54 protein-coding genes, 1 other RNA gene and 2 pseudogenes (1 of these 57 only partly in view) are annotated in these 56247 nt (G+C 62.8%); 34 read left to right on the forward strand and 23 right to left on the reverse strand.

Features of this window, described 5'->3' with window-relative positions; genetic code table 11:
- Both NKI88_RS25050 and NKI88_RS25055 read right to left on the reverse strand, forming a co-directional pair.
- Positions 1-968 (reverse strand): ATP-dependent helicase (locus NKI88_RS25050; protein WP_352657994.1); only part of this gene is annotated, 968 nt, incomplete at its 3' end.
- Between the two features lie 80 nt (positions 969-1048).
- Complete coding sequence (locus tag NKI88_RS25055; protein WP_352657997.1) at positions 1049-1885, reverse strand: DUF2059 domain-containing protein; 837 nt, start codon at positions 1883-1885, stop codon at positions 1049-1051.
- Positions 1886-2127: 242 nt separating this feature from the next.
- On the opposite strand from NKI88_RS25055, the gene NKI88_RS25060 reads away from it, so the two are divergent.
- Positions 2128-4467: a glucose/quinate/shikimate family membrane-bound PQQ-dependent dehydrogenase gene (locus tag NKI88_RS25060; protein WP_502909489.1), complete on the forward strand. Its 2340-nt coding sequence runs from the start codon at positions 2128-2130 to the stop codon at positions 4465-4467.
- 12 nt (positions 4468-4479) lie between these two features.
- Here NKI88_RS25060 and NKI88_RS25065 read toward each other — a convergent pair whose 3' ends face one another.
- A complete protein-coding gene (locus NKI88_RS25065; protein ID WP_155923825.1) occupies positions 4480-4980 on the reverse strand; it encodes a hypothetical protein in 501 nt (166 codons plus the stop codon).
- Positions 4981-5115: 135 nt separating this feature from the next.
- Between NKI88_RS25065 and NKI88_RS25070 the strand changes: the two genes are divergently transcribed.
- Positions 5116-6021, forward strand: a complete 906-nt coding sequence (locus NKI88_RS25070; protein WP_023682108.1) for a dienelactone hydrolase family protein — start codon at positions 5116-5118, stop codon at positions 6019-6021.
- Between the two features lie 3 nt (positions 6022-6024).
- On the opposite strand, the gene NKI88_RS25075 is transcribed toward NKI88_RS25070, so the two are convergent.
- The 5 genes from NKI88_RS25075 to NKI88_RS25095 all read right to left on the reverse strand — a co-directional run bounded on the left by NKI88_RS25075 (position 6025) and on the right by NKI88_RS25095 (position 8709).
- The gene (locus tag NKI88_RS25075) at positions 6025-6474 is read right to left on the reverse strand and encodes a response regulator (RefSeq protein WP_023668313.1); all 450 of its coding nucleotides are present in this window, start codon (positions 6472-6474) and stop codon (positions 6025-6027) included.
- Positions 6471-7619, reverse strand: coding sequence for a histidine kinase dimerization/phosphoacceptor domain -containing protein (locus NKI88_RS25080; RefSeq protein ID WP_023682107.1), 1149 nt, complete (start codon positions 7617-7619; stop codon positions 6471-6473). Before NKI88_RS25080 ends, NKI88_RS25075 begins: the two co-directional genes overlap by 4 nt.
- Before the next feature lie 55 nt (positions 7620-7674).
- Positions 7675-7893 (reverse strand): hypothetical protein, encoded by a 219-nt coding sequence (locus tag NKI88_RS25085; RefSeq protein ID WP_155929625.1) that lies wholly within the window; start codon positions 7891-7893, stop codon positions 7675-7677.
- Positions 7880-8077, reverse strand: a complete 198-nt coding sequence (locus NKI88_RS25090) for a hypothetical protein (protein WP_013531006.1) — start codon at positions 8075-8077, stop codon at positions 7880-7882. The genes NKI88_RS25085 and NKI88_RS25090 overlap by 14 nt, the downstream gene beginning before the upstream one ends.
- A gap of 146 nt (positions 8078-8223) precedes the next feature.
- The gene (locus tag NKI88_RS25095) at positions 8224-8709 is read right to left on the reverse strand and encodes a thioesterase family protein (RefSeq protein WP_352658003.1); all 486 of its coding nucleotides are present in this window, start codon (positions 8707-8709) and stop codon (positions 8224-8226) included.
- Positions 8710-8811: 102 nt separating this feature from the next.
- Between NKI88_RS25095 and NKI88_RS25100 the strand changes: the two genes are divergently transcribed.
- The 4 genes from NKI88_RS25100 to NKI88_RS25115 all read left to right on the forward strand — a co-directional run bounded on the left by NKI88_RS25100 (position 8812) and on the right by NKI88_RS25115 (position 15290).
- A complete protein-coding gene (locus NKI88_RS25100) occupies positions 8812-10221 on the forward strand; it encodes an FAD-binding oxidoreductase (protein ID WP_352658006.1) in 1410 nt (469 codons plus the stop codon).
- 20 nt (positions 10222-10241) lie between these two features.
- Positions 10242-10721, forward strand: a complete 480-nt coding sequence (locus NKI88_RS25105; RefSeq protein ID WP_352658009.1) for an STM3941 family protein — start codon at positions 10242-10244, stop codon at positions 10719-10721.
- A 37-nt stretch (positions 10722-10758) separates the two neighbouring features.
- Positions 10759-11130, forward strand: a complete 372-nt coding sequence (locus NKI88_RS25110; protein ID WP_352658011.1) for a hypothetical protein — start codon at positions 10759-10761, stop codon at positions 11128-11130.
- A gap of 218 nt (positions 11131-11348) precedes the next feature.
- A complete protein-coding gene (locus NKI88_RS25115) occupies positions 11349-15290 on the forward strand; it encodes an AsmA family protein (protein WP_352658014.1) in 3942 nt (1313 codons plus the stop codon).
- Between the two features lie 7 nt (positions 15291-15297).
- Here NKI88_RS25115 and NKI88_RS25120 read toward each other — a convergent pair whose 3' ends face one another.
- From NKI88_RS25120 to NKI88_RS25135, 4 genes are all read right to left on the reverse strand, one after another.
- Entirely contained in the window at positions 15298-15519 is a 222-nt protein-coding gene (locus NKI88_RS25120) for a ribbon-helix-helix domain-containing protein (protein ID WP_023668319.1), read from the reverse strand.
- 13 nt (positions 15520-15532) lie between these two features.
- Positions 15533-15727 carry a DUF4169 family protein gene (locus NKI88_RS25125; RefSeq protein ID WP_023667420.1) on the reverse strand — a complete coding sequence of 65 codons (195 nt, stop codon included), beginning with the start codon at positions 15725-15727 and terminating at the stop codon, positions 15533-15535.
- Positions 15728-15745: 18 nt separating this feature from the next.
- Complete coding sequence (locus NKI88_RS25130; protein WP_352658017.1) at positions 15746-16291, reverse strand: SspB family protein; 546 nt, start codon at positions 16289-16291, stop codon at positions 15746-15748.
- Positions 16292-16421: 130 nt separating this feature from the next.
- On the reverse strand, positions 16422-17105 hold the full coding sequence (locus NKI88_RS25135; RefSeq protein WP_023668320.1) for a TetR/AcrR family transcriptional regulator: 684 nt from the start codon (positions 17103-17105) through the stop codon (positions 16422-16424).
- 187 nt (positions 17106-17292) lie between these two features.
- Here NKI88_RS25135 and NKI88_RS25140 point away from each other — a divergent pair, with 187 nt between their 5' ends.
- Complete coding sequence (locus NKI88_RS25140) at positions 17293-18498, forward strand: multidrug effflux MFS transporter (RefSeq protein ID WP_352658020.1); 1206 nt, start codon at positions 17293-17295, stop codon at positions 18496-18498.
- A 213-nt stretch (positions 18499-18711) separates the two neighbouring features.
- Here the strand turns inward: NKI88_RS25140 and ssrA are convergent.
- Positions 18712-19070: a transfer-messenger RNA gene (gene ssrA / locus NKI88_RS25145) on the reverse strand.
- A 168-nt stretch (positions 19071-19238) separates the two neighbouring features.
- Here ssrA and NKI88_RS25150 point away from each other — a divergent pair.
- Both NKI88_RS25150 and NKI88_RS25155 read left to right on the forward strand, forming a co-directional pair.
- Positions 19239-19550 carry a DUF2853 family protein gene (locus NKI88_RS25150; protein ID WP_023668323.1) on the forward strand — a complete coding sequence of 104 codons (312 nt, stop codon included), beginning with the start codon at positions 19239-19241 and terminating at the stop codon, positions 19548-19550.
- A 341-nt stretch (positions 19551-19891) separates the two neighbouring features.
- The gene (locus NKI88_RS25155; RefSeq protein ID WP_023688064.1) at positions 19892-20686 is read left to right on the forward strand and encodes a thymidylate synthase; all 795 of its coding nucleotides are present in this window, start codon (positions 19892-19894) and stop codon (positions 20684-20686) included.
- A gap of 28 nt (positions 20687-20714) precedes the next feature.
- Here the strand turns inward: NKI88_RS25155 and NKI88_RS25160 are convergent.
- Positions 20715-20912 (reverse strand): annotated as a pseudogene (locus tag NKI88_RS25160) (TOBE domain-containing protein).
- 159 nt (positions 20913-21071) lie between these two features.
- Here NKI88_RS25160 and modA point away from each other — a divergent pair.
- The 4 genes from modA (at position 21072) to NKI88_RS25180 (ending at position 24106) form a co-directional block, all read left to right on the forward strand.
- Positions 21072-21866: a molybdate ABC transporter substrate-binding protein gene (gene modA, locus NKI88_RS25165; RefSeq protein WP_155922541.1), complete on the forward strand. Its 795-nt coding sequence runs from the start codon at positions 21072-21074 to the stop codon at positions 21864-21866.
- Between the two features lie 15 nt (positions 21867-21881).
- Complete coding sequence (modB, locus tag NKI88_RS25170) at positions 21882-22586, forward strand: molybdate ABC transporter permease subunit (RefSeq protein WP_352658023.1); 705 nt, start codon at positions 21882-21884, stop codon at positions 22584-22586.
- Positions 22583-23695, forward strand: a complete 1113-nt coding sequence (gene modC / locus NKI88_RS25175) for a molybdenum ABC transporter ATP-binding protein (RefSeq protein ID WP_352658026.1) — start codon at positions 22583-22585, stop codon at positions 23693-23695. The genes modB and modC overlap by 4 nt, the downstream gene beginning before the upstream one ends.
- A 69-nt stretch (positions 23696-23764) precedes the next feature.
- On the forward strand, positions 23765-24106 hold the full coding sequence (locus NKI88_RS25180; protein ID WP_352658029.1) for a winged helix-turn-helix domain-containing protein: 342 nt from the start codon (positions 23765-23767) through the stop codon (positions 24104-24106).
- Between the two features lie 202 nt (positions 24107-24308).
- On the opposite strand, the gene cobF is transcribed toward NKI88_RS25180, so the two are convergent.
- Positions 24309-25082 (reverse strand): precorrin-6A synthase (deacetylating), encoded by a 774-nt coding sequence (gene cobF, locus NKI88_RS25185; RefSeq protein ID WP_352658032.1) that lies wholly within the window; start codon positions 25080-25082, stop codon positions 24309-24311.
- A 147-nt stretch (positions 25083-25229) separates the two neighbouring features.
- Between cobF and NKI88_RS25190 the strand changes: the two genes are divergently transcribed.
- The 6 genes and pseudogenes from NKI88_RS25190 to NKI88_RS25215 all read left to right on the forward strand — a co-directional run bounded on the left by NKI88_RS25190 (position 25230) and on the right by NKI88_RS25215 (position 30954).
- On the forward strand, positions 25230-26246 hold the full coding sequence (locus NKI88_RS25190) for a DUF4424 domain-containing protein (protein ID WP_352658035.1): 1017 nt from the start codon (positions 25230-25232) through the stop codon (positions 26244-26246).
- Positions 26246-26764, forward strand: coding sequence for a dihydrofolate reductase (locus tag NKI88_RS25195; protein ID WP_352658038.1), 519 nt, complete (start codon positions 26246-26248; stop codon positions 26762-26764). The genes NKI88_RS25190 and NKI88_RS25195 overlap by 1 nt, the downstream gene beginning before the upstream one ends.
- Positions 26765-26909: 145 nt before the next feature.
- A complete protein-coding gene (hflK, locus tag NKI88_RS25200) occupies positions 26910-28031 on the forward strand; it encodes an FtsH protease activity modulator HflK (protein ID WP_023714743.1) in 1122 nt (373 codons plus the stop codon).
- Positions 28031-29007: pseudogene (hflC, locus tag NKI88_RS25205) on the forward strand (protease modulator HflC). Before hflK ends, hflC begins: the two are co-directional and overlap by 1 nt.
- Positions 29008-29011: 4 nt before the next feature.
- Positions 29012-29197, forward strand: coding sequence for a DUF2065 domain-containing protein (locus NKI88_RS25210; RefSeq protein WP_023668333.1), 186 nt, complete (start codon positions 29012-29014; stop codon positions 29195-29197).
- A 239-nt stretch (positions 29198-29436) separates the two neighbouring features.
- Complete coding sequence (locus NKI88_RS25215; protein ID WP_023682088.1) at positions 29437-30954, forward strand: DegQ family serine endoprotease; 1518 nt, start codon at positions 29437-29439, stop codon at positions 30952-30954.
- A 43-nt stretch (positions 30955-30997) separates the two neighbouring features.
- Here the strand turns inward: NKI88_RS25215 and NKI88_RS25220 are convergent, their stop codons facing one another.
- Positions 30998-31570, reverse strand: coding sequence for a GNAT family N-acetyltransferase (locus tag NKI88_RS25220; protein ID WP_352658041.1), 573 nt, complete (start codon positions 31568-31570; stop codon positions 30998-31000).
- Positions 31567-32454 (reverse strand): phosphoserine phosphatase SerB, encoded by an 888-nt coding sequence (gene serB / locus NKI88_RS25225; RefSeq protein WP_023750915.1) that lies wholly within the window; start codon positions 32452-32454, stop codon positions 31567-31569. The genes NKI88_RS25220 and serB overlap by 4 nt, the downstream gene beginning before the upstream one ends.
- Between serB and miaA the strand changes: the two genes are divergently transcribed.
- Together miaA and NKI88_RS25235 are read left to right on the forward strand one after the other, a co-directional pair.
- Positions 32444-33427 (forward strand): tRNA (adenosine(37)-N6)-dimethylallyltransferase MiaA, encoded by a 984-nt coding sequence (miaA, locus tag NKI88_RS25230; RefSeq protein ID WP_352658045.1) that lies wholly within the window; start codon positions 32444-32446, stop codon positions 33425-33427. The genes serB and miaA overlap by 11 nt on opposite strands.
- A 130-nt stretch (positions 33428-33557) precedes the next feature.
- Entirely contained in the window at positions 33558-34349 is a 792-nt protein-coding gene (locus NKI88_RS25235) for a GGDEF domain-containing protein (RefSeq protein ID WP_023668337.1), read from the forward strand.
- A gap of 288 nt (positions 34350-34637) precedes the next feature.
- Here the strand turns inward: NKI88_RS25235 and NKI88_RS25240 are convergent, their stop codons facing one another.
- Positions 34638-36470 carry an ATP-binding protein gene (locus tag NKI88_RS25240; RefSeq protein ID WP_023668338.1) on the reverse strand — a complete coding sequence of 611 codons (1833 nt, stop codon included), beginning with the start codon at positions 36468-36470 and terminating at the stop codon, positions 34638-34640.
- 152 nt (positions 36471-36622) lie between these two features.
- On the opposite strand from NKI88_RS25240, the gene NKI88_RS25245 reads away from it, so the two are divergent.
- Genes NKI88_RS25245 through NKI88_RS25255 form a run of 3 tightly spaced genes read left to right on the forward strand, consistent with a single transcriptional unit; the run spans position 36623 to position 38039 of the window.
- On the forward strand, positions 36623-37189 hold the full coding sequence (locus NKI88_RS25245) for a helix-turn-helix domain-containing protein (RefSeq protein ID WP_023668339.1): 567 nt from the start codon (positions 36623-36625) through the stop codon (positions 37187-37189).
- Between the two features lie 4 nt (positions 37190-37193).
- Positions 37194-37502 carry a hypothetical protein gene (locus tag NKI88_RS25250; RefSeq protein ID WP_023682084.1) on the forward strand — a complete coding sequence of 103 codons (309 nt, stop codon included), beginning with the start codon at positions 37194-37196 and terminating at the stop codon, positions 37500-37502.
- A 15-nt stretch (positions 37503-37517) separates the two neighbouring features.
- Positions 37518-38039, forward strand: a complete 522-nt coding sequence (locus NKI88_RS25255) for a GNAT family N-acetyltransferase (RefSeq protein WP_023690909.1) — start codon at positions 37518-37520, stop codon at positions 38037-38039.
- Here NKI88_RS25255 and NKI88_RS25260 read toward each other — a convergent pair.
- Both NKI88_RS25260 and NKI88_RS25265 read right to left on the reverse strand, forming a co-directional pair.
- Positions 38036-39838 carry an NAD(P)-binding domain-containing protein gene (locus NKI88_RS25260; RefSeq protein ID WP_352658050.1) on the reverse strand — a complete coding sequence of 601 codons (1803 nt, stop codon included), beginning with the start codon at positions 39836-39838 and terminating at the stop codon, positions 38036-38038. The genes NKI88_RS25255 and NKI88_RS25260 overlap by 4 nt on opposite strands.
- A 138-nt stretch (positions 39839-39976) precedes the next feature.
- Positions 39977-40867 (reverse strand): LysR family transcriptional regulator, encoded by an 891-nt coding sequence (locus NKI88_RS25265; RefSeq protein ID WP_023805523.1) that lies wholly within the window; start codon positions 40865-40867, stop codon positions 39977-39979.
- A gap of 121 nt (positions 40868-40988) precedes the next feature.
- On the opposite strand from NKI88_RS25265, the gene tmpA reads away from it, so the two are divergent.
- From tmpA to NKI88_RS25280, 3 genes are all read left to right on the forward strand, one after another.
- Entirely contained in the window at positions 40989-42140 is a 1152-nt protein-coding gene (gene tmpA / locus NKI88_RS25270) for a 2-trimethylaminoethylphosphonate dioxygenase (protein ID WP_352658053.1), read from the forward strand.
- Complete coding sequence (tmpB, locus tag NKI88_RS25275; protein WP_352658056.1) at positions 42137-42721, forward strand: (R)-1-hydroxy-2-trimethylaminoethylphosphonate oxygenase; 585 nt, start codon at positions 42137-42139, stop codon at positions 42719-42721. The genes tmpA and tmpB overlap by 4 nt, the downstream gene beginning before the upstream one ends.
- Before the next feature lie 333 nt (positions 42722-43054).
- Positions 43055-43552, forward strand: coding sequence for a hypothetical protein (locus NKI88_RS25280; protein WP_352658059.1), 498 nt, complete (start codon positions 43055-43057; stop codon positions 43550-43552).
- A gap of 49 nt (positions 43553-43601) precedes the next feature.
- Here the strand turns inward: NKI88_RS25280 and NKI88_RS25285 are convergent, their stop codons facing one another.
- The 3 genes from NKI88_RS25285 to NKI88_RS25295 all read right to left on the reverse strand — a co-directional run bounded on the left by NKI88_RS25285 (position 43602) and on the right by NKI88_RS25295 (position 46103).
- A complete protein-coding gene (locus NKI88_RS25285) occupies positions 43602-44249 on the reverse strand; it encodes a LuxR C-terminal-related transcriptional regulator (RefSeq protein ID WP_023668347.1) in 648 nt (215 codons plus the stop codon).
- Positions 44246-45637 (reverse strand): sensor histidine kinase, encoded by a 1392-nt coding sequence (locus NKI88_RS25290; RefSeq protein WP_023690914.1) that lies wholly within the window; start codon positions 45635-45637, stop codon positions 44246-44248. Before NKI88_RS25290 ends, NKI88_RS25285 begins: the two co-directional genes overlap by 4 nt.
- Before the next feature lie 163 nt (positions 45638-45800).
- Positions 45801-46103 carry a DUF1236 domain-containing protein gene (locus tag NKI88_RS25295; protein WP_023731684.1) on the reverse strand — a complete coding sequence of 101 codons (303 nt, stop codon included), beginning with the start codon at positions 46101-46103 and terminating at the stop codon, positions 45801-45803.
- 565 nt (positions 46104-46668) lie between these two features.
- On the opposite strand from NKI88_RS25295, the gene NKI88_RS25300 reads away from it, so the two are divergent.
- The 7 genes from NKI88_RS25300 to nthA all read left to right on the forward strand — a co-directional run.
- Positions 46669-47631, forward strand: a complete 963-nt coding sequence (locus NKI88_RS25300) for a DUF1236 domain-containing protein (protein WP_352513030.1) — start codon at positions 46669-46671, stop codon at positions 47629-47631.
- Between the two features lie 330 nt (positions 47632-47961).
- Positions 47962-49758 (forward strand): acetolactate synthase 3 large subunit, encoded by a 1797-nt coding sequence (locus tag NKI88_RS25305; RefSeq protein WP_352658062.1) that lies wholly within the window; start codon positions 47962-47964, stop codon positions 49756-49758.
- A gap of 81 nt (positions 49759-49839) precedes the next feature.
- On the forward strand, positions 49840-50412 hold the full coding sequence (gene ilvN, locus NKI88_RS25310) for an acetolactate synthase small subunit (RefSeq protein ID WP_023668352.1): 573 nt from the start codon (positions 49840-49842) through the stop codon (positions 50410-50412).
- A 99-nt stretch (positions 50413-50511) separates the two neighbouring features.
- On the forward strand, positions 50512-51108 hold the full coding sequence (locus tag NKI88_RS25315; RefSeq protein WP_352658065.1) for a LysE family translocator: 597 nt from the start codon (positions 50512-50514) through the stop codon (positions 51106-51108).
- Between the two features lie 227 nt (positions 51109-51335).
- Positions 51336-52631 (forward strand): efflux RND transporter periplasmic adaptor subunit, encoded by a 1296-nt coding sequence (locus NKI88_RS25320; RefSeq protein WP_352658068.1) that lies wholly within the window; start codon positions 51336-51338, stop codon positions 52629-52631.
- Positions 52628-55792 carry an efflux RND transporter permease subunit gene (locus NKI88_RS25325; protein WP_352658071.1) on the forward strand — a complete coding sequence of 1055 codons (3165 nt, stop codon included), beginning with the start codon at positions 52628-52630 and terminating at the stop codon, positions 55790-55792. The genes NKI88_RS25320 and NKI88_RS25325 overlap by 4 nt, the downstream gene beginning before the upstream one ends.
- Positions 55793-55856: 64 nt before the next feature.
- On the forward strand, positions 55857-56247 hold the 5' portion of the coding sequence (gene nthA, locus NKI88_RS25330) for a nitrile hydratase subunit alpha (protein WP_352658074.1). The gene runs 233 nt beyond the window's last position; the window shows 391 of its 624 coding nt (coding positions 1-391); its start codon is at positions 55857-55859; the stop codon falls past the right edge of the window.

A 56247-nucleotide genomic window follows, 5' to 3' on the forward strand; every position in this document is an offset into this window, starting at 1 on the left:
CGCCCCTTCTCCCGCGCGCGGGGGGGGCGGGGCGGGCCCCCCGCCCGCGGGCGGGCGGCCGCCGCCCGGCCCCGCGGGCGCCCCCCCCCCCCCGCGCGGCTCCGGGGCGCGACCTCCCCCATCGAGGGGGAGGTAGGTCTTTGCGCCAGGAGCCGCAGCCACATGTATTGCGCGGTGTTGGTGTCCTGGTACTCGTCGACGAGGATGTATTTGAAGCGCTTGTGGTAGTCCTTCAGCACGTCCGGATTGGCGCGGAAGATGCGGATCGGGTGGCAGAGCAGATCGCCGAAGTCGCAAGCGTTCAGGATCTTGAGCCGCTCCTGATAGGCCTTGTAGAGCTCGCGGCCCTTGCCGTTGGCGAAGCTGCGGGCATCGCCCTCGGCAATGTCGGCGGGGCCTTGGCCCTTGTTCTTCCAGCCGTCGATCATCTGCGCGAACTGCTTGGCCGGCCAGCGCTTGTCGTCGAGGCCTTCGGCCTGGATCAGCTGCTTGATCAGCCGTACGACGTCGTCGGTGTCGAGGATGGTGAAATCGGATTTGAGCCCGGCCAGCTCGGCGTGCCGTCGCAAGAGCTTGACGCCGATGGAGTGGAAGGTGCCGAGCCACGGCATGCCCTCGACGGCTTCGCCGACGAGATGGCCGATGCGCTGCTTCATCTCGCGCGCGGCCTTGTTGGTGAAGGTCACCGCCAGGATCTGCGAGGGGAAAGCCCTGCCGGTGGCCAGGATATGGGCGATGCGGGTGGTCAGCACGCGGGTCTTGCCGGTGCCGGCGCCGGCCAGCACCAGGACCGGGCCTTCGGTGGTTTCCACCGCCAGCCGCTGCTCGGGGTTGAGGCCGTTGAGATAATCGGGTGCGCTGTTGGGTCCGCTGCGGGCCGCCATGGCGCGCGCGGCTATGCCCGACGGGGCCGCGGGCCGCGCACTGGGTTCGTCGAAAAAGGGCATGTCTTCCGCAAAGCCGGACATCTCCCCCGAATGTAGTGATTCGGGAGCGAAAGACCAGAAGTGTCTACGTTTTGTTCTGCTAAAGTGCCCGATATTGCGGCTCAGGCCTTTCGGTAACCGAGCGCGACGAACAATCGATGTCCGAACGAGCGCGCTTCCTCTGTCATCACCATGCCAAAGGCCGTCAGCATCTGGTCGTAATAGCGGCTGCCCGCGGGTGACGCCAGGAATGTCGAGTACAGTCTGAGATCGCCGAGCGGGAGATCCCGGTACGTATAAGCGCTACCCTGCATGGCATTCTGTTCGATGTTCTGGCGAATTTTCACGGATTGCTGACGCACCAGCGCCATGATCTGTTCGTCCGACAGAGGCTTTCCGGCTGCGCCCAGCATCCCCGTAACCATCGCGTAGCTCATGTTCAGCGCTATCGCCTCGCCGGTGTCGACAGCGCTGATATCGTCGATGATCTTGCGGTACAATTCGAGCCGGGCTGGATCCTTGGTCGGAAGCTCGGCGAGGATTTGCTTGCCCTCTGTCTTCTTGCTTTGCCTGCCTTCCGGGCCAGACGACTGAATTTCCAAAGCGGTGACGTGCTTGCCCAACGGGGAAGCGTAAAACGCTGCGAGGTCGGACAGATCGGTGGCCGACAGCCTGTCCGCCATCCGCGATTCGATGGCAGTCTCCATTTTGACTGCGTCGAAGGCGCCTTCCAGCGCGACCGACAAGGCGTCCTGGAAATTTGCCGGTAACGGTTCGGGTATGGATTTCGTGGCTGCGGCGATGCCGGGACCGATGCCCATCAGCATCTCGTGAAAGCCGTTTGCCTTGTTGATCTCGCTCAGCGTCTGTGCCGGCGCGGCCACTGTGCCGGCCGTGAGCGCGACGAAGCTACAGAGGACAAGGACTACGCGCGTCAGAGGCGAGGCGAATGACGTCACTCTGGTTGCTCCTGATGGTTGGTCCAAAGCAGACTGCTGGAAAACCCGGATGCCGGCAAGGCGGGATTGCCACCTTGGCGTGTGGCCTCGAAAAACGCCCTGTTACGCAAGAGAGCCTGCGGCATGGCCTTTTGGTTTCGCCATGGATCGCTCCCCGGCGGCTTGACAGGCACGGCGGCCGGGAGAAGGTTGTACCGCCGGGGGCAGGATTGGCATACCTTTGCCCATGGCTGCGTCGCGGAATGCGCATCAGTCGAAGGAGTATCGTCTTGGCTGTCGTCATCACCTCCCTCATCCTGTTCCTCATCGGCCTCGCACTTGGCGGCGGCGGCGTCTGGCTCGTGATGCTGGGCGGCAGCTGGTACTATGTCATCACCGGTCTCGCCTTCCTCATCGCCGCATGGCTGCTCTTCCGGCGCAAATCGACGGCGCTCTGGCTCTACGCGGCGATCGTGCTCGGCACGCTGGCCTGGGCGGTGTGGGAAATCGGCTTCGACTGGTGGGAACTCGGACCGCGCGGCGGCATCATCGTGCTTCTGGCGCTGTGGCTGCTGACGCCTTGGGCAAGGCGGGGCCTGACCGGCCCCGACGCGCGAGCGCCGCTCATTCTGGCCGCGCTGGCTTCGCTCGCCGTCGCCGGTTATTCGATGACGGCCGATCCCAAGGACATCGCCGGGGACCTCAGCGCCGACAAGGTGACGCCGACTGCCGATCTCGGCGGCAACGTGCCTCCGGGTGAATGGCACTTCTACGGCCGCACGCAATTTGGCCAGCGCTATTCTCCGCTCGACCAGATCAGGCCCGACAATGTCGCCAAATTGCAGCCGGCCTGGACCTACCAGACCGGCGACGTGAAAGGGCCGGACGATGTCGGCGAAACCACCTACCAGGTGACGCCGCTGAAGGTGGGCGATGCGCTCTATATCTGCACGCCGCACAATTTCGCCATTGCCATCGATGCCGCCACCGGCAAGGAGAAATGGCGTTTCGATCCCAAGATCAAGCTCGACAAGGACCGCCAGCACCAGACCTGCCGCGGCGTGTCCTATTATGCCGATGCCAAGATCGCCGCCGGCCAGCCTTGCGCGACTCGCGTCTACCTGCCGACATCGGATGCGCGGCTGATCGCGCTCGACGCCGCCAACGGCCAGGTCTGCGCGTCCTTCGCCGAGGCCGGCACGCTCAATCTGTTGACCAACATGCCGTATCCGAAGTCGGGCTATTATTACTCGACCTCGGCGCCGCTGATTGCCGGCGGCAAGATCATCATCGGCGGCGCGGTCAACGACAATTATTCGACGCAAGAGCCGTCCGGCGTCATCCGCGCCTTCGACGTCGACACCGGCGCCCTGGTGTGGAACTGGGATTCCGGCAATCCGGACCAGACAACGCCGCTGGCGGCAGGCCAGACCTACACCAACAACTCGCCCAACATGTGGTCGACGGCAAGCGCCGACGAGAAGCTCGGCCTGCTCTATGTGCCGCTCGGCAACCAGACGCCGGACCAGCTCGGGATGGGCCGCAGCGCCAATGTCGAGAAGTTTTCCTCCTCGATCACCGCGCTCGATCTCGCCACCGGGCAATTGCGCTGGGTGCGGCAGACCGTGCATCACGACCTCTGGGACATGGACGAGCCGGCTCAGCCGACGCTGGTCGACATCACCACCGCTGCCGGCGTCGTTCCGGGCCTGGTCGGGCCGACCAAGCAGGGCGACCTCTACGTGCTCGACCGGCGCAGCGGCGAGCCGATCATCCCGATCAAGGAAGTGCCGGCGCCGGGCGGCGCTGTCGAGGGCGATCACACGTCGCCGACGCAGCCGGTCTCGGATCTCTCCTTCAATCCGAGGCCGCTGACCGGCGCCGACATGTGGGGCATCACCATGTTCGACCAGCTGGCCTGCCGGATCGAATTCCAGGGCCTGCGCTACGAGGGCCGCTACACCCCGCCATCGGTGCAGGGGTCGCTGGTCTATCCCGGTAATTTCGGCACATTCAACTGGGGCGGCGTCGCCGTCGATCCGGTGCGGCAGGTGATGTTCGGCATGCCGACCTATCTGGCGTTCAAATCGCAGCTCATTCCGCGCGACCAGGTGCCGCCGCCGGATGAGGGGCGCGGCAGCGAGCAGGGGCTGAACCGCAATGAGGGCGCACCCTATGCGGTGGTGATGGGGCCGTTCCTGTCGCCGCTCGGCGTGCCCTGCCAGGCGCCGCCATGGGGCTATGTGGCGGGAGCGGACCTCAGAACCGGCAAGATCGCCTACAAGCACCGCAACGGCACCGTCTACGACATGACGCCGTTGCCCTTGCCGCTGAAGGTCGGTGTTCCCGGCATTGGCGGGCCGATGATCACCGCCGGCGGCGTCGTCTTCCTGGGCGCGGCGGTCGACGACTATCTGCGCGCCTATGACCTGACATCGGGCAAGCAGCTTTGGCAGGCCAGGCTGCCGGCCGGTGGGCAGTCGACGCCGATGACCTACACCGTCGCCGACGGCCGCCAGTTCGTGGTCATCGTCGCCGGCGGCCATGGCTCGGTCGGCACCAAGCCCGGCGACTATGTGATGGCCTATACGCTGCCGAAGTAGCAGCGATGTGACTTAGGTAAGTGATCGGCCCGGCAGATATTCTGTCGCGCCGCCCCTCATCTGCCTGCCGGCATCTATACGGGGAGAAGTGCCCGGCAGGGCGATGAGGGCAGCAGCAGCCTTGGTCAGCTTGCGTAAGAGATGGCCTTTGAGGCTGGGCACGGAGCCCAGTACTTCATTGGTTAGCTGCGGCCCTGTTTCGGCCTGCTGGATCAGCGTGGTGCCGGCCGACGCCGGTCGACGCGGACCTTCACCATCCGAGCGGCGGCTGCGGCAGCAGCGGAGCGCATTGCCAGCAAGGCAGCAACAGCAAGCACGAGCGCGCTTGCAAGGATCGGAGTAGACAAGGTCATGGCGTTGTTCCTTCTCGTCGGGCTCGCCGCTACGAGCGAGACCATCATCAGCTTCCTTCCATATTGTGGCGGCACCATCGACATTCTCTGAAATGACCAAAATGTGATGGGCGCGTTCGGCGGGGCGGCCGCATCGTTCGATGGCGCAAGCGTCACCCATCCGAGACTGGACCGTGCGAGCTTGCACCCTATCTTGATCCGCGAGTCATCCCGGAGTGACCGCGAGGTCATCCCGGAGTGACCATGAGGTCATCCCGGAGTGACCGTGAGATCATCTCCTAACGAGGAGCACGCCATGACGAAACCCACCGCCGAAGCCGTCAAACCTGCCAAACCTGCCATCACCCAGGCGATGATCGATGCCTATGACGAATACACGCATCTGACGCTCGACCGCCGCCGCTTCATGGAACAGCTGACCAGGCTTGCCGGATCGGGCGCGGCGGCGGCCGCGATCGCGCCGCTGCTTGCGGCGAATTCGGCGCAGGCGGCAATCGTCGCCGACAACGATCCGCGCGTGAAGGCTGAAGATATCACCTATTCCGGCAGCAGCGGTGAGATGAAGGGCTATCTGGTCAGGCCGGCGGACCAGTCCGGCAAGCTCGGCACCGTCATCGTGGTGCACGAGAACAGGGGGCTCAACCCGCATATCAAGGATGTTGCGCGGCGCGTTGCGCTGGAAGGGTTCGTGGCGCTGGCGCCGGATTTCCTGTCGCCGCTCGGCGGCACGCCCGCTGACGAAGACAAGGCGCGCGACATGTTCACCAAGCTCGACGCCAGCCAGGTCACCGCCGATGGCCTGGCGACCATCGCCTATCTCAAGGGCGAGAAGGACGGCAACGGCAAGGTCGGTGCTGTCGGCTTCTGCTGGGGCGGCGGCACGGTCAACAATCTGGCGGTCAACGCGCCCGATCTCGCCGTCGGCGTCGCCTATTACGGCATGCAGCCGAAGGCCGAGGATGTGGCGAAGATCAAGGCGGCGCTGTTGCTGCACTATGCCGGGCTCGACGAGCGCATCGACGCCGGCATCGATGCCTACAAGAAAGCGCTCGACGCCGCCCATGTCGAATACACGCTCTATGTCTATGACGGCGTCAACCATGCCTTCAACAACGACACCTCGGCCGCGCGCTACGACAAGAAGGCAGCCGATCTCGCCTGGGGACGGACGATCGCTTTCCTCAAGGAGAAGCTGGCGTAGGCTTCAGGCCGCCGACGACGCCCATACGCTTTCATAGGCCGGCGACAGCGTAAAACCGGCCGGCAGCACCGAGACCGGGGGCGGGCGCCGCACGCCCTCCTGCAGATAGCGCAACGCCGACACCAGTCCGTTCATCGTGTAGGGCTTGGCGATGACGCCGATCGCGCCGGCGAAATGGTCGGGGATGCGTTTTGGATTGGCGGTCATGAACACCACCATGGAACGGTTACCCTCGCGGATATGCTCGGCAACCTCGACCCCGGTTGGTCCGTCGGCGAGGTGGATATCGACAAAGGCAATATCGGCATCGGCGGTATCAATCATACCTCTTGCTTCGGCCAAGGATGTCGCCCAACCCACAACGCTGTGGCCGGCTTCCTCGACGAGGCTTTCCAGTTCCATCGCCAGCAACGCCTCGTCCTCGACGATCAGGACCTTGAGCGGTTCGTTCATGACAGCTTCCCTTTCTGCTGCGGTTCGTTCGGCATCGAGATGACGACCTTTGTGCCCGGGCCGGCGTCGCGCCATTCGATGTCGGCATGCAACTGCCGGGCAAGCGACTTGATCAGCCGCATGCCGAAGGAAGCATCGCCACTGGCCTCGGCCATGCCGACGCCGTCATCGGAAACCTCGATGTTGAAGTGGCCGTCGGGCTGGCTCATCTTGATGCCGATGCGCCCCGCGGTGGTGCCGTCCGGCTTTGCCTTGAAGGCGTGCTTCAGCGCGTTGGTGACAAGCTCATTGACCATCAAGGCAACAGGCGTGGCTTTTTCGGCCGGAATGACGATGGGTTCGAGGTCCAGCGTCGGCTTGATCTCGGCGCGTCCGGATGCGGTCAGCAGGTCGGTGACCAGATCCCTGGCGAAATCCGAGACATCGAAGCGGCTGACATCCTTTGACTGGTAGAGACGGCGATGCACCGTGCTCAGCGCCTCGATGCGCTCCAGCATGGTGGCCAGCGATCGCTTTGTCGCTTCATCCTTGATTGCCCGGCTTTGCATGATGATCAGCGAGGAGATCATCTGCAGGTTGTTTTTCACCCGATGGTCGACCTCGTGCAGCAGCGTGGTCTGCGCCTCAAGGGCGGCCTCAAGCTCGCGCGTGCGTTCCTTGACAGCCTTTTCAAAGCGGTTCTTGTCGGCGGTGATGCGATCCTCCGAGCGCTTGCGATCGGAGACATCGAGCTGTGAGGCAAAGAAGAACAGGAGTTCGCCTTTGTCGTTGGAAACCGGGCTGATGTAGAGCGCATTCCAGAATGTCGAGCCGTCCTTGCGGTAGTTCAACAGATCGATGGCGATATCGGTTCCCGCTGCTATCGCGTCGCGCACGCTAGCCACAGCTGCCTTGTCTGTCTCTGGCCCCTGCAGGAAGCGGCAGTTCTTGCCCATGACCTCGTCGCGCTCGTAGCCGGTCAGGCGCAGGAACGCGTCATTGGCAAAGACGATCGGATTGTCCGCCTGACGGGGATCGGTGATGACCATCGACATGCGGGTGGCGCGGATGGCGGCCGCGAACGGATCGCCCTTGCCGTGCTCGGCATGCAGATTGTCCGTCATGTGCCATGCGTCGGCCGGTTCCCTGGTCCTTTTCCAGTCCATGCTTTCACTCCAAGCCGTTTTTCAGGGGTCACAACGGCTTAGACGTGGAATTGGTTCAATCTTGATCTTCTTGTCGCAGGCAGCCGTTTGCGAAACCGAATCGCCGGTTGCGCAAACTGTCGAAATGAACGGTTTTTGAAGGTTGTCGGATGCAGCCGATTCGCTGAAAGCGGGGCTGGCGCAGACCTTTGGAAATGATCAGGTCGCAATGGTCCGTGGCGGCGCTCGCCGGTGGCGGCTTTCTCAGAACAGCGGAAACATCAGGCGTGGCCACGCTTCATGCGCGCCTGCTTCAGGATGGCGCGCCAGCGGATCATGTCGAAGGGGATAGGCTCGTTGTTGTTGGCGATGTGGAAGATCTCGTTGTTGACGTTCTTCAACGAGCGCCAGAAATCATAGTCGGTGATGCGCGGATCGGCAGCCAGCCTGTCCACCTCGACCTTGATGTCGGTTTTCATGCACGTTCCTCGAACCGCCTGTTGCCCGCCGCCCGCGTCACAACTCGCATGGCACCGTTCTCAAACGGTCAGCTGAGTCGTTCAATGGCCCAAATGGCTTGTTCACGTTAAAACCTTGGTAAGGTTAACGCGGGCGCGGCAGCGCTTCAAGCGGTCCTGCGGCGAATACCGATCGAACGGCCGGCGCGCTCGGGCATCGGCAGTGCAGAATGGGCGGCGCGCATGGCTTCCACCTTGGCCTGCACATCGGCGGGGAAGGGCGCGACTTTCGGCCCGGACATGTCGACATGCAGCGACAGGGTTTCGGAGGTGGCGGCAAGCCAGCCATCGACATGGCGGATTTCCTGGTAGGCCCTCAGCCGCTTGTCGTCGTGATCGATCAGCTGGAAGGATACGACGACCTTGTGTTCGAGGTGCAGTTCCTGGACATAGCAAACATGGACTTCGGCCGTGTAGATGGTCAGGCGCCGCTCTTCGACATAGTCCAGCCCCATGCCCATCGCCTCGAACGCCTCATCCGAGCAGCGGTCGAACAACACGTTGTAATAGGCCATGTTGAGATGGCCGTTGTAGTCGATCCAGTCCTTCTCGATGCCCATCGGTTTGGAAACTAAGGGGGCGGGAACAGGCATGGAAAGTTCCTTGTTCTGGTGCTGGACAGAGCGCGGCAGTCGAGACTACGCATCCATAATCGCATAACAAGCGTGGACGCTGGTCCATTCGCGGAGGAATTCATGGCTCTGAGCGACCTCAATCCGGTCGAACGCAACGAGGAAGGCATCGCCGCCGTGCTCGGCATTCTCAAGCAGCAGCTCGGCGAACGCTTCCAGACAGGCGCGGCGATCCGCTCGCAGCATGCGCATACCACCACCTATATTCCGACGCAGGCGCCTGACGGTGTCGCGTTCTCGGAGACGACAGAAGAGGTGCAGGAGATCGTACGTGCCTGCGCCGCGCACCGCGTGCCGGTCATCGCCTTCGGCGTCGGTTCCTCGCTGGAGGGCCACACCAACGCGCCGGGTGGCGGCATCTCGGTCGACACCTCGCGCATGAACCGCATCCTGTCGGTCAACCCCGAGGATCTCGACTGCACGGTCGAGCCTGGCGTAACGCGCGAGGATTTGAATCGGCACCTGCGCGATACCGGCCTGTTCTTCCCCATCGATCCCGGCGCCAATGCTTCGCTCGGCGGCATGGCGGCAACGCGGGCCTCCGGCACCAATGCGGTGCGCTACGGCACGATGCGTGAAAACGTGCTGTCGCTGACGGCCGTCATGGCCGATGGCGAGACGGTGACGACCGGCAAGCGGGCGAAAAAGAGTTCGGCCGGCTACGATCTGACGCGGCTTCTGGTCGGCTCGGAAGGCACGCTCGGCATCATCACCTCGCTGACCTTGAAGCTGCAAGGCATTCCGCAGGCGATCTCCGGCGGCGTCTGCCCGTTTCCAAACCTCGAGGCGGCCTGCAACGCGGTCATCGCGACCATCCAGATGGGCATTCCGGTGGCGCGCATCGAACTGGTGAATGGACTGCAGATGCGGGCGATGAAGAATTACTCGAAGCTCGATTACCCCGAGAGCCCGTGCCTGTTCGTCGAGTTCCACGGCAGCGATGCCGGTGTCGCCGAACAGGCCGAAACCTTCGGTGCCATTGCTGAAGACAATGGCGGCGGGCCATTCCTGTGGACGAGCGTCGCCGAGGAGCGCACGAAACTCTGGAAGGCCAGGCACGATGCTTATTGGGCGTCGCTGACGCTGCGGCCGGGCACCAAGGGCCTGTCGACCGATGTCTGCGTGCCGATCTCGCGGCTGGCCGAATGCGTTGCCGAAACCGAGGCCGACATTGCCGAGATGGGCCTGGTTGCGCCGATCGTCGGCCATGCCGGCGACGGCAATTTCCATGTGCTGGTGCTGATGGATGTCAACGACCCCAAAGAGATCGCGCTGGCGGAGAAATTCGTCTCGCGGCTGAACATGCGGGCGATCGCCATGGACGGCACCTGCACCGGCGAACACGGCATCGGCCAGGGCAAGATCGGCTTCCTGCGCCATGAGCTCGGCCATGGTGTCGACATCATGCGCTCCATAAAAAAAGCGCTCGACCCGCAAGACATCATGAACCCGGGCAAGATATTACCTGCATAGCCGAAATGTGAGGAGCGGCAATGGATACCCTGATTATAAGGGCATCGCTTGGCAAGACACTGTTACTGCTGTCGGCCAGCCTCTTCTTTGTCCTGGCCTGCGCTTTCCTGATTTATGTCTCCGAGGACGGCGACACCGCCGGCCTTTGGTGGTGCGTGGCCTTTTTCGGGCTCGGCGCGTTGGTGTTTGCCTGGCAGCTTGTGCGGCCGCAGATTCTGGTGCTGAACGGACAAGGTTTCAGTCTCGGCGGAGGCCTTGTTCGATCGCCCAAGCTGGTCCCCTGGAAGGATATCGAAAGCTTCTTCGTCGTCCATCGCCGGCGCAGGATAGGCGATATGATCGGGTACAATTTCGCACCGGGCGTCAAGAAAAGCTCCGTCATGGGCAGCGTGACCAAAAGCCTGGGCGCCGAAGCCGCATTACCCCAGGGCTGGACATTGTCGCCCGAGGAGATGGTGGTGCTGCTGAACGAATATCGCCGACGGGCCATAGGACGATGAAGTGAGAGAGGCCCAATAGATGCCAGCATCGGAGGCCTTGATACAGATCGACGTGCCGCTGTCGTCCGCAGGCGCGCCTTTGCCTCATGTCTTTGCCGACGAGGGCAGGCTGCTCATTGCTTACATCGTCGACAGCCCGGATCCGTCATTCGACGGCACAAATCCCCGGTCGGTTTCGCCCGCGACAGAAAGCCAGTCGATCGCCTTCCTGACGGCGGATCCTTATCTGGCATGTCAGTTCGGCCCGCCAAACGACTCAGCGGACACCGTTTGTATGGGCTGGGGCTGCGGCCGTATTCCGCGTTCGAAGTCCGCAATTCCTCCTGGATCGCCTCCTTCGAGAAGGCAAATCGGGTTCATTCCTCTCACAAGCCGGAACTGTTTTCCGGCTATCGGCACTTCATCCTGACGTTCCACGATTCGACGCTGGAATTCATTGCGAGGAGTTTTTCGGTCAACCTTCATCAGGGGGCGGTCCTGCCGATGCTGATGGAGGCGATCGGATCTCAGTGATCGGGCGCACCGGATCAGGCCAATCGTGATGTGTCTGCCTGGGAAATTGCCTCTTTATCGACACGCTGATGCGGGTAGAGTGCGGCTGACTTTCAATCAACCCGTTCGGAGCTGATGCTCGCACGCCTGTTCGTGATCTTCGGTGGCTTGTTTGTGCTGGTGCTGGTTGCGGCGCTGGTGGTGCCGTATTTTGTCGATTGGACCGGGTACCGCGCCCAATTCGAGCGCGAGGCGAGCGCCATTCTCGGCCGCAAGGTGACGGTGCAAGGCGACGCCACGGCGCGGCTGTTGCCGTTCCCCTCGGTGACCTTCTCAAACGTCACGGTCGCCGGCGGCCCCGGCGGCCAGCAGGCAATGACCGTCGAGACCTTTTCGATGGACGCGGAACTGGCGCCGTTCCTGCGCGGCGAAGTGCTGATTTTCGATATGCGGCTGGTGCATCCGAAGGCGACGATCGACATCGCCGATAACGGCACGGTCGACTGGGCGATACGGCCGTCCTCGCCCTTCGACCTCAACCAGATCTCGATCGAGAAGCTGACGGTGACGGAGGGAGAAATTGCGCTCCGCCATGCCGCAGGCGGGCGCAGCCATCTGATTTCCGAGATCAATTCGACCATCTCTGCCAAGTCGCTGGCCGGGCCGTGGCGCATGGACGGAACGTTGCTGCTCGATGGCCTGCGTTCGACGGTTGCGGCTTCGACCGGCAAGGCCGAAGGCAGCGGCCAGATGCGGCTGAGGCTCAAGGTCGATCCCGATGCCTATCCACTGGTCATCGAAACCGACGGCAATGCCGGCATCGTCAATGGGGCTGCCGTCTATTCCGGCCAGTTCAAGATTTCCGGCAACGACAAAAACAGCGCCGAACTGCGCGGCAGCGATGGCGAGAGCGTCAAAATCAGCGCCGGCAAACCCGATCCGGGCTTCCGGCTGAACGGCAAGTTCTCGCTCGACCACCAGAAGCTTGGCGTCGACGAATTCCGCTTCGAGACCGGGCCGCTCGACAATCCCTACACAGCCGACGGCAAGGCTTCGGTCGATCTCGGCCTTAGGCCGAACTTCGCCATCGAGGCCAATGGCGCGCAGGTGCAACTGGATGAAGCGGTGGGCGCTGAGAAGGGCGCCGGCCTGACGCTGGACCAGCGCATTGCCGGAATCGAGCAGGCGCTGCTCGAACTGCCGAAGCCGAGCATCCCCGGCACTGTCGAGGTCAAGCTGCCGGCGGTGGTGGCTGGCGACACCACGGTGCGCGACGTGCATCTCTCGGCCGAGCCGGTCGAGGGCGGCTGGTCGGTGAAATCGCTGGCCGCGACCTTGCCCGGGCGCACGACGCTGGAAGCCAGCGGCATGCTCAGCGTCGAAGATCATTTCGGTTTCAGCGGCTCCATGCTGCTGGCGGTGGCGCAGCCTTCCGGCTTTGCTGCCTGGTTGTCCAAAGATGTCGACGAGGCGATCCGCCGGCTGCCGGCCGCCGGCTTCAAGGCCAAGGTGGACCTGTCGGAGAAGCGCCAGGCGTTCAGCGATCTCGAACTGATCCTCGGCAAGTCGAAGTTCACCGGCCGCATCGATTCCAGCCAGCCCGACGACGCCAAGTCCTCGGTGCTGATGCGGCTCGCGGGCGGCGAACTCGATGTCGACGGGCTGACGGCCTTCGCCTCGATCTTCGTCAGCGACAAGGGCGCCAACCGCTTTTCCGACCGTGACCTCGATTTTCAGATCAAGGCAGGGCCGGTCAATGCCGGCGGGCTCACCGCCGACACGGTCGACACAGCGCTCCGGCTCCGCGACGGGCTGCTCGAAATCGACCGGCTGTCGATTGGCGGCCTTGCCGGCGCCTCGATCAGCGCCACCGGCCGGATCAAGGATTTTCCGGCAAGCCCGACCGGCAAGCTCGATGCCTCGGTGGTCGCCGTCGATCTGAAGCCGCTGATCGACATTGCCGCGCAACATTATCCCGACAATCAGGTGCTGAAGGGGCTGGCTGGCCGCACGGCCGCCTATCCTGAACTGTTCCAGGACGCGCGCGTCGATCTGGTGGCGAGCGCCGCCGACAATGGCGACGGCACGACCGGGCTGGCGGTGAGCGGACAAGGCAAGGCCGGCGGTTCGGCCTTTTCGGCGTCGCTGTCGGGCAAGGGTGCCGTCGGCCAGTTGCTCGACGCGCCGGTGACGCTGACCTTCAACGCCAAAAATCCCGACGCCACCGTGCTGCTGGCGCTCTACGGCCTGCCGGCGCTGCCGCTCGGCATGCTCGGCCAGGCAAGCACCGATATTTCGGCCAAAGGCACGTTTGGCGGCGGCCTGGCGACGAGCTTCAATTTCGCCGCCGACGACTTCAGGGCGACGTTCGACGGCACCGTAGCTCAGACACCGCAAGGCGCCACCGCCAAGGGCAAGATCGGCCTCGACGCCTCCGATATAGAGCCGTGGCTGATGACCACCGGCGCCGGCCTGCCGGGAATGGGCACGGGCACCTCGACCTCGCTCAGCGCGGATGCCGATTTCGGCAATGGCCTGCTGGTGTTGAGCGGTCTCAGCGGATCCATCAACGAGTCGGAGATTTCGGGCGACGTCAACATCGATGCGAAGCAGGGGCTGCCGCATTTTGCCGGTGCGCTGGCGCTCGACGAACTGGACCTCGACCCGATTGCGGTTGCGCTGTTCGGTGACCAGTCGTTCCTCAGCAGCAACGCGAACTGGCCGACGGCGCCATTCAGCCAGAAATCCAGCCTGCCGTTCAGCGCCGATCTCGATCTGACGACGGCGACGCTTGCCGCCGGACCGCTGGCGACAGCCTATGATGCGTCGCTGTCGTTGAAACTGGACCAGGAAGGCATCCGCGTTTCGGACCTGAAGGCAAAACTGCTCGGCGGCGCGCTCACCGGATTGTTCGAGTTGAAGAACACAGACGGCACGGGGCTGTTCTCCGGCCAGATGAGGCTTGCCGGCGCCGACCTGGCGACTGTGCTGCCGGCTGCCGGATTGAGTGGCAGCGGCGATTTCTCGACAGCGCTGTCGACCAGCGGCAAATCGGTCGACGCGATGATTGCCGCACTCTCTGGCTCGGGCACGGCGGCGCTGAAAGGCCTGACCATTGCCGGCGTCAATGCCGACGCCTTCGGCGCGTTGATTGCCAAGGCCGATGCGATCGGGCGCGACATCGACGTGGCCAAGACCGCGGGCTTTGCGCCGCAGATTGCCGGCGACGGCAGCTTTGCGGCCGGCGATACCGACATCGCCTTCACGGTCGCCGGCGGCACGTTGCGGGCACCACCGATCAAATTCGAAAACCAGGCGGCGACGCTGTCTGCCGACATCACGGCCGACCTCAACACCAGTACCGTCGCCACCAAGGGCGCTGTCACCTATAAGCCTGGCAACGAGGCGCTGGTCGGCTCCGATCCGACGGTCAATTTCAGCGTCGATGGGCCGTTCGGGGCGCTGAAGAAGCAGTTCGACAGCGAGCCGCTGGCGCAATTTTTGACCCAGCGCGCGCTGGAAAAGGAGCAGCAGCGGGTCGAGGCGATGCAGGCAGCACTGCTCGAGAAGCAGCGGCTGCGGCGCGAGGTGCGCTACTACGCCGCCCTGCAGACCGGGCGCGACAACGCCGCCGAGGAATTGCGCAAGCAGGAGGAAGCGGCACGGCTCAAAGCCGAGGCCGACGCCAAGGCGAAGGCACAGGCCGACGCAAAGGCACAGGCCGAAGCGGATGCCAAGGCCAAGGCGGATGCCAAAGCAAAGGCCGATGCCGATGCGAAAGCGCAGGCAGAGGCTGACGCCAAGGCCAAGGCGGATGCGGACGCGAAGGCGCAGGCCGAAGAGCAGGCTGCCGAAGACGCCGCAAAGGCCGAGGACGAACGGAAGAAGGCTGAGCAGGCGATGCGGACCGCTTCGCAGGAAAAAGCCAGGCTGGAGGCCGAGCGCAAGGCTCAGGAGCAGGCGCCGAAGGTCGACCGCTCACTTCCCGGTGTCAACGACGGTTCGGCCCCGGCGCCGCCGAAGCCCAGGACAAATCCGTTCTCCGTCGACAATCTGCTGAAGTCGCTGGGCAATTAAGAACCATTCAGACCGCGCCGCGCTTGGCCCAGTCCAGCACATGAAGCCTGAGCGCCGAGGACAGGTTCGCATCGCGCGGTCTTGTCTCATCGATCTCCGCGACCAGGGCAGCAAGCGTCAGCTTGCGCGCGGCGGCGATGGCGACGAGATCGTCATAAAAGGGTTTTTCGAGGGAATAGCTGGTGCGATGGCCGCGGATGGTCACCGAGCGTTTTTCGACCGGGCTCACCGCAGGCCGTCCATCAATCGCCCTGGTCTTCCGGGCGTTCGCGGCGGTGGCCGGCGACGAATTTTTCGGCCTTGTCCGATGTCAGACGGTCACGAGTTCTTTCGGCTTTGGAACGGCCGTGCAGAGCGCGGTTCTCGCCGGCGAGCTTTTCCTTTTCGGTGCGCGCCTTCTGCTTGCGGACCTGGCGAAGGTTGACGATTTCGCCCATGCCGCGCCGACCGTCCCGCTACTTCTTGCGGAAGGCGTCGAGCGACACGACGTCGGCGCCCTTGCCGGCGGCGGCATCGGCCACGGCGGGCTTTTTCTCGGCCTCGGTGGCAGCTGGCTTCTTCTCGGCCTTCGGCTTTTTCTCGGAGACGATAGCCAAAGGCTCGGCAGCCGGCTGGGCGGCTGCATCGTCTTCCGCCGGGACGTCGGTCTTAACGTCGAATTCGAGTTCGAAATTGACCGATGGGTCGTAGAAGCCGCGTACGGCCGAGAACGGGATTTCCAGCTTCTCCGGCACGTCGGAGAAGGACAGCCCGACCTCGAAGCCGGTATCGGTCACCTTGAGGTCCCAATACTGGAACTGGATGACGATGGTCATCTGTTCGGGATAGCGCTCGCGCAGCCTGGAGGACACCCGCACGCCCGGCGCGCCGGTCAGGAATGTGATGAAGAAATGATGATTGCCGGGAAGGCCGGTGCGCGCGACTTCGGCCAGGACCTTGCGCATGACGCCGCGCAATGCCTCCTGGGCCAGAATGTCGTAGCGGATGTGGTCGTCGGCCATGTGCTGGTCGGGTTCCGTTGAATCGTCCGCATAGCTGTAATCAAGCTTGAGCGCGGCGTAAACCGGATATAGATCGCTGATGCGCCGAAGCGAAGCCCGTAACGGACGATTTGATCGCCTGCTTTGGCGTTCAGGCGCTGGCCAGCTGTTTTTCCACCGCTGCCGCTGATCTGCGCTTGCCGAAGGCGCGCAGGAATGTGCGCACGCCGTGGGTCGCGGATTGCAGCACTTCATCTTCCGACGGCATGCCGCCGAGCATGAAGGTGGTCTGCAGTTCGGCGTTGGCTAGCGCCAGGAACTGGCGTGCGGCGACATCGGGATCGTCGACCGCGAGATGGCCGGCATGGGCGAGGCGGGCAAAACGGGCGGCAAGTGCCGGCCAGGTCCGGCCCGGCCCCTGGTCGCGCCATTCGGCGAAGAGCTCGGGATAGCGCTCGCCTTCGGTCTGGATCAGCTTGCGCAGGAAGCGTCCGTCGCGGTTGCAGATGCAGTTCTGATTCATGCGCACGGCAAAGCCGATCAGGTCGGCTTCCAGATCCTTCGGCTGGTCTGGGAAAGAGGCGAACGTGGCGAAGATGCCGGCATTGCAGCGCTCCGTCAGATCGCGCACCACAGCCATGAAGAGCTTTTCCTTGTCGCGGTGGTGATTGTAGATGGTCTGGCGCGACACGCCGGCCTCCACCGCGATCAGGTCGATATTGGCGCCGGCAAAGCCTTCCCGGCAGAAGACCGAAGCCGCCGCATCGATAATCGACATACGCTTGGCCTCGTGGCCGCGTGGCGGGAAAATGTCAGGAGAAACGGCAAGCTTCATAGAAATCTATATAGAGGTGATTGACGAATTAGACAAGGCTGTCTAAATTTGTGGACACAATAAATGGGAATTCGCTCCGTAGAGACGAATAATCTCGCTCTGAGCCGTCGGATTTCAACGGGATGGAACGTCCTAGGGTTAGTCGTCGCGTTGGCGGCGCCAACCAGACTTGAAAGAAGCCTTTATCATGAGTCCCAAATTCCTCCGCATCGCGGTCGTGCTCGGCCTGTTGTCCGCTATCGGCCCCTTCGCTATCGACATGTATCTGCCGGCGTTGCCTTCGATCGGCGAGGATCTGCATGCCGGCACCGCCGCCGTTCAGATGAGCCTTTTGATCTTCTTCCTGTCGATGGGCTTCGGCCAGATCGTCGTCGGACCGATCTCCGACATGGTCGGCCGCAAGCTGCCGCTTTACGGCGGCCTTGCGTTGTTCATGGTCGGCGGCATTGGTTCGGCCATGAGCCCGACCATCGAATGGCTGATCGTCTTCCGCTTCCTGCAGGGACTGGGCGCCAGCGCCGGCATGGCGGTGCCGCGCGCCATTGTGCGCGACCTGCACACCGGCACCGAAGCCGCCAAGCTGATGTCGCTGCTGATGCTGGTATTTTCGGTGTCGCCGATCCTGGCGCCGCTGACCGGCAGCCAGATCATCGAGAATTTCGGCTGGCGCGCCGTGTTCTGGACGGTGACGGGCGCGGCCCTGCTGGCCACCATTCTGCTGGCGACCTCGCTGAAGGAGACGCGGCCGGCGGAAGAACGCGTCGGTTCCTCCTTCGGAACCGCACTCGCCGGCTATCGCTTCCTTATGGGTGACCGCAATTTCCTCGGCCTGGTGGCGATCGCCGGCTTCGGCATCGCCAGCTTCTTCGTCTACCTCTCGAGTTCGTCCTTCATTCTGATCGACCATTACGGGCTGTCGCCTTCGGTCTACAGCGTGTTCTTCTCGATTAATGCGGTGGCCTTCATCGGCATGTCGCAGCTGACGGGGATGCTGTCGGAGCGCTTCGGGCTGAAGCGCGTCGTCTGGGTGGCGGTGACCGGCTATGCCACGACGATGGTGGTGCTGTTCGAAGTCATGGCGACCGGCGTCGACCGGCTCGATGTGATGGCGGCACTGCTGTTCGTCGGCTACGGCTTCCTCGGCCTGGTCATCCCGACGACGTCGGTGCTGGCCATGGAAGAGCATGGCGAGATCGCCGGCACGGCCTCGGCGCTGATGGGCACGCTGCACTTCGCCATCGGTGCGCTGGCGATGGGCGTCGCCGGCATCTTCTTCGACGGCACCCCGCTGCCCATGGTGGTCGGCATCACGCTCTGCGCGGTGATCTCGTTCACGCTGGCCAAACTGACGCTCGGCCGCTCGCGCGAAGCCGTTGAAGCGCCGGCCGAGTAAGCTGACCGCAATCGACCGGAAAGGCCGGGTCATCCCGGCCTTTTTTCACGTCTGGGGTAATCCGGCCCCGGCCAGAACCACGGCCTTCGACCGACGCCAGCGGCAAATTGCACCAGCTCATGGCTCAATTTGGTGTAGGCTTCGCGGCCCATCGTCATGCGAAATCCGGCCAGCGGCAGCCGGCATTGAGCGTACGATATCGAGGAGGGGAGAAGTGGAGGTTTCTGTTGCCAGGTACCTCCGAACCCCGCCTAGAAGTGCGAACCTCTAGGGCTTGATTTGAAGCTATCGCACCGCTTACGCGGCGAGACGTGCTTCCGCATAGTTGTCATTTGCAACTACAGGTTTAGCCCGATGACGGTGGTACCATGCCGGGCAAAAGTACGATCTTTACACCTTCGTCGATCCTATTTCGCCCCCAGCAACAGCCGCTCTGATCACAGAGCGGTTCTTGGTGGAGGCGCCGGGTACCGCCCCCGGGTCCGAACGGCTTATTACATCGCCCATTTATCGCCATAGTCGGTCAAGCCGACAAAACGAATATAGGGGGCGGGCGCACAAAATGAAAGGCCGCAATGACACTTCTTGGCCGCACCAAACTGCGGCGCCGAGGGTTGACTCGCGCGCGGTCTCAACCGAAGCTTTGCGATGGTGAGGAGTATCGACCGAGCGCACAAGTTGCGGCAGCGCGCCACAGCCCTCATCGATCGGATCCCGTGGCGCCGACATGGGGAAATTTGATGGCCGATTATCTCGCAGACGTGAAGAAATACGACGCCGCCGCAAATGCCGATGTGGTTGCCAAGATTGTGAAACATCTGGGCATCGCGCTGCGCAACCGCGATTCCTCGCTGGTATCCTGCACCGACCCCAAGGAATTGGAGCGCGTCAAGACCAACTGGGTTGCCAAGAAACTCGGCGTGACCGACGGGGCGAAAGCCGACTCAGCGATCGAGAAGACCTGCAAGGCGTTGGCCGCCGACAGCTCCAAGAGCCGCGTGACTTTCTACTATCTGGTCGCCAAGGATCTGGGCAAGCTCGGCTCTTTGTAGAGATTATTGCCGATAGGCAGAGCGCGCGTTTGATTTTGCTCCTCACCGGAGGTCAGCACCGCCCCTCATTGCCCTGCCGGGCATTTCTCCCCGTATAGTGACGGGGAGAAAGGGCTGACCGCAGCCTTGGCTCTCTCTCTCGAACGCTTGTGATTGGCGAAACCGCTGATCACAGCGCCCCTCTCCCCGTCCCTATACGGGGAGAGGATGCCGGCAGGCAGGTGAGGGGCAGCGCTAACCCTTGAAGAGTGATGGGGCAAGCCGCGTTCTGGTCCTTTTGCTGTGTTCGGCCGGCGGCCAGTCGGTTATGATGGCAGTAACCCCGAATCGAGGCGAAGCCGATGCGCCAGTATCTCGACCTTTTGCAGCATGTGCTGGACAATGGCGCCGACCGTGGCGACCGCACGGGCACCGGCACGCGTGGGGTGTTCGGGTACCAGATGCGCTTCGACCTGTCGCGCGGCTTTCCCGTCACCACCACCAAGAAGCTGCATCTGAAGTCGATCATCCATGAACTCCTGTGGTTCCTGGCCGGCGACACCAACATCAAATACCTTAGAGATCATGGCGTTTCGATCTGGGACGAATGGGCCGACGAGAATGGCGATCTCGGCCCGGTCTATGGCAAGCAGTGGCGCTCTTGGCCGGATGGCCATGGCGGGTCGATCGACCAGATTGCCAATGTTCTGAAGGAGATACGCAGGAATCCGAATTCACGCCGGCTGATCGTTTCGGCGTGGAACCCGGCCGAAGTGGAGGCGATGGCGCTGCCGCCCTGCCACTGCCTGTTCCAGTTCTACGTCTCGGACGGCAAGCTGTCCTGCCAGCTCTACCAGCGCTCGGCCGACATTTTTCTCGGCGTACCCTTCAACATCGCTTCCTACGCGCTGCTGACCCTGATGGTGGCGCAGGTGACCGGGCTGAAGCCCGGCGAGTTCGTCCATACGCTGGGCGATGCGCATCTCTATTCCAACCATTTCGAGCAGGCGCGCGAGCAATTGCGGCGCACACCCAAGGCGCTGCCGACGCTGTGGATCAATCCGGAGGTGAAGGACCTGTTCGCCTTCCGCTTCGAGGATTTCCGGCTGGAAAACTATTTTGCCGACGCGTCGATCAAGGCGCCGATCGCGGTCTGATCCGTCCACCGTCAATCAATTCCGACCCTCAATCGATGTCGACCATGACGTCGGTTGCCTTGATCATGGCATAGGCTGCTTGCCTTTTTCGAGCTTGAGATCGGCAACGGCCTCGTTGGTGATCGAAGCGTGACGACGGAGCCGGCGACATCACTGCGGACAGGCGAGGTGCTTTGACGATCTCGACGATCGTTCCCTTGAGGATGTTGCGGGCGCTGATCTTCATCGGAGTTCCTTTCCGGGTTTCGGTGCACGTCCAAACCAGAACAATCGATGCCGAACATACGCTTTCGCAGGAGGCGGCCTTCCCTTGTTATATTCATCCAGATATATCGGTCGGCAGGAGTCGAGCCAGCAGATTTCAAGCCCAGGGAGAGTTTTCATGTTGGGGCACAAAGGTTTTGGTATGAGGGCAATCGCGATTGGCGGCTTTGCCGTAGCTCTGATGGCCGTGATGCCGGCGGCTCACGCGGGAGACAAGGTGATCGTGTTTGCCGCAGCCAGCCTCAAGGACGGGCTCGACGCCGTCACCAAGGCCTGCGAAGCCGATGTCGGTGAAGCGGCGACCGTCTCCTACGCCGCGAGCTCGGCGCTGGCCAAGCAGATCGAACTCGGGGCGCCCGCCGATGTGTTCATTTCGGCCGATCTCGACTGGATGAAGTACCTCTCCGACAAGAGACTGACCAAGCCGGAAACCGAGGTGAAACTGCTCGGCAACCAGATCGTGCTGGTGGCGCCACAGGATTCCAAGGTTGAGACCAGGATCGAGAAAGGCTTCGACCTGGCCAAGCTGGTTGGCGACGGCAGGCTTGCCATGGGCGACGTCAAGGCGGTGCCGGCCGGCAAATACGGCAAGGCGGCACTTGAATCGCTCGGCGTCTGGTCGTCGGTCGAAGGCAAGGTGGCGCAGGCCGAGAATGTGCGCGCCGCGCTCAAGCTGGTTTCAACGGGCGAGGCCGCGCTCGGCATCGTCTATGCCACCGACGCGCATGCCGACAAGGGAGTCAAGGTGGTCGGCACCTTCCCGGAGGATTCGCACCCGCCGATCATCTATCCGGTTGCCCAGACCACCGATTCGAAGGACAAGGATACCCCGGCTTTCCTGAAGTGCCTGCAGTCCGCCAAGGCGGTGGAGCTGTTTAGGGATCAGGGTTTCACCGTGCTCACGCCGAGCAATTAAGGTAGCGGCTGACGCATGAACTGGCTGCTGGACCTCACTCCCGACGAATGGAATGCGGTCCGGCTGTCGATCAAGGTGGCGACGGTGGCGATGCTGTTCAGCCTGCCGCCGGGCATCTTGATGGCGCTTTTGCTGGCCCGCGGAAAATTCTGGGGCAAGACGCTGCTCAACGGCGTGGTTCACCTGCCGTTGATCCTGCCGCCGGTGGTGACAGGTTATCTCTTGCTGCTTACCTTCGGCCGGCGCGGGCCGGCGGGAGCGTTCCTGGCCGAGGATTTCGGCATCGTCTTCTCGTTTCGCTGGACCGGCGCCGCACTGGCCTGCGGTATCATGGGCTTTCCCCTGATGGTGCGGGCGATCCGGCTGTCGATCGAGGCGGTCGACCGCAAAATGGAGGCAGCGGCGGGAACGCTCGGCGCCAACCCGATTTGGGTCTTCGCCACCATCACGCTGCCGCTGATCCTGCCCGGGCTGATCGCCGGCTCGATCCTGTCCTTCGCCAAGGCGATGGGCGAGTTCGGCGCCACCATCACCTTCGTCTCCAACATTCCCAACGAGACGCAGACGCTGCCTTCGGCGATCTACACCTTCACGCAGGTGCCTGGCGGCGATGACGGGGCGCTCAGGCTGACGCTAATCTCCATCGTCATCTCGATGGCCGCATTGGTCGCCTCGGAAGTGCTGGCGCGGCGCGTCGGCCGGCGGATGGACATCGAATGAGCGTGCTGGTGGACATCAACCATCGGCTCGGCGGTTTCGCCGTCGACGCGCGTTTCGAAAGCGCCGGGCGGCTGACGGCGCTGTTCGGGCCATCGGGCTCCGGCAAGACGACGCTGATCAACGTGATCGCCGGCCTGATCCGGCCGACCAAGGGCCGTATCGCGGTCGACGGCTGTGTGCTGGTCGACACCGATGCCGGCATTTTCGTGCCGAAGCACAAGCGCCGGATCGGCATGGTGTTCCAGGACGCGCGGCTGTTTCCGCATATGAGCGTGGCCGGCAATCTGCGCTATGGCCGCTGGTTCACGCCACCGGCGGAGCGCTATGCGGATATCGACGCGGTCGTCGAACTGCTCGGCATCGGTCCTCTGCTCGACCGGCGACCGGCAAAGCTCTCGGGCGGCGAGAAGCAGCGCGTGGCGATCGGCCGGGCGCTGCTTGCCAGCCCGAAACTGCTGTTGATGGACGAGCCGCTGGCCTCGCTCGACGATGCGCGCAAAGCCGAGATCCTGCCCTATATCGAGCGGCTGCGCGACGAGACCAAGCTGCCCATCGTATATGTCAGCCACTCCGTCGCCGAGGTGGCGCGGCTGGCCAGCGACGTGGTGGTGATGGCGCAAGGCAAGGTCGCTGCCTCAGGCCCGACCGGCGCGATCATGCAACGGCTCGAATTGCTGCCGGCGGAGGAACGCGGCGAGGGCGGCGCGGTTCTCGACACCAAGGTGCTGCGCCATGACGAGATCTTCGGGATGACCGTGCTCGGCTCGGCGGCGGGGGAAATCCGGGTGCCGCAATTGGCGGTCTCGGTCGGCGCGCCTGTGCGCATCCGAATCCGCGCCCGCGACGTGATGATCGCCACCGAACAGCCGAAAGGTCTCAGTGCGCTCAACATCCTGCCGGGCGCCATCGTCGCAATCGGCTCGGGCGAGGGGCCGACGGTCGAAATCGGCATCGACTGCAATGGCGCAACCGTGCTTGCGCGCATCACCGAACAATCCAGGCAGGTACTGAACCTTCAACTCGGCGGCAAGGTGTTCGCGGTGATCAAGACGGTCAGTTTCGACCGTGCCAACACCGGCGCCGGGCTGCCGGCCGAAGCGGATGGCTGATAGCCGCTATATCGTTTTGGAATAGCGCTATGGGTCGAGAGGGGCTAGTGTGACCGTGGAGGACAAGAGATGCCGTCGCTGAGCCTGCGGATAAATCTCGATCCCGACGGGCGCATAGGTCCGGGCAAGATCGAGTTGCTGGAGCAGATCGCCACTTTCGGCTCGATCTCGGCTGCGGCGCGCGGCATGGAGATGTCCTACAAGCACGCTTGGGATCTGGTGGAAGATATGAACCGTGTGTTCGGCAAGCCGCTGGTCGCGGCGCAGACCGGCGGCAAGAAGGGCGGCGGCGCACAGCTGACCTCAGTTGGCCTTGCAGTCGTCAGCCGTTTTCGCGCTATCGAGCGCGCTGCGGCGGCAGCGGCGGCCACGCATATGGACGCCTTGCAGGCCGAGATTGATGCTGTGTGAGGGTTGAAGCTTGCGATCCGTCACACCCCCCTCTGTCCTGCCGGACATCTCCCTCGCAAGGGGGGAGATCAGCTCGCCCGTAGACGGGCGCTAATCTGTTAGGCGATTGGCGAAATCCTCCGTGACGGCCAATCTCCCCACTAGAGGGGGAGATGTCCGGCAGGACGGAGGGGGGCGCGAAGGAACTCGACCTTTGAGCGCGCTATTCCTCGGGCTCTCCTGCTTTACGCAGCAGATAGGTGTCCATGATCCAGCCCTTTCTTTTCCGGGCTTCTTCTCTCGTCCTCTCAATCTCTTCGCCGACATCACCCAGGCGACCGGAAACGATGATCTCATCGGGTGTGCCGAGATAGGCGCCCCAGTGGATGATCAGATCCTTGTCTGCCAGCGTGTTGAAGGCGCATTTGCCGTCGAGCATGACCACGGCGCTGCCGGCATTGTGCGGCATGCCTTGTTCGGCGAGGCGGCGGCCGGTGGTGATCAGCACGGGGTCGCCGATGCGGTTCAGCGCCATCTTGTGGCCGGCGGCTAGCGCCTGGACGGCGGTGATGCCGGGAATGACCTCCAATTCGAATGCGACATTGCCTCTGAGCCGTACGCGCTCGAGAATGCGCAGCGCGCTGTCATAGAGCGAGGGGTCGCCCCAGATCAGGAAGGCGCCGCAGCCGTTCTCGGCAAGTTCGTCGTGGATCAGGGTCTCATAGATCTGGGCGATGGCCTCGTGCCAGTCATCGACGGTCGAGCGATAGGAAGGCGCCGGCTCGGCGCGCACCGGCACGTCGAACTCGACGCGGCGCGATTTCGGATTGCTGACGAAACGGTCGCAGATATGGCGGCGCAATTCGGCAAGGTCGTTCTTCTTCGCCCCCTTGTCGGGGATAAACAGGACGTCCGCCCGGTTTAGGCCTGATAGGGCCTGCACGGTCATATGGTCGGGATTGCCGGCGCCGATGCCGATGACGAGAAGCTTGCGCATGACGCGAACTCCTGCCCGATCGAAACCTGTTAGTCCAGACCGCCGATTGCCGTGTCCAGACACTGTGGCGTCCTGTTGGGAGACGGAAGGCTTTGAAACGCCACATTGAAACGGCTAGGGTCGCGGCATTCTTGGCGAGGGGCTTCGATGTTGCAATATGTCCTGACCGTAGCGCTGGCGCTTTCAGCCGCGCCCGCTTTGGCCAATGATACGACCGCCGAACTCGGCACGGGTGGCCTGATCCTGTCGCGTAGCGACGCAGTGTCGATGCAAAGCGAGGACCTCTATATCTCGCCGGAAAAGGTCACGGTCGACTACGTCTTCCACAACAACACCGACAAGGATGTAAATGCCATCGTCGCTTTTCCGCTGCCGGACATCGAAGGCAATCCGGAGGAAATGCCGGCGATCCCGGAAAACCAGAGCGACAATTTCCTTGGCTTCGAGGTGACGATCGACGGAGCGCCGGCAAAGCCGCAGCTCGAGCAGAAAGTGTTCGCTGTCGGCATCGGTATCGGCGCCGATCTGAAGGCGCAGAACGTGCCGTTCAATCCGTTCGGCGATGCGGCCAAGGCGGCCCTGGCGAAGCTGCCGAAAACGGTCGCCGAGGATTGGGAAAACCGCGGCATCATCATCGAGGATACGGGCAGCGACGGTACCGAGGCGAACAAGGTCTATACGCCGTGGTGGCAGTTGCGCTCGACCTATTGGTGGCGCTCGACCTTTCCGGCCAACAAGGATGTCCACGTCTCGCACCGCTACAAACCGAGCGTCGGCGGCACGTCATCGGTCAGTTTCTTCTATGACGGCAAGTTCTCCGAGGGCGGCCAGTACACGACCTACAAGACCCGCTACTGCATGGACGACAGCTTCGAGAATGCGGTGCGGCAGGCCGCCAAGGCTGACGGTTATCCGCATTTTTACGAGAATCGCATTGCCTATATCCTGACCACCGGCGGCAACTGGGCCAATGGCAGCATTGGCAGGTTCAAACTAACCGTCGACAAGGGCAATCCGAAAGCGCTGATCTCGTTTTGCAGCGACAATGTGAAGAAGGTCGGGCCGACGACCTTCGAGACGAAGGCGCAGGATTTCTATCCCGAGCACAACATCGACATATTGCTCTTGGAGCCGTCGGATGACGGCGCCGGGGAAGCCAACTGATGGACGTCGCAATCTATGTCGCCATCGCGCAGAACGGCGTCATCGGGCGCGACGGCGGCTTGCCGTGGCGGCTGTCCACCGATCTCAAGCGCTTCAAGGCCGATACGATGGGCAAGCCCGTCATCATGGGCCGCAAGACTTATGAAGGCATCGGCCGGCCGCTGCCGGGCCGATTGAACATCGTGGTGACCCGCGACAAGGCCTGGCGCGCCGAGGGCATCGAGGTGGCGCACTCGCTGGAAGCCGCGATCCAGCTGGCCACGGTGCGCGGGCGTTGCATGAACGGCGTCGACGAAATCTGCGTCATCGGTGGCGGCGAGATCTATGCGCAGGCGCTGCCGCTGGCAGACCGGCTGCACGTCACCCATGTGCTGGCGGCGGTCGATGGCGACGCGCATTTTCCCGACATCGATCCGGATTTGTGGCGCCTTGTCAGCGCTCAGGACGTTCCGGCCGGTGAAAAGGACAGCCATGCGACGCGCTATTCGGTTTACGAGCGACGCCGCGGCGTGCATTGAGACGATAAAAGGGTCGCGAACGTCCAAAACGGACATGCTCGGCAGCGGATCGCGTTGAAAGCGCATCGCTGCGTCCCTATAGAAGAACAACTGGATTTTGCGCCGCAACGCCGGCGCCGAGGGAATTCCAAGCGAAAGGACATTCATGCCCTGGAACGACAAGAGCGGCGGTGGCGGCGGCCCATGGGGCGGCGGCGGCGGCAACAATCAGGGACCCTGGGGGCAGGGACCGAAGGGGCCTAGCGGCCCGCCGGGGTCACCTCCCGATCTCGAAGACATCATCCGCCGCGGCCAGGACCGGCTGCGGCGCGCGCTGCCCGGTGGCGGCGGCGCCAGCCCGGCCGTCTTTGCGCTGATCGCAGCGGCTCTGATCGTGCTGTGGGCGTTCAAGGCGGTCTACACCGTGCAGCCGGACGAGGTTGCGGTCGAGCTGCGCTTCGGCAAGCCGAAGGCGGAGCTGTCGCAGCCGGGCCTGCATTTCCATTGGTGGCCGGTCGAAACCGTCGAGACGGCCAACATCGCCGAACAACTCGTCGATATCGGTGGTGGCGGCGCGACGAGCGGCAACTCGTCGGGGCTGATGCTTACCGGCGACCAGAACATCGTCAACGTCCAGTTTTCGGTGGCCTATCAGGTCTCCGATCCCCGGGCCTATCTGTTCGACGTCTCCGATCCCGAAGGCATGCTGCAGCAGGTCGCAGAGAGCGCCATGCGCGAAGCGGTTGGCCGGCGACCGGCGCAGGACATCTTCCGCGACGACCGTCAGGGCATCGCCGCGTCGGTGCGTGAAATCATCCAGACGACGCTGGACGGCTACAAGGCCGGCCTGAACGTCAACGCGGTTTCGATCGAGGACGCGGCGCCGCCGCGTGAAGTGGCCGACGCGTTCGACGAAGTGCAGCGCGCCGAGCAGGACGAAGACAAGTTCGTCGAGCAGGCCAACCAGTATTCCAACCAGAAGCTCGGCCAGGCGCGTGGCGCCGCGGCGCAGATCCGCGAGGACGCGGCAGCCTACAAGAACCGTGTCGTCCAGGAAGCCGAAGGTGAGGCGCAGCGCTTCATCTCGGTCTATGACGAATACGCCAAGGCGCCCGACGTGACGCGCCGGCGGCTTTATCTGGAAACGATGGAGAAGGTGCTGAAGGATTCCAACAAGGTCATCGTCGAACAGGGCAATGGGCAAGGGGTCGTTCCCTATCTGCCGCTGCCGGCACTGCAGCCGAAGGCGCCGGCGCCGGCCGGCGCGACCACGGGAGGAGCCCAGTGATGGCCAATCGTCTTCCCATCATCGCGGTCATCGCGGCCGTGCTTCTGTTCCTGCTCTACTCCTCGGTCTTCGTGGTCAACGCGCGCCAGCAGGCGCTCGTGCTGCGGTTCGGCGAGATCGTCGACGTGAAGAATGAACCCGGCATCTATTTCAAGGCGCCTTTCGCCTTCTTCGACGCCGACAGCGTGCAATTGATCGAAAACAGGGTGCTGCGCTTCGATCTCGACAACATCCGCGTCCAGGTTTCGGGCGGCAAGTTCTACGAGGTCGACGCTTTCATCGCGTACCGCATCTCGGATCCGCGGGTGTTCCGCTCAGCCGTGTCCGGCCAGATCACACTGGCCGAAGCACGACTGAGGACGCGTCTCGATGCGGCGCTGCGCCGTGTCTACGGTCTGCGCGACTTCGAGGCGGCGCTCTCGGAAGAGCGGGCCGTGATGATGCGCGAAGTGCGCGATCAGCTTCGGCCCGACGCCACCTCGCTCGGCCTGCAGATCGAGGATGTGCGCATCCGCCGAACCGATCTGACGGCTGAGGTTTCGCAGCAGACCTTCGACCGCATGAAGGCCGAACGTTTGGCCGAGGCCGAACGGCTGAGAGCGCGCGGCAAAGAGGCCGCGCAGCGCATCACCGCCCGCGCCGACCGCGAAGTGGTGGAAATCGTCGCCGAGGCGCGCAAGGAATCGGAAATCCTGCGTGGTGAAGGTGAAGCCCAGCGCAGTGCGACCTTTGCCGACGCCTACAAACGCGATCCGGCGTTCTTCGACTTCTACCGGTCGATGAATGCCTATGGCACGGCGCTGGACAACTCCGGGACGACGATGGTGCTTTCGCCGAACTCGGAGTTCTTCCGCTTCTTCCGCAATCCGGACGGTACGGACGCGAAGCCGGCGACACCTGCGGCTCCGGCGACGGCACCGCCGCGCCGGCGACGGCACCTGCCGCGCCGGCTGCACAACCTGCACCCGCCCAGTAGGGCGGTGCAGGATTTCCTTGCGGCCATAGGCCTGGTCCTCGTCGTAGAGGGTCTGGTCTATGGCGGCTTTCCCGGCCTTGCCAAACGTCTTGCCGGCGAAGTGCTGTCGACGCCGGAAATTGCGCTGCGCATCGTCGGGCTGGTGGCGATCGCCATCGGCGTCGGCATCGTCTGGTTGGTGCGTGGCTGAGGACCGCTGATCTGCAATTCCAGGAAAGTGTGAGCGGTTTTCCGTCCGGAATTGCGTAAAAGCAAAGGGATTGAACGGTTCGCCGTTTCCGCGAAACGGCGAACCGCTCTAAGGTGTAACGGAGGATTTATCCTCCTGATGTGGCCATAGCCGCAAACGTGCCGTATTTCTTGCCAACATGACGCGACGCGGCGTTTTGCCGAAGCGCTTTTTCTTTTCAGCAATCCGGGAGGCTTTCGATGACATCCAACACCCTTCTGCGCGCGGCGCGGCGGACGTTCATCGCAGGTGCTGCGGCACTTATGGTCGGCGCGCTTGCCGTTCCGGCTTTCGTGACGCCGACGGTGGCCGCGGACGGACCGGCTTCGGTTGCCGACCTCGCCGAAGGCCTGCTCGGTGCGGTGGTCAACATCTCGACCTCGCAGACCGTGAAGGGCACGGAAGGTCCGGGCGCGGTGCCGATGCCGCAGCTGCCGGAGGGTTCGCCGTTCCAGGATTTCTTCGACGACTTCTTCAAGAACCGTGGCGGCGACAAGGATGGCGGCGCGCAAAAGGTGCAGTCGCTGGGCTCCGGCTTCGTAGTCGACGCCGAGCAAGGCATTGTCGTCACCAACAACCACGTCATCGCCGATGCAGACGATATCGAGGTGAATTTCTCCGACGGCGTGACGCTCAAGGCGACGCTGGTCGGCACCGACACCAAGACCGACGTGGCGGTGCTCAAGGTCGACCCGAAGGGCCACAAGCTGACGGCGGTGAAGTTCGGCGATTCCAACAAGATGCGCGTCGGCGACTGGGTGATGGCGATCGGCAATCCGTTCGGCCTTGGCGGCACGGTGACGGTCGGCATCGTCTCGGCCCGCAACCGCGACATCAATTCCGGCCCCTACGACGACTTCATCCAGACCGACGCCGCCATCAACCGCGGCAATTCCGGCGGGCCGCTGTTCAACAGCCTGGGCGAGGTCATCGGTATCAACACGGCGATCATCTCGCCGTCGGGCGGCTCGATCGGCATCGGTTTCTCCATCCCCTCGCAGCTTGCCTCGGGCGTCGTCGACCAGCTGCGCCAGTTCGGCGAGACCCGTCGCGGCTGGCTCGGCGTGCGCATCCAGCCGGTGACCGACGACATCGCCGAGAGCCTCGGCATGGCGACCGCCAAGGGCGCGCTGGTGGCCGGCGTCATCAAGGGCGGACCGGTCGACAACGGCACAATTCTCGCCGGCGACGTCATCATCAAGTTCGATGGCAAGGACATCCATGAAATGCGCGACCTGCCGCGCGTCGTGGCGGAAAGCCCGGTCGGCAAGGCGGTCGACGTGATCATCGTGCGCAAGGGCGTCGAGCAGACGGTGAAGGTGACGCTCGGCCGGCTTGAGGACGGCGAGAAGGTCGCTGCCGGTGAGGACGGCACTACCGATGAGGACAAGGGCGGCGACAAGGCGCCCGCGGTCTCCACGGCCTCGGTGCTCGGCATGACCGTCGGCGAGCTCAATGACGACACACGGAAAAAATTCGGCATCGCGGCCGACGTCTCCGGCGTCGTCATCACCGACGTCACCAAGGATTCGGCCGCCGCCGAGCGCGGCATCCAGGCCGGCGAGGTGATCACCGAAATCGCCCAGGAATCGGTCGCGACCCCGAAGGACGTGATGGACCGGATCGGCGCGCTGAAGGAGCAGGGCCGCAAGAATGCGCTCTTGATGCTGGCGTCCAAGACAGGCGAGTTGCGCTTCGTGACGATCCGGATGGATTGAGTCCGGAAAGCCCCATAACCGATTGTCTTCAGGGAAAGGGCGGCTAGGGAGCCGCCCTTTTTCGTGCCTGCCAGTCCGTGCGCGACAGTTTGTAGAGGACATGCCGCTTGAGGTGCGGGTGGCTGTCAGGGATGGATGGGTGGTCGAAATCGCGAGCCGGGTCAGGGGTCATGCCAAGACGCTCCATGACGGCCGTCGAGCGGCGGTTGGCCGCGACGGCGAAGGAGACGATCTCGTCGCGGTCAAGCGTTTCGAAGCCAAAGGCGAGCCAGGCTTCGGAGGCCTCCGTGACATAGCCCTTGCGCCAGAATTCCGGCGCCAACCGCCAGCCGATCTCGATCGTATCGGAAGGCAGGGACGGCACGTGATCGGTCTTTAAGAGACCGACGAAGCCGATGCATTCCCCAGTCGCGGCGATCTCGGCGGCGGCAAAACCAAAGCCGTCCTCTGCGATCCAGCCCCGAAACTCGTCCATCTTGGCATCCGTCTCGGCGCGGTCGCGGCGGAACGGAAAGAATTCCATCACCCGCTCGTCCGAATTGATGCGGTGGAAGAGTTCGCGATCGCGGTCTTCCCAGTTGCGCAGGATGAGACGCTCGGTGCGCATCGGCTTCATTGGGCGAACTCTTCCTGGCGGTAGCCCTGGAGATAAAGCAGCGCGGTGAGATCGCCATGGTCGATGCGGACCTTGGCTTCGGCAGCAACGGCCGGCTTGGCGTGGAGCGCGACACCGGTGCCGGCCAGGCGGATCATGTCGAGGTCGTTGGCGCCGTCGCCGACCGCAATCGCATCGAATGGCGTCAGGCCGAGGCGGGCCGAGATATCGTTCAGCGCATCGGCCTTGGCGGCGCGGCCGAGGATCGGCTCGGCGACCAGGCCGGCAAAGCGCCCGTTCTCCTCGATCAGGCGGTTGGCACGGTTTTCCTCGAAGCCGAGCATGGCGGCGACACGGCTGGTGAAGACGTCGAAGCCGCCGGAGACAAGCGCCGTCCAGGCGCCATTGGCGCGCATCGTCTGCACCAGAGCGCGGCCGCCCGACGCCAGCGTCAGGCGGTTCGCGATGATGCGGTCGACGACGGCGGCATCGAGGCCTTTCAGCAGCGCCACGCGTTCACGCAGCGCCGGCTCGAAAGCGATCTCGCCGTTCATCGAGCGTGCCGTGATGGCGGCAACGCGGTCCTTGACGCCGATCTCGTCGGCGAGTTCGTCGATGCATTCCTGGTCGATCATGGTTGAATCCATATCGGCAAGCAGGATTGTCTTGCGGCGGCTTTCGGCCTGCTGAACGATCACGTCGACCGGCTCGGAGCCAAGTGCCAAGCGCAAGGCGGCACTTGCCTCAGCGGCTTCCGCACCCTCGGGCAGCACCAGGTCGCAGGCGACGCCTTCGCCCAGCCAGCGAACAGCGCTTGCGCCGACCGACCGTGAGGCCATATTCGCAAGCGAGGCCGACATCGCGCGGCGGACGGGGTGGGACACAAGCGTGGCAATGAGCGGCATCGAGGCTTCCAAGCAGCTAGGCGAGGGCGGGCAGGCGGGCGAGGGCCGCGTGAAGGACGCGATCCTGATAGCCGGGCCGACCGCCAGCGGCAAGTCGGCGCTGGCGCTCGATCTCGCCGAGCGCAAGGGCGGCGTCATCGTCAACACCGATTCCATGCAGGGCTATTCGGTGCTCGACGTGCTGACGGCGCGGCCGAGCGCCGCCGAACTCGGCCGCGCGCCGCACTATCTCTATGGCCACGTGCATCCCTCCACCGCCTATTCCACCGGCGCCTGGCTGCGCGACGTGATGAAGCTGATCGATGACGGCACGCTCGCCCGACAGCCCGATGACGCCGGCTTTGAACGTCCGGTGATTTTCGTCGGCGGCACCGGGCTCTATTTTCGCGCACTTGCCGAGGGCATTTCGGAAATGCCCGACATTCCGCAGCAGGTACGCGACCGCTGGCGCTACGAGTTAAAGGAGCAAGGCGCAGCCAAGCTGCACCGCATCCTGATGCATGAGGATTCGGCGGTCGCCATGCAGCTGAAGCCGACCGACGGCCAGCGCATCGTGCGGGCGCTGGAGGTGCTCGACGCATCCGGCCGCTCCATCCTAGAATGGCAGGCAGCGCGCGGCCGGCCGCTGATCGACCGCGACAGCGCTCGGTTCTTCGTTATCGAGCCGGACCGCGCCCCCCTTGTCGAGCGGATCGAAACAAGGTTCGACCGCATGCTCGATCTCGGCGCGCTCGATGAGGTCAAACGGCTTGCGGCGCTTGGCCTCGATCCCGGCCTGCCGGCGATGAAGGCGATCGGCGTTCGCGAACTTTCGGCTGCCATGGCGGGTGACATCAGCTTTCCTCAGGCCATCGAGCGCTGCAAGGCAGCGACGCGGCAATATGCCAAACGGCAAACGACGTGGTTTCGCCATCAGCTGGGACCGGAATGGCTGAGATTGCAGCCCGGCGGCCGCTTGCAAACCGCGATTTGATTTTCGTGCTGCCAATACAATTAAAGAAACAGAAGTAGGAATGAACATTCCCGCTCCGGTTGTCTGGATTAACCGTCCGTAAGGCGCCGGCATGCCATAGATCCGGCGGGTACTTTGCAACGGGAAGCAGATGCGTTTCCACAAGGCGGAATCCGCATTTTTCGTCTTTATTTTCGTGATCCTGGCCGCAGGCCTGGTGACGCTTTATGCCTATGGTCAATTGCAGTTCATCGCGGTCGGTCACGATACGACTTCCCGGGTCGAGAGGATCGCCTATCTCAACACGCTGCTGTTTGTCACCGGGGTGCTGCTGGCGACAGCGCTGTTCTTCGGCGTGTTCTTCATCTACCCGCTGATCCGTAGGCAGGCCACGGAAGAGGGCAAGCTGCGCGCCATGACGGTTTCGCTCAGCGCCCGCTCGGAAACGCTGCAGCATGCGGCATTGACCGACGGCCTTACCGGCATGCAGAACCGGCGCTACTTCGATGATGCGCTGAAGGAATATCTCGAGGAATTCCGCCGCATCGAAAAGCCCGTCGGGCTGATGATCCTCGACCTCGATCATTTCAAGCAGGTCAACGACACGCATGGCCACGATGTCGGCGACGAGGTGCTTAGGGCAGTCGCCAATTGCCTCAAAGGCATGACGCGCTACCACGATGTGGTGGCGCGGCTTGGGGGCGAGGAGTTCGCCGTCGTCACGCCCAACATGGATGCGGAGTTGTTGGGGAAGTTCGCCGAACGCATCCGCAAAGCGATTGCCAACATGTCGGTGCTGTCGGGCAATGTCCGCCTCAAGATCACCACCAGCGTCGGACTAGCCGTCTGGGATCGGAAGGAAACCGCCGAGGAATTCTACCGCCGCGCCGACCGCCAGCTCTACGAGGCGAAGAGGCAAGGCCGCAACCGCGTCTGCGCCTGAAATCCCGGCATTTAAATTCGTGAGGCTGGCCGTTTGATGCCGTCTTCTGCGCTTCCGGCCTTCGCCGGCCGAAGCACTCATGAGGTGGTAGCGGCAGCTATGGCTACGGCCGGCGTAGGCCGGTGCTCACGGACTCAATGTCCGCTCCGCTCCGGTTCTCGAAGTCGACACCGACCGACTCAGCCTGACGAATTTTCTGGCGTGATTTACCCAAGCGGCCAACGAAGCCGAGCCCTGGCGCTCCGGCGGCTTCTCAATTGGCCGGCAAAAAAGTCGCTACGCTGAAGGTCAATCGTTCTGCGGGCGCATGCCGAAGGTTGTGGGCTTGAGGCCGTAGCGCAGGTCGAAATCGTCGTCGGGCTGGACGCGCTGGGCGGTGGCCGGCTTGCGGTAATCGGGATCGCCGGCCTGGCGGCCGGAGTCCACGACCTCGGCGAAGGCCATCTGCTGCTGCGGTTTCGGGACGTTGCGCAGCCGCTCGACGATGGCGGCGAGATCGACGTCGTTGCCGTCCTGCGAGAACTCGTCCTGCTCTCGCTTGGCGGTGCCGGGGATCAGGTTCTCCGCCAGTTTTTCGAACTTCAGCCGCATGGTCGTCGCCACGCCTTCACCGAAGGCGATGGCTTCGCGCTGGCCCATGGAGGACAGAAAGGCCAGCGTCGAGGCGGAGGAATCGGCGATCGCCGAGCGGATGATCGCCTGGTCCTGCTCATTGGCCAGCCGCATGGCGAAGAAGGTCGAGCATTGCGACAGGATGGTCGGATCGAGTTCACCCGGGCGCTGGGTGACGACGCCGAGATAGCAGCCATATTTGCGGCCTTCCTTGGCGATGCGCGACAGTGCATGCCTTGTCGGGGCGAAGCCTAGGCGCGGATCGGCCGGCATATAGCGGTGCGCTTCCTCGCACAGCAACAGCAGCTTCAGCCGGCCCTCGCTCCACAGCGCAAGGTCGAAGGCCAGGCGCGCCAGCACCGAACAGACGGAGTTGACCACTTCGGACGGCATGCCGGCCATCTCGAAACAGGTCACCGGGCGGCCATGATGCGGCACACGGAAAATATTGCCGATCGTCTCGTGGATCGTGTCCTCGATCAGCCGCGAATTGAACATGAAGCGATAGCGCGGGTCGGACGCGGCGGACTCGATGCGCGTCTTCAGCGATTTCAGCGTCGGGCGGTCGTTCTTGCTTTCCAAGAGGCCCATGCGCTCGTCGATCTGCTTGATGAGATCGACCATGCGGTAGGGCACCGGCGTGTCGGCGGTCAGCGCATCGCTGCCGCGGCGCACGTAAGAGCCTGAATTGGGATTGCGATAGAGGTTCTTGGCGGCGGGGATCAGGTCGCGCAGGACATCGACTTCTTCCGGCACGACCTCTCGGCCGCGAAACAGCACTTCGGCGAATTCTTCGAGCCTGAACATCCAGAACGGCAGATCAAGCGTCTTGGAATCGACCCGGACGCAGAACTCAGGCAGGGATGCCGCGAATTCATTGTGCGGATCGAGAATGAGGATTCGCAGATCGGGCCGGGCGGCGATCGATTTGCGCAGCAGCAGCGAGATGGCGGTGGATTTGCCGACGCCGGTTGTGCCGACAACGGCAAAATGGCGCGCCAGCGTGTCGTCGATGGCGATGTTGGCGTCGATCGACTCATCCTGCGACAGCGTACCGATGGTGATCGAATGACGCCCGGCGAGATCGTAGACCGCCTGCAGATCACGGGTACGGATGCGGTGCGCTATGGCGCCGATATGAGGATAGGTGGTGATGCCGCGGTCGAACACCGGTTTGGCCCCCGGTTCGGCGCCGTCGCGCACTTCGCCGATCAGCTCGACGCTGACCTCGATGGGATTTTGTCCCTCATTGCTCCAGGCGCGATCCGACTTGCCGATTTCGTAGACCAGACCAACGGTGCGCGATGTCCCGAGATTGATGGAGATCATCTTGCCGACGGTCCACAGGCCGGTGACCGCGCCTTCGATGTCGTCGGCATAGGCGCTGATGGTGGCGCGCGCACCGTCGCACTGCACGACGTTGCCGAGAATGCGCTTGTCGCTCTGCTCTGCGCGGCGGCGCTCCTGCGAGGTCGGTTCGCCGACGGAGGCTTCGCGCTCGACAAACATACGATCCGATCCCCATTCTCGTGGAGCGTCGATCCTACACAGACGGGGTTAAGGTGGCGTGATGCGGGATGGTGTAGCAGGGGTTAACCCGTCAGCGAAAATTCAACCGGCCGGCCTCTTTTCCGAATCCAAATATTCGATATATTGGACGAATGACTGATATAGCGAATGACATGTCGGCCACGATAGGCAGACGAATCCACGCCGAAAGAGCCTTGCGGGACTGGTCGTTGGCCGACCTGGCGAACCGCTCCGGCGTCTCCAAAGCCATGCTCAGCACTATCGAGCGCGGCATGACCAGCCCGACGGCCGCGCTGCTGGTGCGCATCGCCGCTGCTTTCGGCATGACGCTGTCGACGCTGATAGCACGCGCCGAGCAGCAAGGTGGCGGCCTGCTGCGCGAGAGTGAGCAGCCGGTTTGGCGCGACCCCGGTACGGGCTATGTCCGTCGGCATCTGTCGCCGGTTTCCGACACGCCGCTCGAATTGATCCGGGTGCAACTGCCGGCTGGCGCCAGTGTGAGTTTCCCGGCGGCGTCCTATGCCTTCATCAAGCAGCAGATGTGGCTGATCTCCGGGCGACTTGAGTTCACCGAGGGTGATATGGTGCATAGTCTCGAGCCCGGCGACTGCCTGGCGCTCGGCGCGCCGTCGGACTGCACGTTCCATGCCGTCGGACCGCAGCCGGCCGACTATCTGGTTGCGCTGGTCAGGGGCTGAAATCGTGGCAAGACGTCCCAAGCGCTCCGACAATGGCGGACCGCCGCTCGATGATTACAAGGGCCCGCCATGGGGCAAGGGCGATCCCTACATCTTCCTGGCCTGGCAGGCAGCGCATGCCAAGGCGTGGAAGGCGCCAAGCCGTGACGTGATGCTGATGCGCATGGAAAAGGCCGAGCGGCTTGGCCTGACGTATGAGGAATACACGCTCGAAATCCTCGAACGCGGGCTGCATCTGCAGCCGAAAGACACCGATCGCATCGCCGCGATCAAGGCGAGACGAAAGCGGCGCCGCGTCGCGCGTCTGGATTAGCAAGGGAAAGTGCAGGTGAGTCCCATCGAAATCAGGTCGCTGACTGCGGGAACACGCGACATGCTGGCCGACCTCCTGATCGAGACGGTCGCGGCCGGCGGCTCCGTCAGCTTCATGCATCCCTTATCCAGGCAAGCGGCGGAAACTTTCTGGAGCAACTCGTTGATGGCAGCAGAGAGAGGCGAAAGAGCGGTGCTGGGCGCTTGGTATGGCGACGCGTTGGTCGGCACCGTCACCTTGCTGCTCGACTTTCCGGTCAATCAGCCGCACCGGGCCGAGATCGCCAAGCTCATGACCCGCGTCGAACACCGCGGCAAGGGCATAGCGAGCCGGCTGATGCGGGCGGCCGAAACGCTCGCCGTCGAGAAAGGCCGCACGCTTCTGGTGCTGGACACCGCAACCGAGGAGGGCGCTTCCGGCCTTTACGAAAAACTCGGCTTCACGCTCACTGGCGAAATACCGGACTTTGCCCTGAAACCGCATGGCGGGCTGACCGGCACGCTCATCTACTGGAAGCGCATCGGCGGCGCTGCCTAACCCTTGTGGTGAACCTCTTGCAGCGCGTAGACCGGCGTGGCGATGCCTTCCATGCGCGCCTTCAGCTGCAGCGCCAGGAACTGGGAGTAATGGCGCGACTGGTGCAAATTGCCGCCATGGAACCACAGCGCCTCCTGCTGCGTCGGCTTCCACATGTTGCGCAGCTCGCCTTCCCAGGGGCCTGGGTCCTTGGTGGTGTTGGAGCCGAGGCCCCAGCATTTGCCGACCTTGTCCGCGACCTCCCGTGAGATCAAATCGGCCGCCCAGCCATTCATCGAACCGTAGCCGGTGGCGTAGACGATGAGATCGGCCGGCAGTTCCGATCCGTCGGAGAGCAGAACGGAGTGCTCCTTGATCTCCTTCACGTCGACACCGCTTTTCAGCTTGATCGACCCGTCGATGATCAGGTCGGAGGCGCCGACATCGATGTAATAGCCCGAGCCGCGCCGCAGATATTTCATGAACAGGCCGGAGCCGTCATCGCCCCAGTCAAGCATGAAGCCGGCCTTTTCCAGGCCCTTGTAGAATTTGTCGTCGCGCTTCTTCATCTCGGCATAGGCCGGGATCTGGAATTCGTGCAGGATCTTGTAGGGCAGGGAGGCAAAGACGAGGTCGGCCTTGGCTGTGGTCATACCGCTCGCGACCGCCTTTTCCGAATAGAGGGAGCCCAGGCCGATCTCCATCAGCGTGTCCGACTTGACGATGTGCGTGGTCGAGCGCTGCACCATGGTGACGTCGGCGCCGGCCTCCCAAAGGGCTGCTGCAATGTCGTGGGCGGAGTTGTTCGAGCCGATGACGACAGCTTGTCTGCCGACATAGGCATCGGGTCCCGGATGCTTCGAGGAGTGATGCTGGTCGCCCTTGAATGTGTCCATGCCCTTGAAGTTCGGCATGTTGGCCTTGCCGGATTGCCCCGTGGCCAGCACCAATTGTTTCGGCTTCAGCGTGATGTCCTTGCCGTCGCGGCGCACCACCACCGTCCATTCCTTCTTGCTGTCGTCATAGACAGCGCTCATGGCCTCGGTCGACGACCAGTAGTTCAGCTCCATTACCTTGGCGTACATTTCCAGCCAGTCGCCGATCTTGTCCTTGGGCGCGAAGACCGGCCAGTTCCTGGGAAAGTCGATATAGGGCAGATGGTCGTACCAGACCGGATCGTGCAGGCAGAGCGATTTGTAGCGCTTGCGCCAGCTGTCGCCGGCCCGTTCGTTCTTCTCGACGATGATGGTCGGCACGCCGAGCTGCCGCAGCCGCGCGCCGAGCGCGATGCCGCCCTGGCCGCCGCCAATGATGAGCGTATAGGGCTGCGTCTTGAAGCCGAGTTCGGCGGCCTCCTTCTCGCGCTCCTCCTTCCAGGTCGGGCGGTTCTTGCCATGGCCGTGCTTGGCGCCGAGCGGGCGGTCGAAGCCGGCCGGCTCCTCATGGCCCTTGAGCTCGACCATGGTGGTGAGCAGCGTCCAGATCTTGCCGTCCTTCAGCCGGATGTGGCCGAAGCCGCGCGCCACGGACGTTTCGAAACTGATCCAGCCGTCGAGCATGCCATCGTTTTCAGTGGCGTCCTCGCCCTTGGCGATCGCCCAGTTCGATGGGTTGGTTTTCGCCACCTGGCTCACCAGCATGTCGCGCACCTGGTCGCGGCCTTCCATGGTCTTGATGTTCCAGGTGAAGCTGACGAGATCGCGCCAAAAACAATCCTCCTGAAAGCAGGCGACCGCCTTGTCGATGTCGCCGGCGGCGAGTGCCGCGCCGAAGCGATCGAGCAGGTCGGAAAGCTTCTTGTTGGGGGCCTTGTCGAGCATTGAATTTCCTCCGCGATTTTTCCTGGCCGCCTTTAGCGAGCGGAACCCTGCCGAAGCTTGACGTCCGGCCTGGCGCAGTATCGCGACAAATTATGCGCCGCGTCACGTCGTCCAATAGTTTGCCGCGTATTCAGGGGCTTATCGGGAAATCGGGACGCCGAAGACCGTTGCGAACCAGCGGCGGACCGCTTCTTCGGCCGGGCTCAGATGCGCGCCCGAAGGTGCGGTCAGATAGTGGCCGGCACCGCTCGACAGCGTAAAGCCGGACAGGGTGACGAGAGATCCTTCGCGCAGTGCCGCGTCGGCCAACGGTCGCGATCCCAGCACCATGCCGGCGCCGTGCTTCGCCGCCTCCAGTGCGGTAACGAAACTGTCGAATTTGTGCGTGGGCCCGAGCGCCGGCTTCATCCGGGCGACGGCGAACCACTCGCCCCACATTTCCCGCGCGCCGACCACTGTAAGTCTCGGCAATCCTGTCCAATCCTTGGCCTTTGCGATATTTGGCGACGCCATCGGCGTCAAGGTTTCGCGGGTGAGGCGGTCGGCCTGCCGTCCGGCAAAGGAGCCGGAGCCAATGCCGAATCGGATGTCGAGACCCACAAAGCGCTCGCCGTAATCGGCCGGTGTGTGGATGGTCTCGATCTGCAGCTGGACGAAGGGCAGGTCCTTGGCCATTTGCGGCAGCTTTGGCGCGATCATCAGCACGGCAAACGAGATCGGCGAGCGTATCGTCACGCTCTGGACGGTCTTGGGTTCGAACAGCTCGCGCGTGCTGTTGGCGATCACGGCAAAGGCCGATTGCAGATGCGGCAGGTAGGCGGCACCCTCCGGCGTCAATTCGACGCCGCGCGCCAGGCGGATGAACAGCGGCTGCTTCAACCGCTCTTCGAGAGAACGGATGTGCTGGCTGACCGCAGCCTGGGTCAGGCCAAGCTCGGCCGCGGCGGCGGTGAAATTCGACAGCCGCGCGGCGGCCTCGAAACTCCGCAGCCAGTCAAGCGGGGGCAAGGGCAAGGTTGTTTCAGTCATAAACAGTTTATGGCCTTTGGCCGCAAAATGATAATTTGAGTTATGCCTTCAACGTCATCACGATGCAACCGGAAACCCTGCGGAGTTGGCTGCGGGGCGCAGCGGACAGGAACGGATCCCCATGCTTACCCAGGCGCTGATCGGCGACGAAGGAAGGACGATCGACCTCGGGTGGAAGGATGGCGCGCGCACTCGCTTTCACGCAGTGTGGTTGCGCGACAATGCGCTCGACGACAAGACGCGCAGCGCCGGCAACGGCCAGCGGCTGATCACCATTCTCCACATTCCCGCGCAGACATGGATCGGCGCAGCCGCGATCAAGGGCGATGCGCTTGAAGTCAGTTTCGAACCGGAGGGAAAGACGGTGCGCTTCCCCGCGGCCTGGCTGAGCGCCAATGCCTATGATCGCGATGCCGCCCGACAGCCCGGCTGGACAGGCGAGGGCACCGTGCGATGGACCAGGGCCTCTATGCAGAATTCGGTGCCGCGCGCCGGCTATCTCGCTGCCAGCCGCGACCGCGCCGTCTTGCGGCAATGGCTGTCGGCGGTGAAGACCTACGGCTTCGCGGTGATGGACGATTTGCCGGCCGAATCCGGGGCGCTGTGCAAAGTGTCCGATCTGTTCGGCTATATCAGGGAGACCAATTACGGCCGATGGTTCGAGGTGCGCGCCGAGGTCAATCCAACCAATCTGGCCTACACCAATCTTGGCCTGCAGGCGCATACCGACAATCCCTATCGCGATCCGGTGCCGACCTTGCAGATCCTGTCCTGCATCGAAAACACGGTGGAGGGTGGCGAATCCAGCGTTGTCGATGGTTTTACCGTGGCGGCCGCGCTGCAGGCCGAAAACCCCGAAGGCTTCCGGCTGTTGAGTTCATACCCGGCGCGTTTCGAATATGCGGGGTCGTCGGGCGTGCGATTGCAGGCCAAGCGGCCGATGATCGAGCTCGGGCCGGATGGCGAACTCATCGCCATCCGCTTCAACAACCGCTCGCTGGCGCCGACGGTCGATGTGCCGTTCGCGGAGATGGAGGCCTACTACGCCGCCTATCGCCGGTTTGCCGAACTGATCGAGGATCCGTCCTTCGAAGTGACCTTCAAGCTCGAGGCAGGCCAGGCCTTCATCGTCGACAACACCCGCGTCATGCATGCCCGCAAGCAATTCTCCGGCGCCGGCAAGCGCTGGCTGCAGGGCTGCTACGCCGACAAGGATGGCCTTTTGTCGACGCTGTCGGCGATCGAACACGAGTTCAAGGAAGCCGCGGAATGAGCAGCCAGAATTTGAACGCGGACACCATCATCGAATTCATCGCCGATATTTTCGAACGCCGAGGGGCGGAATCCTATCTCGGCGAACCCGTCACCATGTCGGAGCACATGTTGCAGGGCGCCTGGTTCGCCGAAAAGGACGGCGCGCCTGATGTGCTGGTGGCGGCAGCACTGCTGCACGATATCGGCCACTACACCAGCGAGTTCGGCACCTATTCGCCCGACGATATCGAGGACAAGCATCATGACGAAGCCGGCGGCGAGGTGCTGGCGCCGTTCTTTCCACCGGTGATCGTCGAATGCGTCAGGCTGCATGTCGCGGCCAAGCGCTACCTCTGCGCTACCGACCCGACCTATTTCGGCAGGCTGTCGCAGGCCGCGGTCCACACGCTGTCGCTGCAAGGCGGGCCGATGAACGCCGAAGAGGTGGCCGAGTTCCGAAAGAACCCGTTCCACGAGGAAGCGGTTCGGGTCCGCATCTGGGACGAGGCCGGCAAGATCGCCAACATGAAGACCCGGGCATTTCGCGACTACATGCCGCTGCTGCAACGGGTTGTCCGCGACTTCGCCAATCGCGCCTGATCATAATCCGGGAAGGAACGGCATGTGCTACCGCTTCACGGCGAGCATGCGCTAACCGTATGCCGGAGACCTGCCGCAAGCGTCTGCGTGCCGCAGGCGCTCGCGCCTCGCTGCCGATCCCTACCGGTGACGAGCCTTGTCACCGCGGATTTTATTGCGACATCCGTCGGCGCGGCCAAGATCAGTAGGTCAGACTTCGGTGTATATTTGACTCAGACGAAGGTCTGAGAATCGAGCTGAAAGCACGAAAAGAGAGTTTCCTCAGCGTTTGTAAGCCGCAATTTTGGGCTGTTCATTCTTGAATACCGTGACACATCATGATGTGATGGTGGCATGAATGGAGAAAGGCAGCCCCTGTTTTCATCCGTGCGTCGCTGGGCGTACTTTAGCTTGCGCGTATTCGCGGCGGTTGCGGTGACGATGCCGGTGCTTGGTCTGCGGTTGAGCCATGTCGACGGCTATAAGATCGAATTCGCCGCTGCCAGCGCCAAGAGCGGAAACAATGGCAATGGTAACGGTGGTGGCAACGGTAGTGGTAACGGTAGTGGTAACGGTAATGGCTCAGGCGGCAACGCCGGGAATGGCAACGCCAACGGAAAGGGAAAAAATGGTGCCGGCGACAACGCCCCCGGTAGCCAAGCTCCCAGTAGCCAAGTCAATGCCGCTGGCGACACGGTGACGGTACAGGGCGCCAAAATCCAGGTCGTGCATCGCGATGGATTCAGCGAAAGCATCGAGGCCGGCCGCTTCACTATGAAGGATCCGCTTGGAAGGACAATTGTCGAACGCGCCGTAAGGGCCTCCGACATTGCTCGTCTGAAAGGGCTGTAACTGTTGGTTCGCCAACCAGCATCCGACCTTCAGACAAGCCCCGATCTCCCTATACAAGACCCGTTTTGGGCGCGTGCATAAGAATGGCTGCTTCGGTGCGGTTTCGCACCTTTAGCTTTTGAAATATCCGAGTCATGTGGTGTTTTACCGTTTTCTCCTGCAGGTTGAGACGTTTGGCGACTTCTTTATTGCTCAGTCCTTCGCCTACCAAGGAGATTATCCCAAGCTCGCGTCCCGAGAGATTCGCAACGAGATCGGTTGTGCGCTTTTCCGGCCGGATCAGTTCATTCAAAAGCTGCGCTGACAGGGTCGGCGAAACATATTTTTTTCCTGCGGCTATATAAGTCAGCACCTCGGCCAGCGATGCCGCCCCAATCCCTTTCAGCACATATCCGCGTACGCCCAGCCTGAGCGCCGTTGCCAGATCGGCGTTCGCCTCCGAGACGGTGAGCATGACGATCTTGCAGTCAGGCTGAGTTGCAAGAATATTTTCCGCTGCGGCCAGACCCCCTCCCGGCAAACTGATGTCGAGCAGCAATATGTCGGGATTTGCCAAGGCCGCAAGCTGTTCGGCATCCGTCGCGGTTTCGCCCGCACCAACGACTTCGAAGCCGCCGATTTCGGCGAGGCTGCGAGCCACACCCTCGCGAAACAGCGGATGATCATCAACAATGGCAATCCTTATGGGAGCGGTCATTTCTGGTCCTCGATGTTGAGCGTTATGGTCAGCCGGGTCCCCCTGGGGCTCGAAAAGGTCTCGAAGTGACCTCCGATACTTTCGATACGTTCCCTCATACCGGCGAGTCCAAGTCCTTCACACGATCCCGACTGGAATCCAGGGCCGTGATCAAGCACTTGAATGAGGAGCTTGCCCTGCGTCACTCTCGCCTTAACAGCCTGCCCCTTGCCCAGACCGTGTCGCCAGGCATTGTTTAGCCCCTCCTGCGCGAAGCGAAAGATGCTTATTTTCTCGGAGGTCCCCAGGTCGGGCAGGCGAGATGGCAGTGAAAGCGATACGGAAGAGGCTGTACGGCGTTCATGTTCGGCAACCGCAAGCCGCAATATCTCCGCGACTGTCGAAGCTTCGATCTGTGGCAGCACGAGGCCGGTGCAGATGGCGCGGATCTCCCGCATCGCCTCATCCAACGTATGATGGATATCGGCGATCTCGGTCTTGCGGTGGCTTGGGGATGCGGCGGGATCGAGCAGCAGAGGGCTGTCCATGCGCAGCGCAGCCAGTGCGACGAGCTGAGCTGGACCGTCATGCAAATCAGACCCGATGCGACGCAAGTAACGTTCGTTGATTGCCGTTGCGCGGCGCGACGCCTGCTGGACGCGCTCCCGCAAAGCGGAATTCTGCTCCAAAAGCAACTGAAGCTCCGCCACTTGTGTCTCAAGCGCTGAACGCTGCGTTTCGATAGTGCTGCTGCCGCGAAGCACGATTCCCGAGAGCATCGCCAAGGCGACCGCGGTCGCGCCAGCCACGAGCAGCCAGCTCGACCATAGTGCCGAGTTTAAAGTGCCCTGAAGATCGTCGGCTATCTCGTAGAACTCGGAAACGGCCACAACATCGCCCGACCACGGCTCTCGAACCGGATTGTAGATCTCGAGCAGCGAGGCGGTGGGGCTCTTCCGTTCCTTCCTTTCATTTTCGTCCAGATCATTGAATTGCGCCACCACGTTTCCGCCGAACGCATGCAGCAAGTTCGCATTTGGCTCGAAGGTCTGGCCAATAAGAGCCGCGTCTTTGGCGTACAGCACCTTGCCATCACGCCGCCAAAGCACGAACGACGCCAGTTTTTTTCCGAGAGCACCCTGGTCCAGGGTTTCATCGAGTGCCCGTTTAACGGTGTCGCTGAGCTGCTGGCTTTTGCGCATATCCGGCAGGATTGGCGCGATGACACTGTCGACGTAAAGCGCGGTCGTGCTTGCAGAGTTGCGGATCACTCCATCTCGTATTTGCGAGGTGACCCATAGGCCGACGACCAGCATCAGCGACAGCAGCCCAATGCTTCCGACTATGATGAACTGCCAAGCCAACGATAGCCTGTTCCAGTTTTGATAGAGACTATCAATGTAGCGCACGTCTCAACCGACCCCGCGAGCTTTGGCCGTGCCAAAATCCTAAGCCATCCTACAACTAGAACGGTCGATGGTGCGAGCAAGCGCTAGGTTGAATTGCCGGGGAAACCGCAATTTCAGGGCATGATCCCACCGCCACCCGCGGGGAACGGCGGTGGGATCAGCGTTACTGTATGATCTTGACGATCTTCCGCGTGCCGGGGTCGACCAGCACGGTTCGCCCGTCGACCACAACGTAGCGATACTTGACGCTCGGCACTTCATGCAGTTCCACCGTGTCGGGAATGGCGGTCCCCACGTTCAATTCGACACCTGGAATCTTCACCGACGCAAGGGGCTGCTTTTTCACGTATTCGCGCACAACCGTTTCCTGCTCCGGCGCGATGATGACGTCTTGAGCAGCAACTACGCCCGCGCTCGCGAGCAGCAAGAATCCGGCAATTGCGGTCGACTGGTACATGGTCGTCATGATTCTCTCCTTCATGCGAGCAACGCTCATGCATCTTGCGCGAGCTCGATTCCGATACGGTGGTGTTGGTGAGGTTGATACACACCGCAAGCCGAACGGGCTTTTCGCGGCTGCGTTCCCGTGTGGGGCTTCGGTCCGGGCGTCATCGGGCCAATGGACGATAGGGGGAGGGGCCAAAGTCTGGTGCCAGGCTGTAGAGGTCCTAGAGCCTCCTCAGGGCGGAACACAGGGTTCTCGGCATCGTTGAGATCAGCACTTGTGGGAGGCGTTAATGGACAACAGCGTCCATCAGGCACGATGGTTGCTCTTGCCTGTTTTCGGGGTAGCCATCCTGGTCATGACGACGGGAGTACTTCTAAGCTTGTGAGGCTGGTGTGGGATCACAAGCTCAGCAGATGTTACGTTGCATTGATTGTTTGATGCAATTTGTAGGTTGATTGTTGCAAAATTACTTCCTACATTCATTGGTCTTCTTAGAAGACCGATTTTATTCACAAAATGTGGAACAAAGTATTTTTGGCAGAGTTGGCTAGGCTGAGGGACGGACTCTTTAAGGAGAAAGCAGATGAAACATGTGTTGATCACGAGCATGATTGCGCTTGGCGTCGGGTGCGGCGCCGCGATCGCCCAGACCCAGGCCGTGCAGCCGAGCGGCGGCGACAACTGTGCCGCCGGCGCGGCCGATTGCCAGAACGGCGGCAAGGCCGGCGAACAGGCGCAAGGCAAGATGAAGTCACAGACCGATCAGAATGCACAGGGCCAGGCTGGCGCCACGACCGATCAGCAGGCTCAGGGCAAAGCCAAGCTCAAGACGGGTGAACAGGCACAGGGCAAGGCCGGGACCAGTACCGAGCAGAATGCTCAGGGTCAGGCCGGCGCCACGACCGATCAGCAGGCTCAGGGCAAGGCCAAGCTCAAGACCGATGAACAGGCCCAAGGCAAGGCCGGGACCAGCACCGAGCAGAATGCTCAGGGCCAGACCGGCACCAGCACCGAGAAGCAGGCTCAGGGCAAGGCCAAGCTCAAGACGGATGAACAGGCCCAAGGCAAGGCCGGGACCAGCACCGAGCAGAACGCTCAGGGCCAGACCGGCACCAGCACCGAGAAGCAGGCTCAGGGCAAAGCCGGGACCAGCACCGAGCAGAACGCTCAGGGCCAGACCGGCACCAGCACGGATCAGCAGGCCCAGGGCAAGGCCGGGACCACCACCGAGCAGAACGCTCAGGGCAACACAAACGTTCAGACCGACCAGGGCAATACGGCCTCGATCAACAACGTGACCGTCGAGCAGAAGACGCAGGTCACGCAGATCATCCACGAGACCAGGGTTGAGCCGGTGAAGAACGTCGACTTCGACATTTCGGTCGGCATCGAGGTGCCGCGGCACAAAGTGCGCCTGCACCGTCTGCCGGCGCGCATTGTCAAGATCGTCCCGGCCTACGAATCCTATGAGTACTTCGTGCTGGCCGACGGGCGCATCGTCATCGTCGACCCGGATACGTACAAGATCGTGCTGATCCTGACGTGACACGGCAGTGGCTCTTGTTCCCGGCGCGGTGCGATTGAGGGGTATCGTATGCGCCGCGGTGGCCCGCCGACCAGAGGCGGCGGGCCACTTGCTTTGTCTTTCGCATCGCGCGTTTTTCCCGTTGACACCTTGCCTTTCACCCTCGTAGTGTCCGCCACGATGAAAAAGGCACTCATTCTCGTAGGAAAGCGCGTGGGCAAGGCGGTGTAACCGCCGGGCGAAAACCTCCCATGCGCAACACACAGGCTCCCATCGGGGGCCTTTTTTATTGCCGAAACACGACTAAACGACCAGCAATCGCCTCATGGCTAGAAGTACGGGACCAGACCGATGAGCAACGGACAGAACGAACGGCGCGAAATGCCAAACAGGGAAATGACTGGCGCCGAAATGGTGGTGCAGGCGCTGAAGGACAACGGCGTCAAGCATGTCTTCGGTTATCCCGGCGGCGCGGTGCTTCCGATCTATGACGAAATCTTCCAGCAGGACGAGGTCGAGCACATCCTCGTCCGCCACGAGCAAGGCGCAGGGCATGCGGCCGAAGGCTATGCCCGCTCGACCGGCAAGGCCGGCGTCATGCTGGTGACCTCCGGCCCGGGCGCCACCAATGCGGTGACGCCGCTGCAGGATGCGCTGATGGATTCGATCCCGCTGGTCTGCCTGACCGGGCAGGTGCCGACTTCGCTGATCGGCTCCGACGCGTTCCAGGAGTGCGACACGGTCGGCATCACGCGCCCCTGCACCAAGCACAACTGGCTGGTGAAGGACGTCAACGAATTGGCCGCCACCATCCATGAGGCCTTCCATGTCGCGACGACCGGCCGCCCCGGCCCGGTGGTGGTCGACATTCCGAAGGATGTGCAGTTCGCCAAAGGCATCTATGTGCCGCCGCAGGCGGCGCCGCGCACCAGCTACCAGCCGAAGCTCCAGGGCGACCTGGAAAAGATCAAGGCCGCCGTCGAACTGATGGCCAGCGCCAAGAAGCCGATCATCTATTCGGGCGGCGGCGTCATCAACTCCGGTTCGGAAGCCAGCCATCTGCTGCGCGAACTGGTCGACCTCACCGGCTTCCCGATCACCTCGACGCTGATGGGCCTCGGGGCCTACCCGGCATCGGGCAAGAACTGGATGGGCATGCTGGGCATGCACGGCACTTATGAAGCCAATATGGCGATGCATGATTGCGACGTGATGGTCTGCATCGGCGCGCGCTTCGACGACCGCATCACCGGACGGCTGACCGCCTTCTCGCCCAATTCGAAGAAGATCCACATCGACATCGATCCATCGTCGATCAACAAGAACGTGCACACGGAAGTGCCCATCATCGGCGATGTCGGCCGGGTGCTGGAGGACATGGTGCGGCTGTGGCGGGCGAGCGGCAAGGCCGACAAGAAGGCGCTCCATCCCTGGTGGGAGCAGATCGCCAAATGGCGCGCGCGTGACTCGCTCGCGTTCAAGATGAACCACGATGTGATCATGCCGCAATATGCCATCCAGCGGCTCTACGAACTGACCAAGGACATGGACACCTACATCACCACCGAGGTCGGCCAGCACCAGATGTGGGCGGCGCAGCACTATCATTTCGAGAAGCCGAACCGCTGGATGACGTCGGGCGGGTTGGGCACGATGGGATACGGCCTGCCGGCGGCGCTCGGCGTGCAGATCGCGCACCCGGATGCGCTGGTCATCGACATCGCAGGCGATGCCTCGGTGCAGATGACGATGCAGGAGATGAGCGCGGCGGTGCAGCACAATGCGCCGATCAAGATCTTCATCCTCAACAACCAGTATATGGGCATGGTGCGCCAGTGGCAGCAATTGCTGCACGGCAACCGTCTGTCGCATTCCTACACCGAAGCGATGCCCGACTTCGTCAAGCTGGCCGACGCATATGGCGGTCATGGCATTCGCTGCGAGAAACCGGACGAGCTGGACGATGCGATCAAGGAGATGATCGCGGTGAAGAAGCCGGTGCTGTTCGATTGCCGGGTGGCGACGCTCGCCAACTGCTTCCCGATGATCCCGTCGGGCAAGGCGCATAATGAAATGCTCCTGCCCGACGAGGCGACCGATGAAGCCGTGGCCAACGCCATCGACGCCAAGGGCAGGGAACTGGTCTAGGTCCAAGCCGGGGCATGGCTGTCGCGAGAAGCCGTGCGCAAACAGAGAATTAGCTCAAAGTCTGAAATCGAGATTCATGTCATGAACGCACAGCTTCAACCGACCGGCTCCGCCTATTTCATCGCCAAGGAAACGGAGAAGCCGGAGAACCACACGCTCTCCGTGCTGGTCGACAATGAGCCCGGCGTGCTTGCCCGGGTCATCGGCCTGTTTTCCGGCCGCGGTTATAACATCGAGAGCCTCACCGTCTCCGAGACCGAACACGAGAAGCACCTGTCGCGCATCACCATCGTGACGCGCGGCACGCCGCATGTGCTGGAGCAGATCAAGCACCAGCTCGAACGCATCGTGCCGGTGCACCGCGTCGTCGATCTCACCGTGCGCTCGCACGAGTTCGGCCAGGAGCGGCCGCTGGAACGCGAGTTGGCGCTGGTCAAGGTCGCCGGCACCGGCGAAGCCCGCGTCGAGGCGCTGCGTCTGGCGGACGCTTTTCGCGCTTCGGTCATCGACGCCAACACCGAGCACTTCATCTTCGAGATTACCGGCAAGGGCTCGAAACTCGACCAGTTCATCGCCATCATGAAGCCGCTCGGCCTGGTCGAGATCTGCCGCACCGGCGTGGCGGCGATGAACCGCGGCCCGCAAGGGATGTAGGCCTTCATGCGCACGGCGGAGCGCTTTGGACCAATCGAATGAAGTTGCTTCCAACGCCCTGTCGACTTAAGTCAGCATTGCTGACCTTTGTGAGCCGTCATGACCCTCGACGCTTTCCTTGCACTTTTGGTCTACGCCTTCGTGACCTCGATCACGCCGGGGCCGAACAACCTCATGCTCTTGGCGTCGGGCGTGAATTTCGGCCTCGTCAGAACCATTCCGCATATGCTGGGCATCAGCATGGGTTTCCTGGTGCTGTTGCTTGCCGTCGGCTTTGGTCTGGGCGCGGTGCTGACGGCGTTTCCGGGCTTGCACACCGGATTGAAGATCGCCGGCGCTGCCTATCTGCTCTATCTCGCCTGGAAGATCGCCATGTCGCGCTCGCTGTCCAGCAAGGGTGAGACGGAGGCACGGCCGATGCGCTTCATCGAGGCAGCCGCATTCCAGTGGGTCAATGCGAAAGCCTGGGTGATGGCGATCACCGCCATGGCCGTCTACTCCAATCCGGACCACCCGTTCCTGTCGCTGGCGCTGACCGCGATCGCCTTCACCGTCGTCAACCTGCCGAGCGTCTCGGTGTGGGCCGGCTTCGGCACGGCACTGCGCGGATTCCTGTCGGATCCGGTGCGGCTGAAATGGTTCAATATCGCCATGGGCGTGCTCTTGGCGGCGACGCTCTGGCCGATGCTGAAATAGACGCACCCGGCCTGGAAATCTCAACTGCATCCTGGCTGGTTTTCCGACTGTTGAGCCGGCTGCATAGTCATTGTGCAGTGCACATTAAATCTTCGTAATGCCGTGTTTTGGCCCTTTTCCGACAAATGTGCGTCCTATCTACTTCGGCGAGATCGCGGCAAGGCGCCGCTGATTGGGTAGAATGAGACCACCGGGTTCGGCGTGTCGGATCATAGGGCTTTTAGTCGATGCGCGGAAAAGTCGTTCTGGCGGTGGTGGTGGCAGCGGCCTGTGTCGCCGCGGCATGGGTCTATTTTTCGCCGGCGGCAATGAGCAGTCTGCAGCAGATGCTGCCGGGCGCCAGGCAGACGGCAGCAGCGGACAAGCCGGCTGGATCGGACAAGGCTTCGGCCGACAAGGCTGGGGGCAAATCCGGCGCCGGCGGTAATGCCACCCGTTCGGCCTCGATCGTTTCCGCCACCGCGACGACAGCCGATTTCCCGATCCGCCGCTATGCCATCGGCTTCGTGTCGTCGCCGGCCGTGGTCAACATCAACGCCCGCGTGTCCAGCCAGATCGTATCGATCGACGTCAAGGACGGCCAGATGGTGAAGGCGGGCGACCTTTTGTTCTCGCTCGACGACCGGGCGCTCAAGGCGCAGCTTGCCAAGGATCAGGCGACGCTGGCCAAGGACCAGGCCCTGCTAACCAGTTCGGGCTCCGACCTTCAGCGCGCCAAGGATCTCGTCGCCAAGCAGGCCGGCACGCAGCAGACTTACGACCAGGCGGTGGCGGCGCAAAAGGCTGCGGCGGCGACGGTCGATGCCGACAAGGCGACGATCGACGCCGACAATGTCCAGCTCGGCTTTGCCAGCATCAAGGCGCCGATTGCCGGCCGGCTGGGCGCGGTCAACGTTTCGGTCGGTGACCTGGTTACCTTGAGCAACGGCAACTCGAGCACGGCCACGCCGCTGGTGACGATCACCGAGATGGATCCGCTGCAAGTCAACTTCAACCTGCCGGAGAGCAACCTGGCGCTGCTGCACAAGGCGCTGGCCAACCCGCAGCAAGGCGCGGTGACGCTGACCAAGGATGGCGATCCGACGCCGATCGGCAACGGCACGCTCGACTTCGTCGATTCCAGCGTCGACACCGCGTCCGGCACCATCGCGACACGGGCGAGCATTCCCAACGCCGATCTTTCACTGTGGCCCGGCCAGTATGTGAATGTCGTGCTCGACGCCGGCATCATGCCGCAGATGACATCCATCCCGACCGTTGCCGTGCAGCCCAGCCAGAAGGGGCCGTTCGTCTATGTCGTCAAGCCCGACAACACGGTCGAGATGCGGCCTGTGCAGGTGGCGCTGACCGAAGGCGAAAACAGCGCCATCAGCGAGGGAGTCAACCCAGGCGAGAAGGTTGTCGTCGAGGGCCAGACCAGGCTGAAGGACGGCGCCGCCGTGCATGAAGGCAAGGCAACTGCCGGCGGTCAGGCCGCGCCCAAGGTCGCCGAAGCGGCTAAGGCCGGTGGGGCCGCCCAATGATTTCCGAATTCTGCATACGCAGGCCTGTCGCCACGCTGCTGATGTCGTTCGCCCTCGTGCTGGGCGGGCTGTTTGCCTACAAGTTCCTGCCGGTGGCGGCATTGCCGAGCGCCGAATTCCCGGTCGTCAACGTCTCGGCCAACCTGGCCGGCGCGTCACCCGAAACCATGGCCACTTCGGTGGCGACGCCGCTGATCAAGCAGTTCGCCACCATTGCCGGCATCGATTCGATCTCAACCAGCAATTCGCTGGGACGCACGTCGATCGCCATCCAGTTCGTGCTCAACCGGGATATCGACGCGGCGGCCGCCGACGTGCAGGCGGCGATCGCGCGCACGCAGCGGCAACTGCCGCCCGAGATGACAGCGCCGCCGAGTTATCGCAAGGTCAATCCGGCCGACGCGCCGATCCTGCTGATGTCGCTGGTCAGCGACACCGTTCCGCTCACCGATCTCGACGCCTTCGCCGAAAACGTCATCTCGCCCTCGCTGTCGACCATCGACGGCGTGGCGCAGGTGTCGATCTTCGGCCAGCAGAAATATGCGGTGCGCGTGCAGATCGACCCGACGGCGCTGGCGGCGCGCGGCATTTCGATCGACCAGCTGCAGACGGCAATCGCGTCGGCCAACTCCAACACGCCGCTCGGCGTCTTGCAGAACGACAAGCAGCAGCTGACCATCACGGCCAATACGCAGCTCACCGATGCCGCCGGGTTCTCCAACCTCATCATCGCCACCAAGAACGGCCATCCGGTGCGGCTGGGCGAGGTGACGCGCGTCATCGACTCGGTCGAGACCACGACGACTGCAAGCTGGTATGACGGCACGCGCGCCATCATTCTGGCGGTGCAGCGCCAGCCCGACGCCAACACGGTCGACGTCGTCGACAAGGTCAAGGCGATGCTGCCGTCGTTCAGGGATCAGATGCCGGCCGCCGCCGACATCAGGCTGCTCAACGACCGCTCGACCTCGATCCGCCAGGCCGTCGACGACGTCCAGTTCACGCTGCTTCTGACCATCGCTTTGGTGGTGATGGTGATCTTCGTCTTCCTGCGCCGTGTCACCGCAACCATCATTCCGGCCGTGGCGGTGCCGATCTCGCTGATCGCGACGCTCGGCGCCATGTTCCTGTTCGGCTTTTCCATCGACAACATCTCGCTGATGGGCCTGACGCTAGCCGTAGGCCTCGTCGTCGACGACGCCATCGTCATGCTGGAAAACATCTTTCGCCACATGGAGGAGGACGGTCTCTCGGCCTTCGATGCCTCGCTGAAGGGCGCGCGCGAAATCGGCTTCACCATCATCTCGATCTCGATCTCGCTGGTGGCGGTGTTCATCCCCGTGCTTCTAATGGGCGGCGTCATCGGCCGCATCTTCAACGAATTCGCCGTCGTGGTGACGGTCGCCATCCTGGCTTCGATGTTCGTGTCGCTGACACTGACGCCAATGCTGTGTTCGCGCTTGCTGTCGGTGACCAAGGCCGATCGCGACAAGCATGCCCCCGGCCACAAGCAGGATATCGTCACCCGCGGTTATGACCGGCTTTTGACCTTCTGCCTGCGCCACACTTTTCTGGTGTTCCTCGTCTTCGCCGGCACGGCGGCAGGGTCGGTCTGGCTGATCGAGGTCTCGCCGAAAGGCTTTTTCCCGCAAGAGGATATCGGTCAAATCTCGGTTACGACGATCGCCAGGCAGGACATCTCCTACGACGCCATGGTCAAGCTGCAGAACCAGGCGGCAAGTGTCTTCTCGCATTCGCCCTATGTCTCGCATGTCGCCTGGTCAGCCGGCGGCGGCAACAATGCGCTGAACCAGGGCCAGCTCTATGTGCAGCTGAAGGACAAGAGCCAGCGCCCCGACATCGACAAGGTGCTGTCGGATCTGCGGCGGCAACTGGCCACTGTGCCGGGGATCGATGCCTATATGCAGCCGGTGCAGAACCTGCGGCTTGGCGCGCGTTCTTCCGCCAGCGCCTACCAGCTCGTCGTTCAGGGCCTCGATACCGGCCTGACCGACACATGGGCGCAAAAGCTCAACGATGCGATGGCGGCCGATCATGCGAACTTCACCGACGTCACCAGCGATCTGCAGAACAATTCATTGCAGGCGACGCTGGTGGTCGATCGCGACAAGGCGGCGTCGCTCGGCATCGACACCGACACGCTGCGCTCCAGTCTCTATGGCGGCTTCGGCACGGAGCAGGTCTCGACGATCTTTGGCTCGGCCGACAGCTACGAAGTCATCATGGAGCTCGATCCCAACATCGAATGGTCGCCCGAGCGCATGCTGGCCATCCAGGTCAGGACGGCAAGCGGCAGCCTGGTGCCGCTCGGCGCCTTTGCCCGGGTCGACCGCACCGCCGGCGCGCTGACGGTCAACCAGCTCGGCCAGCTGCCCGCGGTGACCATCTCCTACAACCTGCCGCAAGGCGTGGCGCTGGGCGACAGCACGGCCCGCATCGCCGCGCTGAAGGAGCAGATCGGCATGCCGCCGGCGATTTCGACCAGCTTTGCCGGCACCGCCAAGACCTTCCAGGATTCGCTGGCCAATCAGGGCCTGCTGATCGGCGGCGCCATTCTGACCATCTATATTGTACTCGGCATCCTCTATGAGAGCTTTATCCATCCGCTGACCATTCTGACCGGCCTGCCTTCGGCGGTGCTGGGCGCCGTGGTCGCGCTGCGCTTTGCCGGCATGGACCTGTCGGTGATCGCGGTGATCGGCATCCTGATGTTGATCGGCATCGTCAAGAAGAACGGCATCATGATGGTCGACGTCGCGCTGGAGCTGCGACGAGAAGGCATGTCGGCCAAGGAGTCCATACACAAGGCGTGCCTGATGCGTTTCAGGCCGATCATGATGACGACGTTGGCGGCACTGATGGGCACGTTCCCAATCGCGCTCGGTACCGGCGCCAGTGCCGAACTGCGCCAGCCCCTCGGCGTCGCCGTGGTCGGCGGCCTCCTGGCGTCGCAGGCGCTGACGCTGTTCGTCACCCCGGTGATCTATGTCTATTTCGAGAATTTCTCCGGCTGGTTGATGGGCTTTTTCTCCTCGAAGAAGAACAAGCCGGCGCTGCATGCCGTCGCGACCGGCGAGCAGGCGTCGCTGTTCGGCCCCGAGGACCGGCTCATCGAACCCCAGAAGGCCGCCGCCGAATAGGCGATAGCCCGTGGCCCAAGCCGTCATGCTTGCGGCCATGGGCTGGCGATCCTAGTCTGCGGTCATGTCCCATGATCATGACCACGACAACGAACTTGACCCGTTTGCGGCGCGCGTGCGCGCGCTGGAGACCATCCTCACCGAAAAAGGCCTGATCGATCCGGCGGCGATCGACGTCATCGTCGACACCTACGAGACCAAGATCGGGCCGCGCAACGGCGCCAGGGCGGTGGCGAAAGCCTGGAGCGATCCGGCCTTTGCCGAGTGGCTGAAGCGCGACGCGACTGCGGCGATCACCTCGCTGGGCTACACCGGCCGCCAGGGCGAGCACATGCAGGCGGTGTTCAACACGGACGAGACGCACAACCTCGTCGTCTGCACGCTGTGCTCCTGCTATCCGTGGTCGGTGCTCGGCCTGCCGCCGGTCTGGTACAAGGCGCCGCCCTATCGCTCGC

It is taken from the genome of Mesorhizobium sp. M0317, from assembly GCF_040321555.1.
GTDB lineage: Bacteria > Pseudomonadota > Alphaproteobacteria > Rhizobiales > Rhizobiaceae > Mesorhizobium.

Excerpts from the sequence above, each read along its gene's own strand:
- NKI88_RS25095 (WP_352658003.1), bottom strand. The coding sequence starts at position 8,709 with ATGCCTGTTCCCGCCCCCTTAGTTTCCAAACCGATGGGCATCGAGAAG.
- NKI88_RS25315 (WP_352658065.1), top strand. The coding sequence starts at position 50,512 with ATGACCCTCGACGCTTTCCTTGCACTTTTGGTCTACGCCTTCGTGACC.
- NKI88_RS25320 (WP_352658068.1), top strand. The coding sequence starts at position 51,336 with ATGCGCGGAAAAGTCGTTCTGGCGGTGGTGGTGGCAGCGGCCTGTGTC.
- NKI88_RS25180 (WP_352658029.1), top strand. The coding sequence starts at position 23,765 with ATGCCGTCGCTGAGCCTGCGGATAAATCTCGATCCCGACGGGCGCATA.
- NKI88_RS25215 (WP_023682088.1), top strand. The coding sequence starts at position 29,437 with ATGACATCCAACACCCTTCTGCGCGCGGCGCGGCGGACGTTCATCGCA.
- NKI88_RS25125 (WP_023667420.1), bottom strand. The coding sequence starts at position 15,727 with ATGGGCGAAATCGTCAACCTTCGCCAGGTCCGCAAGCAGAAGGCGCGC.
- serB (WP_023750915.1), bottom strand. The coding sequence starts at position 32,454 with ATGCCGCTCATTGCCACGCTTGTGTCCCACCCCGTCCGCCGCGCGATG.
- NKI88_RS25240 (WP_023668338.1), bottom strand. The coding sequence starts at position 36,470 with ATGTTTGTCGAGCGCGAAGCCTCCGTCGGCGAACCGACCTCGCAGGAG.
- NKI88_RS25285 (WP_023668347.1), bottom strand. The coding sequence starts at position 44,249 with ATGACCGCTCCCATAAGGATTGCCATTGTTGATGATCATCCGCTGTTT.
- tmpA (WP_352658053.1), top strand. The coding sequence starts at position 40,989 with ATGCTTACCCAGGCGCTGATCGGCGACGAAGGAAGGACGATCGACCTC.
- NKI88_RS25260 (WP_352658050.1), bottom strand. The coding sequence starts at position 39,838 with ATGCTCGACAAGGCCCCCAACAAGAAGCTTTCCGACCTGCTCGATCGC.
- NKI88_RS25150 (WP_023668323.1), top strand. The coding sequence starts at position 19,239 with ATGGCCGATTATCTCGCAGACGTGAAGAAATACGACGCCGCCGCAAAT.
- NKI88_RS25295 (WP_023731684.1), bottom strand. The coding sequence starts at position 46,103 with ATGACGACCATGTACCAGTCGACCGCAATTGCCGGATTCTTGCTGCTC.
- NKI88_RS25195 (WP_352658038.1), top strand. The coding sequence starts at position 26,246 with ATGGACGTCGCAATCTATGTCGCCATCGCGCAGAACGGCGTCATCGGG.
- NKI88_RS25070 (WP_023682108.1), top strand. The coding sequence starts at position 5,116 with ATGACGAAACCCACCGCCGAAGCCGTCAAACCTGCCAAACCTGCCATC.
- NKI88_RS25065 (WP_155923825.1), bottom strand. The coding sequence starts at position 4,980 with ATGGGTGACGCTTGCGCCATCGAACGATGCGGCCGCCCCGCCGAACGC.
- modB (WP_352658023.1), top strand. The coding sequence starts at position 21,882 with ATGAACTGGCTGCTGGACCTCACTCCCGACGAATGGAATGCGGTCCGG.
- NKI88_RS25115 (WP_352658014.1), top strand. The coding sequence starts at position 11,349 with ATGCTCGCACGCCTGTTCGTGATCTTCGGTGGCTTGTTTGTGCTGGTG.
- NKI88_RS25090 (WP_013531006.1), bottom strand. The coding sequence starts at position 8,077 with ATGAAAACCGACATCAAGGTCGAGGTGGACAGGCTGGCTGCCGATCCG.
- NKI88_RS25075 (WP_023668313.1), bottom strand. The coding sequence starts at position 6,474 with ATGAACGAACCGCTCAAGGTCCTGATCGTCGAGGACGAGGCGTTGCTG.
- NKI88_RS25190 (WP_352658035.1), top strand. The coding sequence starts at position 25,230 with ATGTTGCAATATGTCCTGACCGTAGCGCTGGCGCTTTCAGCCGCGCCC.
- miaA (WP_352658045.1), top strand. The coding sequence starts at position 32,444 with ATGAGCGGCATCGAGGCTTCCAAGCAGCTAGGCGAGGGCGGGCAGGCG.
- NKI88_RS25245 (WP_023668339.1), top strand. The coding sequence starts at position 36,623 with ATGACTGATATAGCGAATGACATGTCGGCCACGATAGGCAGACGAATC.
- NKI88_RS25080 (WP_023682107.1), bottom strand. The coding sequence starts at position 7,619 with ATGGACTGGAAAAGGACCAGGGAACCGGCCGACGCATGGCACATGACG.
- NKI88_RS25135 (WP_023668320.1), bottom strand. The coding sequence starts at position 17,105 with ATGAAGCTTGCCGTTTCTCCTGACATTTTCCCGCCACGCGGCCACGAG.
- NKI88_RS25235 (WP_023668337.1), top strand. The coding sequence starts at position 33,558 with ATGCGTTTCCACAAGGCGGAATCCGCATTTTTCGTCTTTATTTTCGTG.
- NKI88_RS25060 (WP_502909489.1), top strand. The coding sequence starts at position 2,128 with ATGCGCATCAGTCGAAGGAGTATCGTCTTGGCTGTCGTCATCACCTCC.
- NKI88_RS25265 (WP_023805523.1), bottom strand. The coding sequence starts at position 40,867 with ATGACTGAAACAACCTTGCCCTTGCCCCCGCTTGACTGGCTGCGGAGT.
- modC (WP_352658026.1), top strand. The coding sequence starts at position 22,583 with ATGAGCGTGCTGGTGGACATCAACCATCGGCTCGGCGGTTTCGCCGTC.
- NKI88_RS25140 (WP_352658020.1), top strand. The coding sequence starts at position 17,293 with ATGAGTCCCAAATTCCTCCGCATCGCGGTCGTGCTCGGCCTGTTGTCC.
- NKI88_RS25100 (WP_352658006.1), top strand. The coding sequence starts at position 8,812 with ATGGCTCTGAGCGACCTCAATCCGGTCGAACGCAACGAGGAAGGCATC.
- NKI88_RS25220 (WP_352658041.1), bottom strand. The coding sequence starts at position 31,570 with ATGAAGCCGATGCGCACCGAGCGTCTCATCCTGCGCAACTGGGAAGAC.
- NKI88_RS25130 (WP_352658017.1), bottom strand. The coding sequence starts at position 16,291 with ATGGCCGACGACCACATCCGCTACGACATTCTGGCCCAGGAGGCATTG.
- cobF (WP_352658032.1), bottom strand. The coding sequence starts at position 25,082 with ATGCGCAAGCTTCTCGTCATCGGCATCGGCGCCGGCAATCCCGACCAT.
- hflK (WP_023714743.1), top strand. The coding sequence starts at position 26,910 with ATGCCCTGGAACGACAAGAGCGGCGGTGGCGGCGGCCCATGGGGCGGC.
- NKI88_RS25105 (WP_352658009.1), top strand. The coding sequence starts at position 10,242 with ATGGATACCCTGATTATAAGGGCATCGCTTGGCAAGACACTGTTACTG.
- NKI88_RS25280 (WP_352658059.1), top strand. The coding sequence starts at position 43,055 with ATGAATGGAGAAAGGCAGCCCCTGTTTTCATCCGTGCGTCGCTGGGCG.
- NKI88_RS25305 (WP_352658062.1), top strand. The coding sequence starts at position 47,962 with ATGAGCAACGGACAGAACGAACGGCGCGAAATGCCAAACAGGGAAATG.
- tmpB (WP_352658056.1), top strand. The coding sequence starts at position 42,137 with ATGAGCAGCCAGAATTTGAACGCGGACACCATCATCGAATTCATCGCC.
- NKI88_RS25300 (WP_352513030.1), top strand. The coding sequence starts at position 46,669 with ATGAAACATGTGTTGATCACGAGCATGATTGCGCTTGGCGTCGGGTGC.
- NKI88_RS25155 (WP_023688064.1), top strand. The coding sequence starts at position 19,892 with ATGCGCCAGTATCTCGACCTTTTGCAGCATGTGCTGGACAATGGCGCC.
- NKI88_RS25325 (WP_352658071.1), top strand. The coding sequence starts at position 52,628 with ATGATTTCCGAATTCTGCATACGCAGGCCTGTCGCCACGCTGCTGATG.
- ilvN (WP_023668352.1), top strand. The coding sequence starts at position 49,840 with ATGAACGCACAGCTTCAACCGACCGGCTCCGCCTATTTCATCGCCAAG.